Below are 52,416 nucleotides of genomic sequence, written 5' to 3'. Positions count from 1 at the left end.
CCTGTAATTCTATTTTTCCAATGCGTGTAGTTAAACTTCTGGTTCTTGTTCCATTTCGATAATCGGACCTTTCAGAAGTACGTTCATAGTTTTCGGCACCAAGTTGCTCGGATGATTCTGCTAAGAGAACTTGATTAAGTAAAGCTTCCATAAGCTTGCCAAATGCTTCATCCTTAGTTTCAGAGAAAAGTCCTACAAAAAAGTCATGATCCAATGTAAAATGTAATTGAGCCATAGTATTCATCCTTTCAATTATGTTTTGTGTGGTAACTTAATTTTAACTGAAAGATGAGCACTTGGCTCTTTTTATTAAATTTTTGAATTTACACCATTATATGGGCTTTATCGCCGCACATCATTCCTTCAATCTTTAAAGTGACTTTTAACATTAATACTTCCTCCTATAATTAATCTATCTAAGAATTACCACATTTTCAAGTAAAATTAGACTTTATTCTCTCCTACATGATAAAATATCAGCAACAATTAAATATGTAATAGGAGGATTTCTAAATGAAAGATATCATTTTAGGAAAAACTGGCATAAAAGTTCCTCAAAATGGATTTGGTGCATTGCCTATTCAACGTGTTAGCATTGAAGAAGCAGTTAGAATTCTTAGAAAAGCTTACGATGGTGGTATGCGATTCTTTGATACTGCAAGAGCATACAGCGACAGCGAAATCAAATTAGGTGAAGCATTTGGAACAGGCTATGTTGAACGTGAAGATATTATTATTGCAACAAAAACTGCTGCAAAAACACCAGAAGAATTCTGGAAAGATTTAGATACTTCACTAACAAACCTAAAGACCGACTATATCGATATATATCAGTTACATATGATGCCTCAATGTTTTAAACCAGGAGATGGCACCGGGCTTTACGAATGCTTAGTAGAAGCCAAGCGCCAAGGTAAGATTAGACATATTGGCGGTACAGCTCACAAGCTTGGAGTAGCAAAAGAAATCATTGAATCTGGTTTATACGAGACATTACAGTATCCAATGAGCTATTTAGCAACAGACAAAGAAGTGGAGTTAATCCATCTATGTAACAAGCATGAAATGGGATTTATTTCTATGAAAGGTCTAGCCGGCGGACTAATCACCAATTCAAAAGCTGCTATGGCCTTCATATCTCAATTCGATGGTGCAGTTCCAATTTGGGGTATTCAACGTGAATCTGAATTAGATGAGTGGCTTGCCTTTATGGATAGCACTCCTACCATGGATGACAGTATCAAAGCTTTTATTGAAAAAGAAAGAAAAGAGCTAATGGGTGATTTCTGCAGAGGTTGTGGCTATTGTATGCCTTGTACTGTGGGAATTCAGATTAACCAGTGCAATCGCATGTCTCTTATGCTTAGACGTGCACCAAGTGCAAGTTGGTTAAATGAGTACTGGCAAGCAGAAATGGAAAAGATAAATGATTGTGTTGAATGTGGCAAATGCATGACACATTGTCCATACGAATTACAGATTCCAACACTTTTAAGAAAGAACCTCGAAGATTATCATGAAGTTCTTGCAGGAAATAGGAAAGTTCAATAACACTAAAGGCAGCCTAGCATTGCTAGACTGCCTTTTATTAAACACATGTATTAAAGATTCTCACCATTTGATTCGATTACGTTCTTGTACCAATCAAAAGATTTCTTCTTTCTACGAGCAAGAGTGCCTGTTCCATCGTCGTATTTTTCTACATAAATGAAGCCGTATCTCTTTGCCATTTCACCTGTTGATGCACTAACCAAATCAATACATCCCCATGGTGTGTAGCCCATCAAATCTACACCGTCCTCTACTGCCTTTTTCATTTCTGAAATATGCTTTCTGAGGTAATCAATTCTATAGTCGTCGTTTATTGAACCATCAGCCTCAATCTCGTCCTTTGCTCCAAGTCCATTTTCAACAACCATAAGAGGAATACGATATCTGTCATAGATTTCATTAAGAGAATATCTAAGTCCTTGTGGGTCAATCTGCCATCCCCAATCTGATGATTCAAGGTATGGGTTCTTTCCGCCTGCAATAAGGTTTCCTTCGCCCTTATTTGCCTCTGGATCACCACTGATTACATTTGACATATAGTAGCTGAATGTGTAGAAGTCAACAGTACCCTGCTTAAGAATTTCTGCATCTCCTGGCTCCATTTTGATTGTGATGCCATGCTTGTCCCAAATGCTCTGAGCATATGCTGGATATTCACCACGAACCTGAACATCTGAACAATACCAGTTAACCTCTCTCATATGCTCCTGATTTGCAATAATATCAGCTGGATTGCATGTTGCTGGGTATGATGTTACGAAGCAAATCATGTTACCTAACTTGTACTCAGGATAGTTGTCATGGGCATACTTAACTGCAAGTGCTGATGCAACAAACTGATGATGAAGTGCCTGGAATCTCTCCTGTGGCTTATTTGGAACTTCTGTAACAGGACCTGAATATCCCTTGATAGTACCTGTAGATAAAACTGCACCAAGTGGCATTGTACCTGCATTGATTTCGTTGAAAGTTAGCCAATACTTTACCTTTCCTTTATATCTTGCAAAGATAGCCTTGCAATAATTCATAAAGTACTCGATAAGCTCTCTGCCCTCCCATCCGTTGTATTTCTCAACAAGAGCATATGGCAACTCATAGTGAGAAATAGTTACAAGTGGCTCAATACCATGCTTTTTGCAGCAATCAAAAACCTTGTCATAGAAAGCAAGACCTGCCTCGTTTGGCTCTGATTCCATTCCTGTAGGGAAAATTCTAGTCCAGTTAATTGATGTACGGAACACCTTGAATCCCATTTCAGCAAAGAGTGCAATATCTTCTTCATAGTGATGATAAAAGTCTATTGCCTCATGTGAAGGATAGAGAGTACCCTCTTCAATTTTAGTAGTTACACGCTTTGGAGTTGTGTGGCTTCCATTTGTGCACATATCTGACACGGATGCTCCTTTACCATCTACGTCCCATGCCCCCTCAAACTGGTTTGCGGCTACTGCGCCTCCCCATAAGAAATCTTCTCTAAATGTACTCATTTTTAAGCCTCGCTTTCTAAATATTTCATAAGCTGGGTTGAAGTCTATCCTTCAACCCATTTTTATAACTATAGTAATGTAATAAGTGTATCACCTACTGCAGCTGAAGCAGCATCTGTAGGAATAACGTCATCATACTTTGGTGTATTTGTAATGATAACTGGTGTATCAACAGAGTATCCTTCTGAAGTAATATAATCAATATCAAATTCTAATAAAAGGTCACCCTTCTTTACCTTATCTCCCTGCTTAACCTTTGGTTCAAAGCCTTTACCCTCAAGCTTAACAGTGTCCATACCTACATGGATAATAATTTCTGCACCCTTGTCAGTTGTAATACCGATTGCATGACCTGTTGCAAAGAATGCTGTAATTGTACCATCTGCTGGAGCGTAAACCTTTCCTTCTGATGGAGCAATTGCAATACCCTTGCCCATTGCACCTGAAGAGAATGCTGCATCAGCAATATCTGATAACTGCTTTAATTCACCTTTGATTGGAGCTGCAAGTGTCTCAGCCTGTGCTGAACCTTCAACCTTTACTTCCTTCTTTGCTGGAGCGTCATCCTTGTAGAAAATAAGCTCTGAAAGGAATCCAGCAACTACACATGCTAAAGTAACAACAATTGAGATAATCATGCCTCTTGTATCATTTGTAGAAGTATTTACATATGCTGGGTATGCGAATACACCCATACCTGCCATCTGATATGCCTTTACGCCCATTGTACAAAGAACTGCACCTGCAACGCCTGCGATAACGCATGTACGGAAGAATGGAGCCTTCTTTGGAAGTGTAAGACCATAAATAGCTGGCTCAGTAACACCTGCAAGACCAGAAACGAATGCAGCTGGTGCAAGTGACTTAATCTTTTTATCTTTTGTCTTGAGCCAGATACCAAGAACAGCACCTGTCTGAGCAAATGTTGTACCAAGCATAGCTACAAGAATGATATCCTCACCTGATGTTGAAAGGTTTGATAATGCGATTGGTACAAGTGACCAATGAAGACCAAACATAACAAGTATCTGCCAGAAGAAACCAACAACTGCACCCATAAGGATTGGGCTTAATGCATTTAATGTATTGAAGAACAATGCAAGTACGTTAGCAATTGCAGAAGCAACTGGTCCAATGATAAAGATTGTTAATACGAATGTTACAAACAATGTGATAAGTGGAACACCGAATAACTTGATTGTATCTGGAACAATTTTCTTAACACACTTGTTTTCAAACCATGCAGCAAATGCTACTGCAAGGATAACAGGAATAACTGATGATGTATAGTTTCCTGAAGGTGGCATTGAAACTGGGATTCCAAATAAGTTTGAAATGTCATAATCTCCGCCTGTCAAGTATGGATAAACCATAGCAAGACCAATAAGTAAGCCTTCCATCTCTGGAAGCTTGAACTTCTTTGCTGCTGTCATACCAAGAATTGGTGGTAAGAAGTAGAATGCTGCGTCGCCAAGTGAGTAAAGGAAGTTGTATGTTCCGCCTGCTGCAGACATAACCCCAATTGCTGTAAGAAGTGCAAGTACACCCTTTAAAATACCGCATGCACAGAGCACTCCAAGGAATGGTGTGAACACACTAGTAATGATGCTAATAAATGCATTGAAAGGATTTTGCTTTCCTGTTGATTCGATTTCATTTCCACCTGCTAATGCAGATTTGCTTTCAAGATGTCCTACGCTGATAACTGCGTCGAATACCTGTGGTACATGATTTCCAATAACTACCATGTACTGACCGCCAGACTGAATTACTGTAACGATTCCGTCTGTCTCTTTTAAAATGTCTGTGTTTGCTTTGCTTTCGTCTTTAAGTGAAAATCTGAGTCTTGTTACACAATGTGTAATACTTTGAATGTTGTCTTTTCCGCCCACATTCTGGATAATGATGCGAGCCAAGCCATCATATTTGCTTGCCATAATTTGTTTCTCCTTTTTCTCTTATATACTATACAGCCCCTGCGCACTGGACTGAATATTACCTAATAAAAAAACCCGCACGACAAAGCTATAGCCTGATTGACTATATGATTATCGTACGGGTCTAGCCGACTCTAACGCCGTAACCATCCCTGGTTAATCTCTATCTGTTATTCGAGCAATGTGTACTGTAAGGTACAACATTTCTTCGTCTGTAAGCTTTTCTGGATATTTTGATTCCATGTAGCTTTTAATACGTGTGGCACAATTGTATGCCTCTGGGAATCTCTCCATAATAATTTCGAAGATTCCTGGATCCTGAGGTTCGTAATAAGCATTACGCTCAGCTCTCTGTAAGAAATATTTCAGATGAGTGATGAATCTTTCATATGAGAAGGAATCTTCATCCAAATCTTTCTTGTATGTATATTTAACTATGCTGATGATGTCATCGATGATTTCTGGTGCTTCCATAGTGTGATGGATGTTTCCATCTAATTCCGCATTTACGATATGAAGTGCAAAGAAGCCAGCCTCATCTTCTGGAAGTTCAACTCCAAGCTTGTCCTTTATAATTTCAAGAGCATGACATCCTAGGTTGTATTCAACTTTATAGTAGTTTTTGATTTCCCACAAAAGTTTGTTTTTTAAAAATGTACCGCTTTTGCTTCGTTCTATAGCAAATCCCAAATGGTCTGTGAGAGTGATGTAAATGTTGTTGCAAAGTCTTTTGCCAAGATTCTCAGATGCATATTTAATTATTTCATCTGCAACCTGAATCTCTTCGTACGGCATTTCAGAAACCAGCTTTAAGAACTGTTCATTTGCTTTTTCCATTACAAAAGTCTTTTCGATTTTGCTTTCATCAAGCTCATCTCCTGGACGTTTCTGAAAACAAATTCCACAGCCTGTATATATTATTTCATTTCCGTTTTCATCTGATGCCAATGCAGCATTGTTGTTAAGAACTTTTTTAATTTTCATAAATACTCTCTTATAAACAAAAAATGACCGAACCTACCCCACCAAAAATAAAAGTCATACACACGACTCTGGGATATGATTCAGTCTTGCCTGTACGAACATCGAACAGTAACAATCCAAAATTTGTTATGCAACTACTTTACATGGAAATCCCTCTCCTGTAAAGAGCTGCACACAAATTTTGGAGTTTTGCAAAAAAGTGCTTTTGCCTTTTTGTACAAATTCACAATTAAAACACAATTTTATTTAAGGATGGCATTAGCAATGTCGTGTCTCATATATTTATTTTCAAAATCAATCCACTCTGTTGCTTCGTATGCTTTTGCTCTAGCCTCTACTAAATCTTTGCCGAGAGCTGTGATACCAAGCACACGTCCACCATTAGTAACGATTTCGCCTTTGTCATTTTTAGCTGTTCCAGCATGGAAACAGTAATAATCCTTGTTGTTGAACTTTTCAAAGCCCGTAATAGGGAATCCCTTTTCGTACTTTACAGGATATCCATCTGATGCAAGAACTACACATACTGCGGCCTCATCTGAAAACTTAAGATCAATCTGATCTAACTTTCCATCAATACAAGCTTCCATAACATCAATAATATCATTCTGAAGACGTGGAAGGACAACCTGAGCTTCTGGATCACCAAATCTGGCATTATACTCAAGAACCTTTGGTCCCTCTTCTGTGAGCATAAGACCGAAGAAAATCACGCCCTTAAACTCTCGTCCCTCAGCCTTCATAGCGTCAACTGTAGGCTGGAAAATATTCTTCTGGCAGAAATCCTCAATCTCCTTTTTGAAGAATGGGGATGGAGAGAAATTACCCATTCCACCTGTGTTAAGACCTGTATCTCCATCGCCTGCACGCTTGTGGTCCTGGGCTGAAGACATGATTTTTACTGTATTGCCATCAACAAATGAAAGAACAGAAACCTCACGACCTGTCATGAATTCCTCTACTACCATTGTATTGCCGGCATCACCGAATTTCTTGTCCTGCATGATTTCTGCAACACCTGCAACCGCATCCTCATGTGTTTCACAAATGAGCACACCCTTACCAAGAGCAAGTCCATCTGCCTTAAGTACGATTGGATATTTGCAAGTTTCAAGGTACTTTAAAGCCGCCTCAGGATCTGTGAAGTTCTCATAACCCGCTGTTGGGATATTATATTTTTTCATTAAATCCTTTGAGAATGCCTTTGAGCCTTCAAGGATAGCAGCATTCTTTCTAGGACCAAAGCAACGAAGGCCAGCTTCCTCAAACTTATCTACAACTCCACCTACAAGTGGGTCATCCATGCCAATGATTGTAAGATCAATAGCATTTTCCTTTGCAAAAGCTACAAGCTTATCAAACTCCATAGCCTTAATATCCACGCACTCTGCAAGCTCCGCAATACCTGCATTACCTGGTGCACAGTAAATCTTGTCAACCTTAGAGCTTTTAGAAACAGCAAGCGCAATTGCATGCTCTCTTCCACCGCTACCTACAATTAATACTTTCATTCTTATTCTCCTATTTTTACCTTTCCATCAACCACAGATACACATCCGCGGGCAATTAAATCGATTGCGCGTGGCATAATTATCCACTCAGCCTGCTCCATTACTCGGCGCTGAAGTGTTTCTGGAGTATCATCCTCCATTACCTCTACAGCCTTCTGGAGAATGATTGGGCCAGTATCTGTACCTTCATCCACAAAGTGGCATGTTGCTCCAGTGACTTTTACACCACGTTCAAGAACCCCTTCATGAACCTTTAAGCCATAAAATCCTGTACCGCAAAAACTTGGGATCAAAGATGGATGAATATTAATGATTCTATTTCTGTACTGACGAATCATTTCCTCCGGTATTACTACTAAAAATCCCGCCAATACAACTAGATCTACATTATATGAATTCAATTTCTCCAAAAAAGACTTATTAAATGCTTCTCGATTCTCATAATCCTTAGGCGAAATACAAACCCCTTCGATTCCCGCCTTTGCAGCACGCTCTAAAGCATATGCATTTTTATTGTTAGATATAACAACAGCTATTTCAGTATTATGAATCTCGCCTGAGTTAATCTTATCAATGATTGCCTGGAGGTTTGTGCCACCGCCAGATACGCAAACTGCTATTCTCATTAAACTAAATCTACTCCCTTTTCTCCGTCAACAATCTTACCAACAACATATGGTGTGTCCCCAGCAGAGCGCATAGCTTCCATTGTCTTATCAACGTCAGCTGGATCAACTGCTACAATCATTCCAAGTCCCATATTGTATGTGTTGTACATCATCTGCTCAGAAACATTGCCCTTCTTAGCCATAAGCTTGAAGATTGCAGGAACTTCATAAGAATCCTTCTCTACTACAGCACGCTTTCCTTCTGGAAGCATACGTGGAATATTCTCGTAGAAACCGCCACCTGTAATATGTGAGCAAGCCTTTACTCTAACACCTGCATCCTTAACAGCTTTAAGAGCCTTAACGTAAATACGTGTTGGAGCAATTAAAGCCTCGCCAAGAGTTGTTCCAAGCTCATCATAATATGTATCAAGACTTTCCTTTGTCATATCGAAAATCTTACGAACAAGAGAGAAACCATTTGAATGAACACCTGTAGAAGCCATACCAATAAGTACATCTCCATCCTTAAGTGTTTCACCTGTAATAATATCCTTTTTATCAACAATACCTACTGCAAAACCAGCAAGATCGTACTCTTCCTCAGGCATAAGACCTGGGTGCTCTGCTGTTTCACCACCTACAAGGGCGCAGCCAGACTGCTTACATCCTTCTGCTACACCGCTAACGATTGTAGCAATCTTTTCAGGGATGTTCTTTCCGCATGCAATATAATCAAGGAAGAAAAGTGGCTCTCCACCTGCACATGCAACGTCGTTAACACACATTGCAACAGCATCAATTCCGATTGTGTCATGCTTATCCATAAGGAATGCAAGCTTTACCTTTGTTCCACAACCGTCTGTGCCAGATAAAAGAACTGGCTCATCCATGTTCTTGATAGCACTCAAATCAAATGCTCCTGAAAATCCGCCAAGGCCACCAAGTACCTCTGGTCTCATAGTGCCCTTTACAAACTTCTTCATGAGCTCCACTGACTCATATCCTGCCTCGATATCTACTCCTGAACTCTTGTAATCCATGTTTCTCTCCTTTGTTTCTTGTTCAAAATTTTATAAATAAAAGGAAACCCTTAATTAAAAGAGTTTCCTTCTACATATCTACAAAAATGATTTATAACCGTCAGCTTGAAGCTGCCCGTCTTTTTTCTCAACTGACTCTTTCTGCTCTACGATAAAATCGTGGAGTTTGCTTGCAAGGGCAGAGTCCGCCATAGCAAGCATTTTAACTGCAAGTATACCTGCATTTGCACCGCCATTGATGGCAACTGTAGCTACAGGTACACCTGTAGGCATCTGAACAATAGAATAGAGTGAATCTACACCACCAAGGTCGCTAGTCTTCATTGGGATACCAACAACAGGCCCTTCGAATAATGCTGCACACATACCAGGCAAATGTGCTGCCTTGCCTGCTCCAGCGATAATAACCTGAACGCCTCTATCTTTTGCGCCCTTTGCATACTCAAAGAAAACATCTGGCTCACGATGAGCTGAGATAATTCTCATCTCGTAATCTACGCCAAATCTCTCAAGTACTTCTACAGCCTTTGCCATTACCGGCATATCGCTGTCGCTACCCATAACTATACTTACCTTTGCCATTCCATTATCCTCCATATATCTCGCAAGTCACGGCAACAAGCCTTAGTATCTCTCCACTCGACTAGAACGTCTCGCTTGAGAGATCTAAGAGCTTGTTGCCTACTTGCTATTTTTACATATCTAATGCCTTATTGAGTTCTTCCGTACCTGGGACGACGAAGCGACCTTCGCGTATGATTGGAAGCTCACGGCCATCCGCTGTAATAACTGTGATATCCCCTAACTCATAGTAAGGAATTGTAATATCTGTGTGGCAATTAAAATATGCCTTTGAAAAGTCCGTCTTACGAAGTAGTGAGCAAGAATTGTCTCTTGCAATGCATTCCTTGCCATCTGGATTGTACATAGGCACATCCTCGGCGTGAGAATAGCATGTATCACCTACTGCAAAGTGTGGACCTGTTTTTTCTGCTATAAGGATTGGAAGCTTATCTGCAATGGAATATTTCTGCCCCATTACAAAAGCTCTGGTATTTGTTCCGATAGCAAACTCTCCCATAGGAAGTGTTTCATGCTTATGCAGAACATTGTCGTAAATATATTTTTTATTTTCTTCTTCAGTGTCAAAATTGCTACATGTGTATGAAACAATCTTACCATCTTCAAACTTCATTTCAAGATTGCGGTATCCAAGCTCATTAAGATATACCTGAGTTACATGAAGAACACCATTTGTTCCCTCAAGCTCTGGGCTTGTAAATACCTCACCTACCGGAATATTTACATCTGCAACGCAGTTTTCGAAATTAGTCTGGTGTGCAGGGTCATCCAAGTGATGAAGCTTAACTGTAATATCAGTGTGATTTTCTCCACGGCCTGTAACGTGAACCTTTTCACCTTGATCTAATACGTCGATGATGTGCTGCTGGATATTCTTATAAAGCTCATAATCCATTGTGTTTACAGCAACTGTCTCGTTAAAGATTTCATTGAAGTCCTTACCAATCTCAGGGATAGGATAAGCAATAATTGTAAAGCTACGCTCTTCTCCCTTGATGTATTGATTGTTTATCTGACCATTCTGGCTTGCATAGTAAACATTAAGCTCATTTTGCTTGTCAGAGTATACTGCATTTGCATCTCTATTAGCTGGTTCAAATGGAACCTCTCCAAATGTCTCGATGACAGCTGGGCCACCATATACTGCAGCAAGCTCTTTGTGCTTTTCAAGAGTGTTCTTTTGAACCTCAAGGAATCTGTCTGCCATGCCCTTATCCCAGTAGTATGCGCTGTCATCCTTGTGATCATACTCGCACTGCTTGTTAGGTACGCTTGAGAAAAGGTTGCGAGATGATGTGCCACCAAATCTAACAGTAGCTGCAAGGCCTGCTTCGTCGAAAAGGCGAATTGCTTCACGAGTCATAAGCTCAAATCCAACCGGAGCATTGACACCAACTGTATCTTTGATAGAAATATCCTTGCCAGTTACCTCAAAGCCTTTGATGTAGCCCTGAACGTAAGTCTGTGCCATAGCCACAACATCTTCGTGTGGAAGGCTACGCAAGTGGGCTGCAATTCCAAGCTCATTTGGTCCGATATACATACCATATTTGTACATATATCTATCATCTGAAAGATCGTCCTCCATGATGATTCTTGTGTAGAAATCATATTCAGGATCAACCATTGATATAATCTGCTCTGATAAGAACATCTGGCAATAATCATGCTTGAATGAATAAAGAGCATTTAAAATGCTTTCACGACGATATTTATCTTCGTCCTCGATTTGGCATTCTCCATAAAGCTGAAGAAGAAGCTCACAATAGATTGTAAACTTATCAACTCTACCTGCAAAAGCAGCTTCGATAATGCTTGCGATAGAATAGAATGCTGCCGAAAGAGGCCCACCTACTTCTTCACCAAGCTTTTCTACTGCATATGTAGGGCAAAGAAAGCTATTCTCATAATTATCTTTTTCGTAAATAGAAAAAATAGTTTTATTGTCTGCCTGACACTGCTCGAGACTGCGCTCAGCAAGTGTTCCATCGATAGCTTTATTCATGATTGGAAGAACCGTCATCACGAAATCTGCCACCTGATTAAAATACGCCTGAAGATTCTCAGGTAATTCTTTATCTTCTTTTATCTGAGATATGCGCTCTGTAGCAAGCTCAAAGCGTTCCATTATATCATCAGACTCTTTGTAAAAAGTACTGCTCATATGCTAACCTCTAATCAATCCAATAATAAGTGTTGTTATCCAAACTATCATAATAACTGAGCTGATAGCAAGGCATACAATTCTGTATTTAAGCTCCGTCTTAGTCTTCATTTGGCCCACATTGTAAACAAATGCTCCAAAAGCTACGAGAAAGCCTAAAGTTCCAAGGCCGCCGCCAAGCCAGCGAGGTGTCTCGCCTGACATATAAACTGAGGCGGTAATAATGCCACCATATATAATTAGTGAAATCAACGAAACTCCTGCTGAATACATAGCTTCCATTGGCAATGCTTTTAGTTGATTGCCATAGGAGCTTCGTCTATGAAAACGACTACGTGCCATTTACTGAACTCCATATTCCTTATAATATGCATCGATACGTGCCTTCATATCGTCGTCGATAACGACCTTGCCCTGGCACTCTCTGTTGTATAGATGCTCTACAACTTCATCCATTGAAACAATTGCGCCTGTCTTGAAGCCGTATGTTTCTGCAACTTCATCAAGTGCTGTCTTTGATTTGTCTCCTGAAAGACCAACCTCCTGACGGTTTAAAGAAACCATAAGGCCAACAATTGTAACATCACCCTGAGCTCTAACGATTGGAACTGTTTCTTCCATGCTCTTGCCAGATGTTGTAACATCCTCAATCATAACAACTCTGTCGCCGTCAGAAATCTTGTAACCAAGAAGTGAACCCATATCTGCTCCATGGTCCTTTTCTTCTTTACGATTACTGCAGTATTTGATTTCCTTGCCATAAAGCTTGTAAAACGCTTCAGCTGTGATGACTGCAAGAGGAATACCTTTATATGCTGGTCCAAAAAGAACATCAAAGTCCTCGCCGTAAGCATCGTGAATTGCCTTTGCATAATACTCGCCAAGGCGCATAAGCTGGCTACCTGTAACGTAGGCACCTGCATTCATAAAAAAAGGAGACTTACGCCCGCTCTTCAATGTAAAATCACCGAATTTGAGGACGTCAGACTCCACCATAAACTCTATAAATTGTGACTTGTAGCTTTCCATACATTAATCTCCTATCGAAAACCCAAATATTTTTCAAAAACCTCTCAGATTGTAACATACACAGCCATTCATTTCAATTATATGTTAGAATAAGTCCATGAGAAAAAAAGAACTTGCTTTATTAGTAATTGAACGATTAGAAAAGGAATATCCATATAGCGATTGCACACTGGATTACGATGATGCATGGAAGCTTCTGGTGTCGGTACGTCTTGCAGCCCAATGCACAGATGCAAGGGTCAATGAAATAGTACCTCACCTATACGAAAAGTTTCCTACAATTGATTCGTTAGCAAATGCTGATGTAAAAGATGTGGAAGAAATTGTTCGTCCATGTGGCCTGGGTAAATCAAAGGCAAAGGATATCGTTGCTTGCATGAAAATGCTTCGAGACGTGTATGATTCAAAGGTTCCTGACACTATGGAAGAGCTTTTAGCACTACCTGGAGTTGGTAGAAAATCTGCAAATCTCATTTTGGGTGATGTATTCGGCAAACCAGCAATAGTTACTGACACCCATGCAATTAGATTATCTAACAGAATTGGCCTTGTTGATAATGAGAAGGATCCTACTAAGGTAGAGATGGCTCTCAGAAAGATAGTTCCAGCAGAATCCGGTAACGATTTGTGTCATAGGCTTGTTGATCACGGCCGTGCTGTTTGTACTGCCAGAACAGCTCCTTACTGTGATAGATGTTGTCTGGAAGATATTTGTAAAAAACGTATATAAAATAAAGAAGCTTTGCTACAAAACTGTAACAAAGCTTCTTTTTTTATAATTGAATAGTATATTGTTTTTCAACTGATGTATATCCTCTGTTATCTGCAACCTTAATCCAAACAACATAGGTTCCTGAAACATTAGGATTGTAATTTCCATTTATCTGAATTGAATAGTTCCAATTATCAACTTCTGTACCATCGCTGTATCTCGCACCGATAAACTGCTTAAGAGCCTCAGCATCCATCCCAACATATCCGTGAATAATTCCATCACCTGAATCCTGCTTCAAGTACTGTGTAGGAACAAGGTTCATCCATGGATTATATGCTGCCTCTTCTGTTGGATCATAGCCAATGAGGCCTGCATTTACATCAAGCTTAACAGCTGCTGGTCTTCCAAGTGGCCCTGGATTTGTAGCATCATCGTAAACAATTACAGGTGTGCCAGCCTTACAGTTGTCATAAATCCACTTTAAATCACCAACTGCCATACGAACACAGCCCTGAGATGCGCCCTGTCCTAGCATATTAAACTGAGTACCTCTGAGAGAGTTAACTGTAGGTGCAGCATATGGAACTGAATGGAAAAGGATATGTCCGTTAAATCTGATAGCATAACGACCATAACTATTTCCAAAAAGCTCTCTCCACTCGTAGTAATTTGATGTAGTAAAAGAACCTGTTGGTGTATCTTCAATATTTGCTCCAACTGAGCATAAATAAGCCTTTACTGGTATTGTGTACTGTCCCTGTGCGTCAAGAGACATTACAGTAACAACATTAGCTACACGATTTACATATAAAGCATATGGGGTAGCAGCTTTTGCTTCAATAGAAGTGCTTCTGATACTAAAGAATAAAGATAAAACTAGTGTGATTGCGATAAAACTTTTTTTGTGTCTGAAAAACATATATAACCTCTCTAAAAAAACATACTTGAGGATTATATGAAGTTTTCAAAAACAAATCAAGCATAAATATTATTTTTTATGAAATTTTTGAATATTGGAAAAATTTATAACAAAAAGATGCCTATAAAATGTGAAAGAGACGCCAGCGGAGCGTCTCTTTCAAAAGGGAGAATAATGTTATGAAAAAATTGTATCTCTCTCGAGATGAGTATATATTAACTGAAAATTTTGTTCAAGTCGTGTAAAAGTTGTGAATTGTCTGTGAATTCTCAAATCTTACTGAATACTCTCTACCTTAATTGTATTTGTGTTACCTACGTTACCATCGATAGGGCCACCTGTAAGAACTACGCGGTCTCCGCTCTTAAGGTTAAGCATCTGCTTAGCACGGCCAACTGCATGATAGAACATAACATCAAGTGATGTGAACTTATCAACGAGAACTGGTGTAACACCCCAGCTAAGTGCAAGCTTTCTCCAAACCTTTTTGTCTGTAGTCATAGCGATAACATCTACTGGACAACGGAAACGGCTAACACGCTTTGCTGTGTAACCAGACATTGTGCAAGCAACGATAGCCTTTGCCTCAACATCGATAGCCATTGAACATGTAGAGTGGCAAACAGCGTCTGGAATAGAAGCGATTGCGATGTCATCCTTGTGGAAACGACCATTGTAGTTGATATCGTTCTCTGTAGTCTCTGCGATTTCTGCCATTGTAGCAACAGCCTGTACTGGGAACTTACCCTGAGCTGACTCGCCTGAAAGCATGATTGCAGATGTTCCATCGTATACAGCGTTAGCAACGTCAGAGATTTCAGCACGTGTAGGACGTGGATTTGTAATCATAGACTCAAGCATCTCTGTAGCTGTAACAACTCTCTTACCAAGCTCACGAGCTCTTGTGATAAGCTGCTTCTGAACTGCTGGAAGATTTACAAATGGGATTTCAACACCAAGGTCACCACGAGCAACCATGATACCATTAGCAATTTCAAGAATCTCATCTACGTTGTCAACACCTGGCTGATTCTCGATCTTAGCGATAACTTCAACATCCTTACCACCATTCTCATCAAGGAATGTTCTAAGCTCGATCATATCCTGCTTTGTTGAAACGAATGATGCAGCGATGAAATCGATGTCATTCTCAAGACCGAAAAGGATATCCTTCTTGTCCTGTTCTGAAAGGTATGGGCCTGACATAACCTTGTTAGGGAAGCTCATTGACTTCTTGTTGCTCATAGTACCGCCGGCTGTACACTTTGTAATAACATCGTGGCCTTTGATTTCTGTAACTTCGAAGAATACGATACCGTTGCAAACTGAAAGTACGTCACCTACGTTAAGATCCTTGTGAAGGTTCTTGTGAGTAACTGATACTCTAGTCTGATCACCTTCTACATCGTCAGTAGTGAAGATGAATGTGTCACCTTCGTTAACTGTAACTGATCCATCCTTAAATGTTTTAATACGATACTCTGGTCCCTTTGTATCAAGCAAGATAGCGATTGGCATGTTAAGCTTTTTGCGGACTTTCTTAACTAAATCCATCTTCATGCCCTGCTCCTCATGATCACCATGAGAGAAATTCATTCTTGCTACGTTCATTCCGGCCTTAGCCATAGCTGTAAGAGTCTCCTCATTCATGCTGGCTGGTCCGATTGTACAAATAATCTTTGTCTTTCTCATTCTACAAAACTCCTCTATTTAGACTAAAACTTAGTTAACCTAAAAAATAAAAAAATCCTATCTATAATAGCATTAATTAAATTTTAAGTAAACATTTATCCTAATCATTTCTTATTATATATTAAAAAAAGTGTCCTGTGAAACTAATAATCACAGAACACTGTTTTTTAACTATTTGTTCATATTTTATGCCATGAGCATACGGAACATGTCAATTACCTGCTCCTTTGTAGCCTCACGAGGGTTTCCAGGGTAGCAAGCATCATTAAGAGCATCTGTTGCAAGCTGGTCTAAATCCTCTTCCTTGATCTTATCAAGAGTCTTTGGAATACCAACATCCTCAGAAAGCTTCTTAACAGCTGCGATAGCTGCATCACGGTACTCATCCTGTGTCATGTTATCAACGCCTTCTACTCCCATAGCTCTAGCAACCTCGCGAAGTCTCTCCCCAGTATACTCGCGATTGAATTCCATAGAAATTGGAAGGAACATAGCACATGCTACGCCGTGTGGTGTGTCATAGTGTGCTGAAAGTGTGTGAGCCATTGCATGATCAATACCAAGACCAACGTTTGAGAAGCCCATACCTGCAATGTACTGGCCAAGTGCCATGCCCTCACGGCCTTCCTTTTTGTTTTCAACAGCATCGCGAAGATTCTTTGAAATAAGACGAATAGCCTCGAGATGGAACATATCTGTCATCTCCCAAGCTGCTTTTGTTGTATATCCTTCAATTGCATGTGTAAGAGCATCCATACCTGTAGCTGCAGTAAGTCCCTTTGGCATTGATGACATCATCTCTGGGTCAACAACTGCAACGATTGGCATATCATTTGTATCTACACATACAAACTTTCTTTCCTTTTCAACGTCAGTAATAACGTAATTGATTGTAACCTCTGCTGCTGTACCTGCTGTTGTTGGGACTGCGATAATAGGTACGCATGGGTTCTTTGTAGGTGCAACACCTTCAAGTGAACGAACATCTGCAAACTCTGGGTTTGTAATGATGATACCAATTGCCTTTGATGTGTCCATAGATGATCCGCCACCGATAGCAACAATACAATCTGCACCAGAAGTCTTAAATGCTTCTACACCATTCTTTACATTTTCGATTGTTGGATTTGGTTTAATATCTGAGTATACGCCATAAGGAATACCTGCTTTATCAAGTAAATCTGTAACCTTAGCTGTAACTCCAAATTTAATAAGATCTGGATCTGAAGCAACAAATGCTTTCTTGAAGCCATGAGCCTTAATCTCATTTACTACTTCCTGGATTGCACCAGCACCATGATAAGATGTTGGATTTAAAGAAATTCTGTTAGCCATAACAATACACTCCTTTTTTGTAACAAACATTGTGTTAAAAAAATAACACACCCTACGATTGATATTTTATCATCATAGGGTGTGTCAATATAAGTTACAGATATACGTATGTGTAACATTTTCATAAAATTCACAAATCGCTAAAATAAAGGCTTTCTAAACCAAATCAATCTCTTTGAATAGCTTGTGTAACATATCTGGCATTGCATCTATCATCAAATCAGCCAGCTCTCCCTCAGACTCTTTCATACCCTTCATAAGCCACTGAACGGTCATGTAAATAGAAGCCTGACAATACATCTCAAGAAGCTTTCTCATATGCTTATCCAGATTCTCACCAGTCTTCTCTCTTATCAAATCACAGTAGAACTCGTAAATCATGATAAAGTCATGATCCTTGAGATTATTCTGGTCGTCCCCTTTAAAGCCTGCTGTAAAGAAAAGCCTTTCCTGCTTTATGTATGCAAACTTTTTAATAAGGCCTTCGCGAATGGTTTCACCCTGGCCCATTTCTTTAAAAGACTGTTCCAACAGCCTGTCAAAGTACCAGTTTATCAGGTCGTATTTGTCGATAAAGTTGCGATAAAAGCTTTGTCTCGAAACTCCACATACATCAACTATCTGTTTGACTGTGATGTTTTCCACTGATGTGTTTTTCATGCAGGTTTTCATAGCTTCTGCCAGCTTATACTTGATGTCTGATTTCATAATAAAACCTCCCGCAATCATTCTAAATGACTAAGGGAGGTTTTACAATTATATATGTACTTATGCCAATAGCTTTCGAAACTCCTTTAGCCCTGCCACTTCACCTGCCGCCACCATTTGGGCACCGATATTGCCAAGGGCTGTGGCCTCTGAAGGACCTGCAACAACTGTTTTTCCTGTAGTTTCTGCTGTGAGCTTATTCAAATATCCAGCCTTTGAGCCACCGCCAACTACATTGATAATATTAAAATATTTGCCTGTAATCTTTTCTACCTCGTAGCAGGCCATCTTATAGCAGACAGCCAGAGACTGATATATGACCTTTGCCAGCTCTCCTGGTGTTTCAGGAACCTTTTGTCCTTGATGTTTGCAGTAATCCTTTACTGCATCAATCATGGAAGCTGGCGCCAAGAAAACTTCATCATTAGCATCCACTATAGAATCTATATCTGCTGCCTCTGCCATTTCACAAAGCTCAGCAAAAGAGTACTCCTGTCCTGATGCAATCAGCTCATTTCTTACGGACTGAATCATCCAAAGTCCCATGATGTTTTTAAGGAAACGGAATCTACCATCATATCCACCTTCATTTGTGAAATTGGCTTCCATAGCTTCCTTTGTGCAGATAGCTTGCATATTTTCGCTACCTAAAAGTGACCATGTACCAGAAGAAATATATAGTACATTGTCAGATGTGTTAGGAACTGCAAATACAGCTGAAGCAGTGTCGTGAGTAGGTGGAAGCACAACTTTGCAGTCGAATCCCACTTCTGCCTTTACTGAATCTGAAAATGCGCCAATGCATGCGCCTGGCTGCTTAATCTCTTCGAATAAATCCTTATTAAAGCCTAGCATCTCAATAAGTTCATAGTCCCAGCTCTTAGATTCTGGATTGAGGAGCTGTGTTGTAGAGCAATTGGTATACTCATTTGACTTAACGCCTGTCAGCAGATAGTGCAGATAATCTGGAACCATCAAGAAGCTATTGGCATTCTCAAGATAGCCCGCCTTTTTATCTGCCATAAGCTGATATATGGTATTGAAAATAGCCTTTTGAATTCCAGTGCGCTCATATAGCTTATCCTCAGGAATGATTTTATAAACCTCTTCGTCCATTCCAGCTGTTCTGCTATCGCGATATCCAAAGCATGGTCGAACCACATTATCATTTTCATCTAAAAGAACATAGTCCACTGCCCATGTATCAATACCCATTGAGGTTGGGATTTTTCCAAGCTCCTTGCATTTCTTTAAGCCTATAATTATCTGTCTAAAAAGCTCATCAATATCCCATCTCTTATGACCATCCACCTCAATCATTCCATTGGAAAATCGATGGATTTCCTCTAAAATCACCTTGCCATCTTCAAGATGGGCAAGCATATGCCTGCCCGAAGATGCCCCAATATCTACCGCTAAATAGTAATTTACCATTATCTTTCTCCAATAATATCGCTCTTCTTCTCGTATAAGCATTCTTCATTAATCTGAACGCCAAATGGTGCATTTAATGCTCTAAACTCATCTGGCTGAATTGTCTGGCGCTTTTTGTTTGTCATAGAAAGAACCTTTACAAGAACCTCTGCAGCCTTTTCTACAGTGTGCATAAGGCCGAATGCAATATCAAAATCAGTGCCGCATACAAACATTCCGTGATGAGCCCAAACAGCTACATCCTTTGTTGCCATGATTTCAGATGTTGCAACTGCAATATCTCTTCCGCCTGGAACCATCCATGGTACTACGCCGATTCCCTGAGAGAATACGATTGGGCACTCTGTAGCCATCTCCCAGATTTCTCTTGTGAAGATTTCATCCTCAAGTGGAAGAACATATGTAAGAGCAATAACATTTGTTGGATGGCAATGATATACAACACGAATTTCAGCATCTCTCTTCTTGCAAACCTCAAGGTTCATAAGGTGTGATGGAAGTTCTGATGTTGGTCTGCCACCATTTACGAATCCCCATACGATTCTGTATTTACTACCAGTCTCATCTACTTCAATGATTCCGATAGAATCAGTTGGATCAATAATTACATTTCTAAAATACTTTCCAGAACCTGTAACAAGGAAATACTCTCCTGCTAAATCCTTAACTTCTGTTCCGATTTCTCTCCAATCTCCTGCTACAAACTCTTCCTTTACGCTGTCTACTTCCTCAGGCTTAATTCTATATGAAAGGTTTCCGCCATTGCGCTCATGCCAGCCCTGCTCCCAGCCGTCATTTGCCATTCTCATAAAACCTTCTACAAACTTTGCTTCTAATACTTTCATTTCTATTTCTCCTTTATCTAACTACTACTTCAACTGGTACGTTAAATACCTTTGCAACTTTTTTGATTGTTTCAATATGGTGACCAACTGCTGCACCAAAATGATGTGTAGGACCAGTCTCGCTCCATCTGGTTACAAACTCTGCAGCGCTGCAGCTGAATCTTGTACGCATCATTGTGTCACCGTTCTGAAGAATCTTTCCTTCTTCGTTGACACCCTCAGCAACTACGAACTTGAAGTGACCTTCGCCATCCTGTGTGATACCAAGGTAAGTGATAGGTCCTGTAGGTGGATAGAACTGTGTAAGATACCCGCCGCCTGTCTTACCATGGAACACATCCATCATCTTCATAGTTGGCTTCTTAGCCTGTGAGATTGCTGCATCTCCAGATCCTGAATGTCCAATAAGAGTTACGTCATCGTTGAAATCGATGGTGTACATTTCTGCCAGCTGACCTGTACCAGAGATAGTCTTCAAAATGCTCATTGCCATAGCAACCTTCATATCTCCTTCAACAGCACAAGCAGTTCCCTGCTTTATCAACATAGAGAAGGCCGGAATGAGAAGGCTGTCCACCTTTCCAGCAATTCCCTTAGCAAATCCATCATAGTGAGATGCTACGAGACCAAGCTGCTCATCCTTAACCCACTGTTCAAAGGCAACAACGTACTTTGCCATCTCCCAGACTTTATCTACATCTCCACCACCGACAATATCGAATGTATTTAAGATGTCCTCAGCCTTTGCTTTAATAACGGTCTCGTCTGTAATATCATCTGCGATAGCCCAAATCTTTTCCCAGTCAAACTGCTTTGTGTAAAGCCCCATTCTTCTGTAAAGATTTGACTCATCGATATATAAATCCATCATGCCTGGATATGGTCTTCCAATCTGGGCAATATTTGTATCTCTGAATCTGCGACGGCAATTTGCTGCAAGACACCACTCATTTATTTCTTTTGCGACATTTTCATCGCCACCTTCTACAACACCTGTGATTACAGCGCTGCGCTTACCATAGCGATTAAGATCTGCCACCATTTCACCAACTGCACCGCAAGCATAGGCCTCTCCAAGCCACTCTGCTGTACCAGCTGTATCATAATCAAGTGCCTTAAGCTTCTGTATATTCACAAGCACTACAGGAACATCTAAATCCTTTACTGCTGGAAGCATGTTGTAGCTTGTAGCATAAGTTAGAAGCTGCATGAAAACTAAATCTACATCTGCTGCTCTAAACTTATCTCCTGCGGCCTGTGACTGCTCCTTTGTTGTAACCACACCGCCATCGATTATTTCTACAGTATCCGGAATTGACTTTTTAAAATCCTCAAACTGCTTTTCAAATTCTGGTACCAACGATGGAAACTGTGGTAAATATGCGCCAAGGGCGATAGAAAACACACCCACTCTTGCTTTTGTTTCTACTAACATCTTAACCCTCCTAGAACTTTATTTGCTCTTTATTTAAGCCTATAATATAATGATTTTATCAATGTAACTAGAACAGCAGATTATATGTTATGGGACCTTATTTGACATTATGAGAAATGATATTTATGAACTTCTAAACCGAATAACAGACGAGGAGAAAATGATTCTTGAAGGGGATACCAGCATTAGAAAAGAGCTGTATACCTCTGAGGATGAATTTGTTGTAGATTCAGGAAAGCTTCTGGCACAAGGAAAGCTAATCGACATTCGACCTCACACCAGATTTGCATATTTCCCTACACATAGACACAACTATATAGAAATGGTTTGTATGCTAAAGGGACAACTGACAACTCATTTTGTGGATGGCGAAACTTTAACTTTACATGAGGGTGATATATTACTTTTGAACAGACACGCAAGACATGATATAGAGCCATGTGGCAAAGATGATATTGCGATTAACTTTATTATTCTTCCTGAATTCTTTTCCCGTACGCAGGTTTTCTATGATAGAAATGATATTTTGAGAGATTTTATCGTAGCATCCCTTTCAGAAAGAAAAAATTATAATGACTATCTTCTATATCATGCCAAGGGCATACTACCTGTTGAAAATTTATTAGAGAACTTAATTTGGACCCTCACCTATCACAAAAATGATATGAACACTATCGCCATGTCCACAATGGATTTGCTTCTGATGAATCTTTGTACTCTCTCATCAGATACTTTGACTGATATGAGCCGTGGCAGTAACTCAATCACAATTCAAGCCCTTGAATACATTGATACCCATTTTGACAATGGCACACTGGATGAACTGGCTCAGCTAACAGGGTATTCAACCGCATATCTTAGCAGAATTTTGAAAAAAAATACCGGCCTGAATTTCAAGCAGCTTCTTCAGCAGCGTCGCCTTCAGGAAGCTGCATACTTATTAGAAAACACTACTCTTACAACAGAAAAAATCATAAAAAAAATTGGCTACGAAAACTCTGCATATTTCTACAGAATCTTCGAAGCCAAATATGGTCTATCGCCTAAAGAATATAGAATTAGATCAGGGCGATAAGACAGATTTTTTTAACCTATTATAATTCACAAATATAGCTTCCTTGAACTATTACCTCTTCACCATTAGGCTTTATCAATTTTCCAGATAAACCATCAGGCAAATTTACACTATAAAGACATTTATCACCCTCATATTGCCAGCCTACTTTTATGACTCCTTTTTCAGATTTATAAGAGACCTTCGCGAATTGTAACTTTTTACTTGGTAGTGGCTTTAATACTAGTTCATCAAATGTGTATCGTAGACCACAAACACCCTCTATCAACCATTCACAAATTGCTCCATAGCTGTAATGGTTTTGAGATGCTTTTCCATCCCATGTTTCCCAAACGGTTGTAGCGCCTTGATTTACCTCATATAGCCAACTTGGTTTTGTTTCCTGCAAAAGTAGCTTGTAAGCAGTTTCTACATAACCGTTATCGGCAAGCACTTTGCATAAAAAAGGTGTCGATAAAAAGCCTGTATTTAAATGAAAATCCATCTTTTCAACTAAGGCATTTAGTTTTTTAGCATTGGCACTTATGTCCTTCTCTTCTAAAAGGCCAAATGCAATCGGCCTTACATAATCCTTTTGGCGGTCTGACACAATAATACCATTTGAAATAAAACGGTGCTGATATGCTTTTTTTGCTCCTTGGCTTATCTTCAAAAATTCTTTTGCATCTTCATGCTTTCCAATGATATCCGCCATTTCAGCTAAGAGCCTCGCAGAGTAGCTTAAATAAGCAGTTGCGACTCCACTCTTACCTTTCATATCTACTCCACTTGCAAATTCTATATCTGGTTCAGCCCATTCTCCATAATCAAGTCCTGATGTAACATCATAAAAACTGTCTAAACTGCCGCTAAGAAGTTTTTTTATACAGCCTTTTTTAGCTCTTTTTCTGAGAAACATGAGCCACTTTTTCATTGCCTCATAGTTTTCACGAATAATCGACTGCTCACCATATCTCTTATACAAAGTGTGTGTAACAATAATAATTGCATCTCCCCATCCAGCAGATGCAGATAAAAGCTTTCCAAAGAAACTTTCCTCATTGTTTCTTGGTACGATATTTCTAACAGCTCCAGATTTATATTGATTTGCTCTGCAACTTGCCAGCCATTTTTCATAAATTCGTCTACAATCCATTAAATATAGACCAGTATTCACGAAAATCCCTGCGTCACCAGTCCAACCTGCTCTTTCTCTAGTCGGACAATCCGTTGGTATATCGCAGAAATTTCCTTTCATGCTCCACATTGCATTTTTGAACAAAGTATTGAGCTTTTCATTGCTTGACTCAAAGCTTGCTGTTTCTTCCATATCTGAATATACAGCTATTGCCTCAAATTCTGCGTCCTCTAACGAAATATCTGTTTCTATCAAGCAATATCTGAATCCAAAGATAGAAAAATGAGGCTTGTAAGTATTTTTGCCATCATGAGCTGTATACTCAATTCTTTGAAAAATACCACCTTCTTTGTGTCGTTCTCCAGGTTGAAAATTTTCAATAGTAAACTCACCATTTTCATCTAGAGTTTCACCATGAGTCAATATGATTTTTTGACCAGACTTTGCATTAAATGTCATCTGAACATATCCTGCAATATTTTGACCAAAATCTATGACCGTTTTTCCAGATGGAGTTTTTATTTGCTTTCCCTTAAATCTTTCCTTCTCAACAATATGAGGATTATCAGTAAATATTAGATTGTTAAAGGAATAGTTCTTCTCGTACACATGTGATTTGTTTTCTTGTACGGTTTTAGAACAATCAATTACTTCTCCCTGACACATATCAGCAGACACAATTTCAGAATGAGGATAAGTCTCCCATGTATTATCAGTCTTCACAATAATAGTATCTTCCGAAGAAATCCATGCCAAAAGCCCTATATGGGTTCCAAAAAGATTTCTTGCGCCAGTAACACCTGCTGCACTTCGATACCAACCATCTCCAAGCAATACTTTTATTGTGTTATTACCCTTTCTCAAAAGACCTGAAACGTTATACCTTTGAACATATAGTTCCTTTTCATATTCAGATGTGCCTGGAGCAAAAACAAAGTCTCCTACTCTATGATTATTAATGTATGCCTCATAGCATCCATGGGCTGTGATAAATAGTTCCTCGTTACCATTTATAGTTTTTACATCAAAAGACTTTTCTACCCACTTTGGTCTTTGTCTTTTTTCTGTATCAATTTCCTTTTCTGGTTCTATCCAACGTACTAAGTTCGATTTTAGTATTCCGCTAATGTTCATTAGAATAATTCTCCTGCAAAAATGCTATACTTTTCTCCAAAGATTCAATGGGATTATTGTTGACCCAATTTCTATGGCTCTCAAGAATAATTGCATCAACATTTTTTATACAGTCCAACCCAAGAATCCTTTTTAATGGCATATTACCATGCCCTAACTCTATTGAATCTGATTTAAGAATTGGAGTAATTGGAACTTTTTTTAATCTTGTCCCTCTATCGTTAATGTGATAAAGAACCAATCGCTCACCCAGTTGTTCCATCAATGGAATAAAATCAACACCAGCTTCTGCAGGCCAATATGAATCAAATTCTACCTTAACCAAATCAGGATCCGTCTCCTTAAGTATGATTTCATATGCCGTATATTTATTATCAACCTTCAAAAATTCCACATTATGGTTGTGATATAGTAATTGCAAATCTGATTCATGTAGTCTCGCGCCTACTTTGTCCAATCTTTTTGCTAAAGACTTTACATCATCATAATTACCATAATCAAATCTGTACATTCCAGTTATTACTATTTTGTTTGTGTCTAATTCTCTCGCCTTTGAAATAACTTCATCAATTCTATTTTCCAAACTTCCTAAATCGGCATGAAGACTAGTAGCTTTAAGTCTACTTTCCTTTAGCATATCGGGCCAATATATATTGGCCCCCTTACCAACCGGCATACCTGCCATTTTTGTAAGTAATCGAACTATAAATGGTGTACTCTCAATCATAAATAGATTCAATTCTATTCCATCGTAACCAACCTGTTTTATTCGTTTCAAAGTACTTAACGTTGTCTTCTCATCTTTACATGCAGATCCAATCATTATCTGTTGCACAGCTAAATTATTCATTACTCTTATTTCACTTTCGCTTTCTGTTCTGCTATCTTTTCCTGAATCCTTACCATTTCTTCTTTAGATATAGGAGAAAGCTTCATTGCAAATAGATTACAAATCCAACCAATAAATGGTAGTCCAATATATATGAATATTGTCATATTTTTAATTGCAAGACTTGGTGTATCTGTTGGCTGTGGCATTGTAGATGTATAACCGATTAACGCTATTAGCGAAGTTGCCAAAACTGCTCCAAGTGATGAAAGAATTCTATCAAAAAAGTTATATGTTCCTGTAACAACTGCAGGCATATATTTTCCTGAACGAGCCATTTCATAATCAATTACATCGCCGCTCATAGAAGATGTGGCTGTTGTTACACACATCTTTGCACCATTAACTAATAATGTAATCACAAAAAATATTGCAGTAGGGAGTATTTCAACAGTCACTTTTCTCATATCCACAATATACATAAATGCTGCCAATAATATGGAAAACGCCATACAAATTCCTGTCCAAAAATAAAGAGCTTCTTTGCTACCATGTTTACCTGCATATCTTGCTCCAAAAATTGCAAAAGCAATAGATGGCAACATCGCAACTACATTCAATATTGTTGATAATTGCATATTTCCAATTAAAATACCAAATAGCATTGTTGTAATAATAGATTGACTAGCAGTCTGCTGTGCAAGCTTATCTGTAGCTCCTGCTACAATGTACATCTGCAAAGCCTTGTTTGATTTCAACAGCTTTATCATATCTTTTACTTTTACCTTTTCGCTTGCGCCCTGGCTATCTGTTCCAAAGTTTTCTGGCTTATCAGCCTCTGATATACCAATACAAGCAAGTATCGTAAATACGAATGATATAACAATTGTCACTGTCGCACATGCCGCAAGCATCTCTACTGTATATTCATTATTGTATCTAGGGAGTAAAACAACAGTAAAAAATACAGTCATTATCATTGGTGCGAAATAATTATATACCGTTCCCCACACACCAACGATTGGTCTTTGGTTTGGATCATTTGTCATAACAGGTCCAGCTATCATACCTGCAACATTGTTCATTGTGTATCCCACAATGTAAACTAAATACATCATTGTAAACAAAACAATTCCATGGCCTTTTCCTGAGCACCATATATAGAGCATAAAGATTGCCAAACTTTCTAGACCCCAACCTGCCAGCAAGAATAAACGAATTTTTCCATATTTTGTCATAGTCTTATCTATTAACATTGCTATAAACGGATTAATGAATCCATCAAATATTCTTGTCGCTGTCAACAAAAAGCCAACAAGTGCAGTTGCAATTCCATAACCAACATTGGCCACATAACTTGCATATGTTAAGAGCATGTAAAAACACATTGCTCCACCTGAATTTATTGTTGTAAGTGCTATTTGCCAGTTTTTTGCTTTTCTATAAATATTGTTTTCTATATTTGTTGTTATATTCGATGTCATAATAAACCTCTCTATGCTTCAATAAAGCTACCAAGTACTTTTAGGCTGTTTTTCGGTGTTCTTTCCATTGTATTTCTGTCAACAGAGATTAATCCAAATGTCATTGAAAATCCCTTCTGCCATTCGAAATTATCTAGTAATGACCAGGCAAAATAGCCCTTTAATTTAATGCCCTCGGTAATGCAATCATTAAGTCCTGTCAATGCTTCTTTTATAAACTCACATCTTCTTTCATCATCCGATGTTGCTATTCCATTTTCAGTAACGATAATAGCGCCTTTGAATTCTTCAGCACATCTTCTAACAACATTTACAATTCCCATTGGATAGTCTTCATATCCCATCTGAGTTTTTGGTCCTGTTTCTAGTGTTGAGTTTGCTCCATTAGCATCAAATATCTTTCTTGTATAACACTGAACTCCAAGGAAATCGTCCTTTTCAATATATGGAAGATAGTGTGTGAATTCATCATCCCATGCTTTCTTTGCGTTCTCTTCACCACCATCTACACATTGGATGTCATGAAGAGAAAGAGTCAATCCAACCTGTATACTAGGATCAACTGATTTAATTGCATTTCGTGCAGCATTATGGGCTTTCATTACAAGCAAATCTCCTTCTTCACTAGCTTGTGAAACGAAATTTGCTACCTTTCTAGGATCATCTATATTAAATGCTTTTGCTGTTTCCATCATAGACATCATCATCTGTGATTGATTCTGAGAAAGATTTACTCCAACCTGTACTGAGCCTTCCTGATTTTGAATTTCTGACTGCTTAGACATTCTTTCCGTAATATCCTTAATTAAAAAGGCCATCTGAAGACGCATATTTGCTTCATTAATTGTGCATACATATTTAACTTTACCTGCAACATGTTCTGTTACATATTTGGCATATCTTTCAAAATATCTAACCACATCTGGCGATTCCCAGCCACCCTTAGTTATTAGCCATGCTGGTGACGAGAAATGATGATAGGTAACTACCGGTTCAATTCCGTTTGCAAGACAGTAGTCAATCACCTTAATATAGTGCTCCATTTCCTTTTCATTCCACTGACCTTCTACAGGCTCAATCCTTGCCCATTCAATGGAAAATCTATATGCATTAAGCCCTGATTGCTTTAACAAGTCGATATCTTCTTCATATCTGTTGTAATGATCTACGGCTAATCCAGATTTTTCTACAAAAACAGAATGTTCAAGATTCTCCATAATCCAATAATCGCTACCTACATTGTTTCCTTCTACCTGATGAGCCGCTGTTGCTGCACCTAACATAAAATCTTTGTTAAATAACATAAATACCTGTCCCCCTTTTGTATTATGGGTTAATTATATTTGACAGCGGGATATACAAATAATAAAATTGTACATATTTTATTAAATTAGTACACTGAACAGGAAGAATACAAATGTCCCACAGATTACAGTTATTAGAATCATTGCAATCTACCATCAATATTCCATTTTGCATATACAATACTCACACCGAAATCTCTTATTCCATTCCAGACATACCTATGCCTAGTTTGATGAAATATGTAGTCTCAAGATTTAATAATGAAGGACACGATATAAATACCCCACTAATTATCATTGAAGAACCATCTATTTTTATTGCCATTTCAAAGCTATCCGATTATAGTTTTTTAATTCTTGGTCCCTGTTTGCCTCAAGAGCATAGTGATGAATTTATAAATCACTTTTTCTTTGGAAAGCCATATAGCAAGGACAAGGAAGCAATTAAGCTAAACATAAAACAAAGCAAGCTTATTTCCATAGAAGAATTAAAAAATGCACTTTGTTTAGCTTACTTTATAAACACTGCCAAAGAGCTGGATAAATCTAATATTTTAGTTGATGAAATAATTGCATCGAATGAGCCTTTACAAAATCTCCAATCTCTTCTAGAAGTTAATAATCTTGATACCGAGGATAAGAATTACAGTAGCCCTGAATCCATTAATAACGACTTATACTCTTACTTCGCCATGGATGGAATTCCAGTCATTGAGGACTTATTTAAAAAGTTTTCAGAACCAAATCAGTATTCCTTTACGAAAATGTCCTTGGATCACGATCGCCAAACAAAATATGTTTTTATGGTAGTCGCCAACAAGATTTGTCAGGAAGCAATCCGTAGTGGTGTTGGAGAAGATGCTGTAAATGTGATTGCTGAAATAATATGTCAGAGAGTTGACTCAGCGCCAACTTATTTTGATGTGAGACCTTATTATGTAGAGCTTATTGCCGCCATCTCAGAAGTTGTAAATAACCATGCCACAGTTGAGAAAGGTTATTCACCTATGATTTCCAATTGTGTGTCTTATATAAATTCTCATGTGCAAAAAAAATTAAACTTATCTATACTGGCAGACATATGTAATGTTTCCGAACGTTGGCTTTCGAAATGCTTTCGAAAAGAGGTCGGTGTATCTATCCCTGATTACATCAATAGTATAAAACTACAGAGAAGTACCCAATTACTGCTTTATTCAAATGCAACAATAGAAGAAATATCGGATTTTTTTAGCTTCGCGAATCAAAGCTATTACACGAAATTATTTAAAGAAAAATATTCCTGCACCCCTTTTGAGTACAGGAATAATAAAAACATAGATAGTTAAATATCCTACAGACTATACACTTATACTAGATTGATAATCTCTCTAAAGCTATTTATTTTATACTCAGCCTTGTCATAACTGCTAGCACTGCCTATTCCTATGCTGTGAAATCCACCAGCTACTGCTGCGTCAATTCCAGCTTCAGCATCTTCAACAACAAAACAATATTCATTCCTTAATTGAAGAATACCGGCAGCCTTAATGAAAACCTCTGGATTAGGCTTTGACTGAGAAATTATTGTTCCATCAGATATTCCGTCAAAGAAATCCAAAAGGCCAATGCGACTTAAAATCAGCTTAGTGTTTTGGGATGATGAACCAATAGCAAGCTTTAAACCTTTTGCTCTAAGTGCATTTAAAGTATCTAATACCTCTGACGATACATCCCTTTCTGTCATTGATGACAAAAGCTCTTTATATAAATCATTTTTCTTTGTCATCATCTCAAGCTTTTCTTCGTCTGAATACTGCTTGTCAGCTTTCTCCAGAATTATCTCCAGGCTGGCAGCTCTAGAAACACCACGAAGTCTTTCATTTATTTTTCTATCAAAATAAATCCCCTCATGGTCAGCCATTTTCTTCCAGGCCTGATAATGATATTCATCAGTGCTGCAAATAACACCATCTAAATCGAATATAATTCCCTTGATTTCCATTTTATATATAGTCCTTTCCACATAGTGGGTCTACCGGGCTGATTCCCTTGAAGCTTGAGCGGCCCATAAGTTTATCAATACAAGAAGTAACAAATTCCTCATTGCCACTATAAGTATTGATATATGTTTTCATCATTGGTGCATCAAACAGATGATATGGGTATGCTGTAGAAACCATAAGCATAGGAATTTCGCTGGCATGCCATGGAGCGTCATCTCCCAGTCCAAACAATACGTTCCAGTTTAGTCTGAGTGTTGTATTATTTGATGCATTCTCCATATTGCATACATACAGATATAAATCATAATCAGCCTTCATATCTGCAACGCTTCTGTACATTTCATTCATAAGAGCCTGCTTTTCTGGAGTCATTCTGCTTGGATCTGCAAAATCCATTACAGAAACTCGAATGCGTCTGTCTCTAACCTTGACTTCAAAGCCCTCTGCTTCAAGCTTTTCCTTCCACATCTTTACAAAATCGCTATTCGGATCATCATTTCTATCGATAACATTCAAATAAATTCGCTTATATCTTTTTGCAGAAAGCGGAAGTAAACTTGCTTCATCTCTGACAAGTGTGATGGCCTTATCTGCAACTTCCTTTGCCATCCTTCTATGCTCCTCACAACCTACTACAGCCAAAGCATCTTTGCCTGGCACAAGAGTTCCTTCTGCCTGCTTTTTGTGAAGCCCTAAAGAAGCCTTTGTAGCAAGTATTCTAAGAACTGCTTCGTCTAATCTTTCTTCCTTAAGGATTCCATTTTTCACACCATCCATAAGGAATCCATAATCCTCTTCTAAGCTCTTATTGAAAAGAATCATGTCGCATCCATTTTGGATGGCAGTAGGAATTGCAAGTTCTCTCTTCATAGCAGCTGTAAATCCAACCATAGGTGTGGCATCTGTAGAAATCAAGCCATTAAATCCTAGCTGCTGTCTAAGCAATTTGGTAAGTAATTCATAAGACAATGATGCAGGAAGTAACTGTTTTTCTCTTGAAGCACCATTATCGTATTTACGAACATAGGCAGGGCAAGCTATATGGCCAACCATAACTGTCTTAGCCCCCTTATCAATAAGTGACTTATATACATATCCAAAGGTCTCATCCCATTCCTCTACAGAAAGGCTATTGATGCTTGTAAGAATATGTTGATCTCGCTCATCGATACCATCTCCTGGAAAATGTTTGATGGCAACTGCCACATTATTCTCATCAGCACCATCCATATATCTGCTGGCAAAGTCAACCACCATCTGTGGATTGTCTCCAAATGTTCTTACATTTGTAATTGGATTATGAAACTCCTTGTTAATATCAACGATTGGTGCAAAAGACCAATTCATACCAAGAGCTGCACCTTCTTTGCAGGCAACATATCCCATTTTGTAGCCATATTCGCTATCTGCTGTTGCAGCTACTGCCATAGGCTTTCCAAAGGATGTTCCCTCAAAAGCCAAACCATCTCCTCCTGCCTCAGTATTGGCAGCAAGGAGAAGTGGCACCTTTGCGATTGATTGAATTTTTCTGTGAGTATTCTGTATCTCCTCGGCTCTGCCACTTCGATACATCATCCCCCCTACCTTTATATCTCCTACAATGTGATTGAGAACTCCATCATCACTGCTGAATCCCATTGGACAGAATACCTGTCCACACTTATCCTCAAGCGACATCTCGCTAAAGGTAGATTCAACCCACTTTACAGCCTCATCATCTAAATAAAAGGGATTTCCCTTAAAATCTATCTTTGACATTTATAACCTCGTTAATTACAAAAATATTTTCTTAAGAAATATGTAGGACCACAGCTCCATGCGTGGCAATAGCTATTTACTATTGTTCCACCATAAGGAGACTCATTTGGATTCTTAGGATTGTATAATTCCCAGAATGTATCTGCCCCTTCCTTAAGCATTCCACCCCAGTGTTCTTCCATTTCCTTCAAAGCCTGATCCTTTTCACCAATCATAATCAAAGCTTCTACAAAGTTATGGAACATGTATGGGGTAACCATTGTTAGAGCGCTTTCTTCCTGGCGCAAACGCTCAATAAGCTTAACAGCGCCATTTCCTTCTACAGCTCCACCAAGAATCATCCATACCTGAGATGCATAGGATACCTGTCGGTCTGCACCAGAAACATATAGCTTCTTTTCCTCATCAAATAAAAAGCTATTAGCTGCTGATTTTAATTTGAGATAATCCTGGGCATACTCTTCTTCTGCCATTACATCTCCTGTAATCTGAGCAAGCTCAATTGCTGCCTCCAAAGCATAAAGGAATATTCCCTGAGCACTAGCCTGCTTGTTAAGCATGAGGTTCCAATCTACAAAGCACCAACCTAGCTTGTCGGAATCCCTTACAACATAGTTTTCATCAAGATTTTCTTTTGCCAGCTCAATTTGTCTTTTACATACATGCCACAAATCATTTACAGCCTGTACATCATCTGTCTGCTTGTAATAATCTAATAATGTGTTAATAAAGAACAAAGAGTAATCAAACATGAAAGTGTCATCCACTTCTGGCTCTGGTTCAAGGAATATGCAAGCTCCCACTCTATCCTCATTGTTTGTAAGAGCGCCAAAAAGATACAGACACTCCTTTACTAAATCGTAATTACGATATGTCTCATAATTAGCCAAGGCTTGCATTCTTAAATCACCAATCCAAAGACGTCTATCTCTCTTTGGTCCATCTTCAAAAACCAGCTGCATACAATCATGAAGAGTTTTGATAGCAACTCTATCAAGATCCTTGTGTAACTGATTATCAGAATTAAGTGGAACAAGCTTAGAATCGTCAGCTGAAGATTCGCTAGTGCACACCACATTGTCCAAATAAAGCTTGAATTTATCACTTATATCTAAAACTTCAATTTTTACATATCTAAATGAATATCTTCTTTCTAGTGATACTCTTGATGGAATAACATCTACGTGAATTTGCTCTTCCTCAATCCATGAGGCACTTATCCATCCTTTATATTCAGCAGGATTCTCATATAACTCGATTTCTCTTTCTGCAAAATGAATTTTGAGAAAAGCAGGTGCATCAGCATGCGAACCAACAGATTTCAAATCGAAAGCTAATCTTCCCACCTGATGGTCACCAAAATCAATTATTATGCTATCTCCCTTTGAAAGATACTGAGTCTCAGTCATATTTATAGGACTTACATCCTTATAAATCAGCTTTGGCAATAAACCTAAAGCTGTCTTCAATAATTTTTCATTTCTCATCTTTTAAATATTCTCTTTATCACGTTAATATTGTTTAAATAAATCAAAAATACCACTAGAAGTACGGCATTTATAATTGATTGCATGGAAGCTGTTACTTGATTTGAAAAAACAGCAAATGTGGAATTCAAGAGTGACATACAAACTGCTGCAAGCAAAAATCCCATTTTTTCATTGCAGTACTGGCTGATATATCCACCAATAAACATTGGAAGAAATGCTGTAAACATGATTGCAATACTTCCGAAGTTTAGCTGTCCACCATTGATTGTTGTGTTTCTTGCAGCATTTAAGAAGCCTACAAGTCCCATTAATGCTCCGCATATTCCATAGCAGATCAGCGCATTTTTCACTTCGTTAATACCAGTGTTTATTGAAACCTTCTGTCCACTTTTCAGAGCTGCGTAATCATATCCGAATGTTGTCTTTTCAAATACAACAACCATAAATATGAGCACCACAAGAATGATAATAAATGCATAAACCCAAGTATTAGCAAAAGCGGACATAGATGAATTCTGTACCTCTTTCATAAGGTATTTTCCACCTGTGATTGTGTACATGATTCCCTCGTAAATAAGAGTCACACCAAGTGATGTGATAATAGGTGGTAAACGCAGTGCAACGTAGATAGCTCCTGAGAGTAATCCCAATAAGCATCCCACAGCTACTGTTACAATAAGCATCATCACTGCAGAGCCCTTTCCACCAGCAAGAGCTGAATATGTTATTTCAGCTCCAATTACTGATGAAAGTGCTGCCATTGAACCAAGCGAAAAATCAAATCGTCCACTATTTAGATTTATAGAAAGAGCCATTGTTGTAATCATGACAATTGCTGTGTAAACAACAAAATTATCAAAACTCTTTGCATTTGTAATAATATTTTGTCCCTGTGTAAGGCAAAGTCCCTCAAGTATTGCTGCTACTAAAACGGGTATTGCCAATGAATGTATTATCTTCTTAAGGGTGCTCATAATTGCCTCCAAAAAACTATTTTGACTCTACGAGAGCCTTTACATCATCATAAGTAACTGCATCACCGATGATTGTATCAAGTGATTCTTTATCAAAAATTGGTGTATCTCCGTTATCTGTTACATAATATTCGTTGAACGAATCAACATCTGTTGCTACAAGGTATCCCTGGCTTAATGAAACTGCATTTCCATCATTGTCACGGATTACATTTCCATTTACTGCATTCATAACAAGTGCAAATACAGGTCCAATTGATGAAGAATACTTACCAGCAAGATATGTAAGTGTTCCATTTGTCATAGAATCCAAATTCATTTCTGTAAATGAATCAATATCAGCGAACTGAATATCATTCTGAGCTAATGTCTGAGCAAAGAATGTTGTAGCCATACCAACTGATAAGAAAGCTTCTGGAGCCTTCTGGATTGCTGCATTAAGCTCATCTGTAGTTGTATCACCATATCCCTGAAGGTAAGCAACTACCTCTACATCACCTTCAATCTTTGATGGGTCAACAGCCTGATCTCCAAAAATCTGACCAATCATGCCGTTCATATCATCTGTTCCACCGTATGTATCACCAAGTCCTGCAATGATTCCTGCTGCACGATATACATGCATTGGATTTGGAATGAATGCGCCGTAAATAGCAACTGTGCTGATACCCTGCTCCTTGTAGTACTCGCCCATAGCCTTTCCAGCTTCAAACTCTGTTTCGTTTGATGGTCCAATCTGACCTACAAAATGCTCATAACCCTTGTACTGTTCGTACTGCTCATCATCAAGAACACCAGATGCAATTGCATAATAAACACCATATTCTTCACATGTCTCAATCTGCTGTGCTCTATCTGAGCTTGAAAGAGAAATGATTGCGTCATATCCCTTAGATGCAAATTTCTCAATTGCAGCCTTCTCATCTTCTGCACTTTCAAGAGCATCTGTATATTCGAAAGTTACGTCATAGTTGTTCTGAATATACTCTTCATAATAGTTTCTGAAACCGAGAGCTTCCTCACCACTTACATCAGCTACGAGAACACCAATTTTAACCCCGTCCTTTGATGCAGATGCTGTGTCCTTAGAATTACCGCATCCTGCCAAAACGCCAACGCTCATTACACCAACAAGTGCTAAGCTAATGAGTTTTGCAAATCTTTTTTTCATCTTCAAATCCCTCCATAATTAACCATTATTTTTAACTGCCAAAGCAGTTGGTACCTTTATCTTGGCAATGCCTGACTACGGTAGTTCATACTTGTTATGTATACAACTGCCATAAAGAATAAAGCAGATATCACCTGAGTAATTCCATATGCCGCGCTACTATCAATAACAATTTCCAAAATGTCATTCAGTAGCATGTAGGAAAATCCACCAACCAAGGCTGCATAGATTTTTGAACGAGGGCCACCTGAAATAGGCATTCCTCCAAATACGATTGCTATAAAAATATTCATTCCAATGCTTGATGCTGTTTGTGTTGTAACTGATGGTGTATAGGTAAGAGTAAGAAATGCCCCGAGACCTACACCAATTCCTGCCATCGTAAATGCGATAATTGTATACTTGTTTGCTTTAATTCCTGTAAGTGAAGCACATAGTGGATTACCACCTATAAACTTCATTCTTCTACCAGTTTTTGTTAACTGGAAAACGTAGAAACAAGCTGCAAAATATATAATTAAGAGCATTGCTTTAAATCCGATTCCTGAATAAGGCTTTACAACACTTGAAGGAATACTGATTCCACCGAGAGCACCACCATCTGTTGTAATAATCTGAGATGCTATTGCCGACAAAACTGACATCATAGCAACAGTTGTTACGAATGCAGGTATGTTAAATACTGATGCCAAAACTGAATTAAACAGTGAGCAGGCAATACCTGTTGCAAACAAAACAAGAATCATAAGTGCAAGGCTTTCTGTCTTGTTGTAAACAGTAACACCAAGAGTCGCTGCAAAAAGAGTAGATGCACCAAGGCTGATATCAAATGTTCCTAAGGTGTAAATAAAAATTGCTCCTGTTGCTACAACCGCGAGAACTACCGCCTCGTTGAAAACGATTTGTAAATACATATCAAGCCTATAGCCGTATGTTTGAATAACTCCGCAAAAGATAAAAAACAAAGCAATCAGCGCTACCAATGGCAATGTAGCTATAAGCATTTGAGTATTTTTGAATTTCTTAAGTTTACTCACAGCGTACCTCCTATATCATGTAGCCAATAACGTCTGCTTCAGACAAATCTTTGCTACGATTGAATTCTTTTGTTATTTCTCCGTCCTTCATAATCAGGACTCTATCGCTCATTCCCAACAATTCTGGAAGCTCTTCACTTATCATAAGAATTGCTTTTCCCTGTTTTTTAAGCTTTATCATCAGCTGGTACATAGCCTGTTTTACGCCGATGTCAACGCCACGTGTTGGACAATCTAGAATGAGAATTTCACTGTCGCATCCAATCCATTTTCCAAAAACAACCTTCTGCTTGTTTCCACCGGATAACTGGCTTACCTGCTGATTCATGTCACTACACTTTATGGAAAGATCATTAACCTGTTTCTGTACATAATCCTTCTCATTCTTTTCTGTAATCATGCCAGCGTTATTTTTGAAAATATTCATTCCTGCAATAGCGATGTTGTCTTTGATGCTGGCTTCCAAACAAAGGGACTTTGTATCTCTGTCCTTTGATACATATCCAATCTTTTGAGATACAGCATTATGACAGCTTTTGATTTCCTTGCCAGATTCTGTAATCACCTGTCCACCATCAAGTTCCAATGCTCCGAAAAGAGCTTCCCCTAAATAGTGCATTCCACATGTTGAAAGGCCTCCGATTCCAACTATCTCGCCTTTGTGAAGACTGATGTTAACATTCTTTAATTTGTCGCCGTAATTGATATTCTTGCCTTCTAATGCAACCTCTTCCTGAGAAGTAGCTTCGAAGTCAGTTCTGTAATAATCCCCCTGAAGCTCACGTCCAATCATGCTTGTTCGGATTAAATCGTCATCGAATTCTTCTTTTTCAAATGTTCTAATCAACTTACCATCGCGAAGCACTGTCAATGTATCGCAAACAGTAGTGATTTCTTCTAAATCATGGGAAATAAAAATAACTGATTTATTCTCGCTTTTAAGTCTTTTGATAAGTCCATACATCAATGTTCTTCCATCATGCGACAATGCTGTACTAGTCTCATCTATTACTAAAATGTCAGGCTTTTTCATCATGACTTTCGCAATTTCAACAAGCTTTCTTTCCTGGAAATCAAGACTTCCCATTAAGTCACTAGCCTTTACATTTTTGATTCCAATTTCCTGTAAAACCTTATTAGCTTCTTCATAAAGTTTTTTCTTATCAACAAGTCCAAACTTATTTTTAAAAAGCTTTAACTCTGCTAAGAAAATGTTTTCCGCTACAGTTATTCCGGCAATAGTACCACTTTCCTGAACAACCATACCGATTCCACCCGTTAAGGCATCTATCATGCTCTCTGGATTCCACTCTTTGTTCTTGAAAATCATCTGGCCCTCATTTGCCTTCTGCATACCAGCAGCTATAGAGGATATAGTTGATTTTCCCGAACCGTTTTCTCCAATAAGACCTCTTATCTCACCTGGATAAACTGTAAGTGAAACATCATCAAGGGCTACAACGCTACCAAACCTTTTTGAAATATTTTTCATTTCAAGTATTGGTTCACTCATACTCATCAACACCTTTCTCCTTACTTAACTTGCAGGTTGATTATAGATTCATTTTTGCCCTTCGATAATTAACAATATTGTTCAAATCTATTGATATTTTTTGATGTATTTAATTTTTTGATGGTATAAATATGATTTATTTTGACATGGGATTATTTTTGAGATATTATCTTTTCCATGGACGCAAAAGCATTAAGACAGCATATCTACGATATGACGGAAACAGAAAAATTCTATAAAGAATATTACTTAGCAAGAAGCAACCAGAAAGAACTTAATAAGTTTCTTGCTAATCTGAATATGGACGAGGTTTTCAAAAAGCATTTGTTGATTTTGGAGATAGAGGAAACCATTCCCGAAGTTTTCGAGGATTCATTTTTCTTTGACTTGTCAAATAACGACAGTATTGTTGTGCAGAAGCACGAGCGATATAGTCCTGCCATTGAACATAGTCATACTTTCTTTGAAATCACTTATATTTATGACGGACAATGCACCCAGGAAATATCAGGAAGCACTATCAATATGCGAACAGGAGATTTTTGCATAATTCCACCAGGTATCAAGCATTCTATTTCCATTTTTGACGACACAATCGCCATAAATATTATGCTTAGAAAAGATACTTTACACTCCATGTTTTATGGCTTTTTGAATACGCCAAATATTCTTTCATCTTTCTTTCTAAACAATATCTACGCTAAAAAAGCAAATGATTATATTATGTTTAGAACTGGCAGCGATGAATCATTAAATACATCTTTTATATGGATGTTGGCAGAAAGCACAAACAAGCAAGAATACTACTATCAAGCAATAACCAATACTCTGCTATTAGATTTTTACATGATTATCAGAAACTACTCTGAATCAGTACAAATGCCATTATTCGACAGTAGAGTTGATGTTCAAAGATACGCTCTTATTCAATACATTCAGGAGAATTATAAAGAGATTACTCTTTCAGATTTAGCTAAGAAGTTCCATTACTCAAATGAATATACCTCTCGTTTGATAAAGGAATTGACGGGTATGAATTATACTGAGATTCTTAGAACTGTAAGAATAGAACACTCCCAGGATTTGCTTGCAAACTCCACAATGTCTGTAGCAACAATAGCGGAAGCAATCGGCTATGATACTTCAGAACATTATATTCGTCAGTTTAAAAAACACACAGGCATGACTCCATCAGCTTTTAGAAAACAGTCTGCATCAAACAGAAATAGATAACCCAGCTCACACCTAGTGTAAGCTGGGTCTTTTTTACCACTTTTTATAATTTCCACTTAGCGCCAGCATAGCAAACATGTAAAGACAATTGTCATAGTATCTTCTATCTCCGGTCCTAAGAGGAGTGTTCCAAAATTCTTCTACTGCTTTGAGACTCCACTGATTGTCAGAAGCTAAGCTTGCCTGAGCAATGGTGGCAGTGAGTCCCACTGGATGAAGTGCTTTGCCTTCAATAGGTGTTCCGTCTATTGCATATATTCCACGGTTGTTGTCTTCTGGCAGTGTGTAGAAGAAGTTTTGTAGATTGTTTGCTGTATTTCTACTCCACTGTAAAAAGTCTTTGTCTACCGAATCATCTTTTGTCCATTCGTAATTCAAGCCGATATTTGCAATAGTTCTGTAGGCATCACTGTAAAACCAATCATGTCTACCACCAAAATTACCATCATCAGGATATGGTGTTCCATCGTAAAAGCTATACTCTGGAGAAAGTCCAGTTGATGGATGACAGGCTATCTTAAGGAAATCCCTGCTAGCCTGAGCCGCCTTCTTCCAAAACGCCTTATCCTCTGGATAGCAGTTTTCTGCAAACAACTCATAAAAATGAGGCAGATGATATGATGGATCTGTAAACTCCAAGCCTGGCACAAACTTGATTAAGCCTTCATCACTCCACATGTTGTGACCACCGTAAAGCTCTTCGTGATGAATACAGGTTTTCAGAAGTTCTTTAGCCATGTGGCTATAGTTATATATTCCAATCCCATCTCCCCATCTATGACTCGCAAAAATAAGGGCCATAGCGAAAAATTCTTCACCATCTGGAGCTGGGCCATCAGAATATTTCTCGCCATTGGTTCCAATGGACCATGCAAAATAGCCTTTGTTTTCCCCTTCACTTAAATGCATGTTTGTCATGGCCCAGTTCCAAAGCTGATCAAACTCCTTCTTCTTATCCATCTGAACACATATCATCATGCCATATGAAATGCCTTCAGTTCTGGTGTCGTTGTTTCCTGTATCAACAAGATACCCCATAGTCTGATCATCAGTTGTGTAAAAGAATTTGTCATTGCCATAGAAAATCTCATTAAATGTCTCTTCTACTCTGGCATTTATTTCTTCACCTGTTTTTCCTATTTCTAAAAATACATTTCTCATAATGCCTTTATTCCTTTACGCCTCCAAGTGTTAGTCCTGTTACGAAGTATTTCTGAAGGAATGGATAAATGCAAATGATAGGAAGCATTGTGATAATTGTCGCTGCTGCTCTAACGGATGTTGGAGTTACGGAGCCGTTAGAATTCTTCATAGACTCAGCAGACGAGCTTTGGTTGGTTACAGAGGAAAGGAGTTTCATTAATTCGTACTGCAATGTTGTTAAGTCATCACTCATTCTGTTATAGAGCATTGCATCGAACCAAGAGTTCCACTGACCAACAGCTACGAAAAGAGCGACAGTTGCATAAACAGGCTTGCACAGAGGTGATATTATCTTTAGGAAAATTGTTGTATAGCCGGCTCCGTCCAACTGTGCTGACTCTTCCAAACTATCTGGAATACCCTTCATGTAGGTTCTAATAACAAGCATGTTAAAAGCAGAAATCATTCCTGGTATTACATAGACTGCAAAACTGTTAGTTAAGCCAAGTGACTTATATAGGAGAAAGGTTGGAATAAGTCCGCCATTAACATACATTGTTATTACCCAAAATAAGGATACTTGTTTGGCAAATATAAAATCTTTTCTACTTACAATAAATGCTAAAATCGCATTTGATACTAAAGCTAAAAAAGTACCAATAATTGTTCTTGCAACAGTAATGAATGCTCCTGTAATCAGATTATCCTTCTGAAGTACTGTGGTGTAATTCTTCCAAGTAAATACACGTGGCCATAAATAAATTCCACCTCTTAATGCATCAGTACCGTCATTCAAAGAAATTGCTAAAGTATTCAATACTGGATAAAGGGTGATTACTACGAAAGCAATCATGAAAATTGTATTGAATATTCTAAAGGCCAAATCGGCACCAGAAATCTTCTTTCTCTTTTTCTTATTCATTGCCTAGCCCCCTTAGAATAATCTTTCTTCACCATGTCGTTTTGCAATTCGGTTACAAATTACAATCAACACTATACTTACTACACTCTTGAAAATACCTGCTGCAGTACCGATTGCATAATCGCCCTGGCTGATACCCCATTTCAATACGTAAATATCAATTGTCTGGGATACATTTACAACAAGGCCATTTCCAAGTAAGTACTGAATTTCAAATCCTGCATTCAACACATTTCCGATATTCATCAGAAGTAAAATCATGATTGTAGGTTTAATTCCTGGCAAAGTAACATGCTTTATTTTTGCCCATCTTCCAGCACCATCGATTGCTGCTGCTTCATACAAAGAAGGATCGATAGCTGTGATAGCTGCCAAATAAATGATGGCATTCCATCCTGTTTCCTTCCATACATTTGCAAATGCAACGATAGGCCAGAAATATTTTTCGTGGGCAAAAAAGTTGATTGGCTGTTCCACTAAATTAAAGTTTAAAAGCAACTGATTAATAATTCCTGTTCCTGAAAGTGCATCATGAAGAATTCCTGTAACAATAATCCAAGAAAGGAAATGTGGAAGGTAAGAAATTGTTTGAACAACCTTTTTGCCACCTTGGCAGGCAATCTCATTTAGCAAGATTGCAAATAAGATTGCCATGAAAAATGTTACAGCCAAGTTGATAACACCCATTGCAAGGGTATTTCTAATTACTCTCAAAAATGTGACATCAGAGAACAAGCGAATAAATTTATCAAAGCCTATAAACTTGGAATGCAATAGTCCAGTTACTGGTTTGTAATCCTGAAATGCCATTACCCATCCTGCAAGAGGTAGATAATAGAATACAACTCCATATACAACTATTACTGCAGCCCATATCAAAAGTACCTTTTGATGTTTTAATTGTGTTAGGCTAATTGATTTTTTATTCATACTTAGCAGCCTCTTCTATTCTTCTATCAAGCTCTGTCTGCATCTCAGAAAGGAAATCCTCTGGATGACATGCATTGTATGCTTCCATGTACTCATCCCAAGCGGCATCGAAATCGTCAGCCATTACAACCTTTGGAAGATACTGGTGTTTTGTCTCACCCATAAGTGTCCAAGCTGTACCACCTGGTGTTGATGTTGTCATTGAATTTGAGTATGTGTACATTGGATACCATGGTCCTGGTGCTGGAGATGTACCAAGCATCTCTACGTATGTTTCTGCGCCATATGCTTCAAAGCACTCTCTTACTGTATCTGAAAGTCCATCATAGAACTCATCTTCCTGTCCTTCTGGCTTCATAGCATTCTTTCCATCACGGCTAGTTCCAAGCCACTGTGGGAAGTATGAATATGGGCACATGTGAGCAGCCTTGTATGCTGCGTCTACAACATTTGTACGCATCTCTGGAGTTCTTGTGTACATTCCATCATCACCGATGTTGTAATCTACGCCTTCAACACCCCAGAATCTAAGGTCATGAACTTCCTGACCAAGAAGGTCGTTTACAAACTGAAGAGCACCTTCAACATCAGCACAGTCTACTGTAATAGCAAGACCTGAAGAAACGTTTAACTCTCCGCCTGAGTTGTGCCACTGGTTCTTCATTCCTTCATCAATTGTGATTGGAAGTGGAACGTACTGGCATCCCTGCTTATCAAGACCTGCTGTCTTAATAGCATCTTCTGCTGTGTATGCGAAATCCCACCACTGGTCGATCATACCAAGAACACGACCTGTAGAAAGCTTTGCGATATACTCATCATATGTCTGTGTGAATGATTCCTGATCTACGATACCCTTCTTGTACTCCTCATTTAACTTCTTGAAGTACTTAACAGCTGTATCAGTTGTGTTGTAATCAATAATCTTCTTTGTTTCTGGGTCTACGATTACAGAACCATCATTTGGATAACCATCAAGGAACTCTGGTGCATTTTCCAAACAGAAGTATCTCCAGTCATCGCAAAGAATTGTGTAAGGAATATTCTCTGTACCATCTTCCATTGTTGGGTTAGCTTCGTTGTATGCTTCAATCAAATCGAAGTACTGATCCATTGTGTGAACTTCTGGATATCCTGCCCACTCAAGTACTCTTGTCTGAATCCAGAATGCTTCACCGTTTTGGATACATTCTCTTTCTTCACCATAGATGTTTGTGAACTGTGGAATCCAGTAAATATGTCCATCATCCTGACGAATTGCATCCCACTCCTGATCTGTGAAGAATTCCTTAATGTTTGGATAATTGTCAATATAATCATCAAGTGCAACTAATGCTCCAGCTTCATATAACTGAACAGAACCATCACCACCATCAATGAAGTCTGGATACTCGCCACCAGCGATAAATGTACCAACTGCTTCTTCAGCTGTCTGACCTGTCAACCAAGACTCCTTAACCTTGCAGCCTGTCTTTTCAGCGATAATCTGCTGAATCTCGTTGTCATCATTAATTTCTGTACCTGGAACTGCAAAGAATGCTGTAAATTCTTTGATTCCATCTTCGTTAACTGCTCCACCATGTCCAGCTGTTTTGCCGCATCCAGCCAACATAGAGGTAAGCATTGTAGTAATTAATAATGCGCTTACTACTCTTTTTTTCATATAAACCCTCCTTTTATTCGGGAACCTTTCTCCCTCTTTTATGGTATTATTTTAGGAAAAATAGCATTTGAAAACATCGGAGAAACTATAGATAAAAGGGGGAGAAACTTTATATTTCTCCCCCTTAAATTTTAGACGGCCATATTCTTTTTATACTTTGTAGGGGTACACCCCTTTGCCTCAATAAACTTATTTACAAAGTAGTCAACATCCTTATAGCCCACCATTTCAGCCACTTCGTAAATCTTCATATCGCTTTTACGAAGTAGCTTTGCAGCTTCATTTAGACGTTGTTCATTAAGATAATCCTTAAATGAACAACCATATTTTTTCCTGAAAACCTGACCTAAATATGCTGAATTTATATAATACTTTTCGCTTAACTCTCGAAGGGTTAAATTGCTGGCATAGTTTCTTTTGATTTCATCTTCTATCTGACCAAGCACACCCTTGGATACGTTTTTACGAAGCTGAGTTATGTAATCTCCATAGGCATAAGCCATTTTGCAAAGATGGGTTCGTCCACCTCGTCTGATTCCTTCTTCCGAAGTACTTTCCAAAATCATTCTAAGAATTTCTTCCTGATTGACCTCGTTATCAAGCTCACTTGCCAAATGAATCAACTGAAACAGCAGATAATTAATATTTAGATTCATGGTAGATTCTGTGACACCAGTATTTTTCATTTCCTGATAAAACTCATCTACGCTCTTTCTTATTTCAACATGCTCCCCACCTTCGATTGCATCTATGAGGTTGTCCAGTTGTTTCTTGCAAATAAGTATGCCTGTATCAGTGATTTTGTATTCATCTTCGTAATAATAAATTTTTTTCTTTTCTCTAAATCCCTGAAGAGAACGAAGCATATTGGCTGTTCCATATGATTTAGATATATTTTTTATGCCAGATACACCTTTTCCTACAAGCATGGTAATTTCAAGATTCGTATTTGCGATAAGGTAATCGTAGAACCTTTTCAAATATTCTTCCGTGGTAAGCTGTAGCTTTTGTCCCATTGAGTCTGTGTATATGAAGCCTATATCATAGGTTTTCTCGCTGTCAGAAACATCCATTATGCATAAAGCAAAATCGTTTTTTAGAAACTCATCAGCTGCCAAATATAGTTTGTTGAGTTGTTCCTTCTTTTCTTCGTCTGAATAATCCTCAGACAAAGTAGCAACATCCAGCTGCACCTCCACATAACACATATCTTCATCCACATCGATTTTATCTGATATGCATTCAATATTTGTTCTATCGTATTTACCCCTAAGAAGCGACATTATATTTCTATCAAGATAGGCCTTATCCTTCTTTGCCTTCTCTTGAATCTCAATAATTTTTTCCTTGTTCAAAGCAGCAATCTTTCTAAGAATGACTAGTAATTGCTCTTTTTCAACTGGCTTCAAAATATACTCTACGCATCCATGCTTTAATGCTTCCTGAGCATATCCAAACTCAGCATATCCGCTAAGAATCACATAGTATATTTCATCATTTATTTTTCGAACTTCCTTTAAAAGTTCTATTCCATCCATTAGTGGCATTTTTATGTCAGCTATGACAAGATCAACCGGCTGTTTCTGTATGAACTCAAGTGCTTCTTTTCCATTTACAGCAGTGTAAATTTCATAACCTTCCGCTTCCCAATCAACTAAAACCTTCAGACCTTGCAATATGAACGGCTCATCGTCCACTAACAAAACTTTTAACATTAAATCATCCCCTTTAAATACATCATCGGAATTGTAATTTGGAATAGGGTTCCTGTACCTATTTCTGAGTCCACATCAAACATGACGTTATCCTCTGATATCATCTTTAGTCTGACACATGCATTTACAATTCCAACTCTACCTTTCTCCTTTAGCATAGAAATTTCACTGTTGCGCATATTTTCTAGTAATACATTTGCTATATCCTCAGGAATGCCACTTCCTGTATCCTCTATTTCTATAATTACATTTTCGTCCTTAACGTATATACGAACAAAAATCCAACCTGGTGTAGTTTTACTTTCAATACCGTGAACAACTGCATTTTCCACAAATGTTACAAGTGTTAGCTTTGGTATCAACAGTTTTCTACATTCATCCTCAATATCAATTTCAAAAGAAAGCCTGTCCCCAAATCTGTATTTTTGTAATTGCAAATATGCTTCTACAAAATTTAGCTCATTTTCAATTGCTATTATATCGTCGTTCCATTCGGTATATTGGCGCTGCAGCTTTGCTAAATGCTCCACCATTTTGGCTGTTTCCTCTTCCTTTTTAAGAAGAGAATGCATTCGAATGCTTTCTAGCGCATTGAACAAAAAGTGTGGGTTTATCTGGCTATGAAGGGCTATTAGCTCTGCATTCTTTCTAGCTACCACTGCTTCCTGTTCTCGTAACCTATTTTTCAAATTCGTGTGCATCAAGCTGCTGACAAACACTGGCAAAGCGATATTTATTACAATCATGAACAACAACTGATACCACCGTTTTCTAAACAAATCCATAAAACTGTAATCAACATCTTTTATTTTGATTTCTAGTTCCTGTCCATAGACTGTGCAATCCTGAGAATACGCAATATTCTCTAACAGCGTCTTGTTAGCATATTCCTTGCTTACATTACTGTATTTACCATTAGACATTAACACTCTAGTATCGTCACATATGTATGCCTTATATGGATAATTCAGATTCTCGATATCATCAACACATTTTGAATAATCTATCTTTATCAGCAAGATATTGGGCGAATTATACTTGTAATAGTTCAATCGCTGAAAATAATAAATCGTCCTTTGCAGGGCTCCTGTTGGCTGTTTTGTCATTCCAAAGTAAAGCCCCTTGTTCAAATGGGATGTCAAAATATAGTCATACCAGTCTGTTCCAATAGCCTTGGTAATCTTCTGAAATTCCGCTCCATTTGTGATGGTATTGTTGTCCAAATAAATACAATAATCCATACCAGACTGACCTGTTACAAGCTTTAAAAGTGTATCATCAAAGAATGTCTGGTAGGCGTTGTAATACTCAAGATTTGATGAGTATTCCTTATGTAAAAACCTATGTACGTAGAGGCTGCTGTATAAAGCATTTCCCAGCTTTGCAGCCTCGTCTACCTGATTAAAGAATGTGTAATTGATGGCATTTGCTTCATTTTCCATCTGATGAAGAATGGAAGATTTTTCTGAATTATAAATGGACTTGAAAACAAAACCATCTGAAATAATAATTGGAAGCACTACACAAAGGATATACAAAAGGGCCATCTTCCTTTTTATTTCAAGCTTATTAAAAAACCTTTTCATATATCATGCCCTTAATTCTTTGTGTGACTAATCCATTTGAAGCTACATCTGTTATCCGAATCAGCACCATTTGATGAAGTGTACATACCAACTGTGCAGCCAACAAATCCCCCTGCTTCTTCTGTTGTGTATGGAATCAAATCAACATCTTCCTTTACAGGCAACTGGCCATTTTCATCAACAATATAAATCTGGCACTTCTGTTCCTTTGCCTTTATTCCAATTTCAACCAATCCATCTGAAACAGGTATTGATTTTATAATTTCTTCTTTGCCAGAAATTACAGTTCTCACACGGAATTGCTTTCCACTTTCGCCTTTTACAATTTCCATAACTAAATGATTTTCATGGTTTTGGAACAACACCAGGCCACCGCATTCTTTTTCATTCTTAGGTGTAAAATCAATTCCGCAGCTAACAGCAAATGCATAATCCTTCTGACGAATTCCAAGATAAGAAGGGTTACAAATATCCTCGATTCTTTCTGGACGAGTGTAAAGGGTAAGGAATCCTGACTTTTCTGCAAGGGAATAGAAATCCTCACTTCTTCTTTCAATTCCAACTAATCTATCATCCAATTCTTTGCTGTCGAAATGAATAATGTCAGTATACGAGTTTTCCTGGTTGAATCTGTATTCCTCAAATGGAAGTTCAACCTGGTCTGTAAGCTTTCCAACACCTGGATTAATAACAGGCCATCCATCTTCCCATGTAACCTTGGCAAGGAATGTTTCTCGGCCCATGCTGCAGTGATTTTTACACTGTCTCGAGGCAAGCATTACAATGTAGTAATTGCCGTCTTTATCGTCTACTAAATCTCCATGACCTGCATAAATAACAGGATAGTTCTTGCCCAGATTTCTGTGGGTAAATATTGGATTTCTTGGACAGCCTTCAAACCATTTAAAGAGTTCCTTTGATCTGGCAACTGATATGGCATGCTCTGGGCCTGTGCCACCTTCTGCATGAATCAAATAGTAATAACCATCCTTCTTGTAAAGATGTGGGCCTTCTGGCCAGATAACATCCTTTACTGCCCCCTTCCATATTGCCATAGATGGGCCAACCAGCTTCATAGAATCTAAATCCAGCTCCTGCACCCAGATTTCCCAATCCCCGTTGTATCTAACACCTTCTGGATTTGGTCTGGTTCCAACATAGTAGCAACGATCATCATCGTCAAAGAATAATGATGGATCAATACCTGGACATTCTTTATCACCCAAATAGTATGGATCTGACCATGGTCCTGCTGGGTCCTTTGCTGTAACAAGGAAATTTCCTCCAGCATCCACATTTGTTGTAATCATGTAAAATGTGCCTTTGTGCTCTCTAATTGTTGGAGCAAAAATTCCTCTAGATATTTCACCATGTAATGGAAGCTGACTTTCTCTATCTAACACATGTCCTATCTGCTCCCAATTAGCCAAATCCTTACTGTGGAAAATTGGCACTCCCGGAAAATACACAAAGCTTGAACATACAATATAAAAATCATCACCCACTCTGCATATTGATGGGTCTGGATAAAAGCCCTTTAAAATCGGATTATTAGCAATTGTCATTATCTTCTCCCTAAACAAACTATCCTAGTATTCCACCTGAATAGTTTCCCCTTTCAAATCTATTTCAAATACATCACATTTATTTCCAGTAAGCTCTTCACTTCTACCATCAGGCTGACTTGTTCCAACAGCTATCTTAAACTTGCCTGGCTCTACAATAGCATTTCCCTTTTCATCGATGATTGCAAAATCTCTTGGAGCAAGCTCAAATGAAACTGTCTTTGTCTCCCCTGGTGTAAGTGAGACTCTCATTACTTTTCTCAAAGACCAAAGTGGTACTCTTGTGGATGCTTCCACATCCTTGATGTACAACTGAACCACTTCTTTTTGATTCATACTTCCTTGGTTTGTCACATCGATATTCACTGTAAAATGCTCACCCATGCCGCCTGAAATCTTATCAATAGCTGCGTTGCCACATTTGATTTTCGAATAACCAAGTCCATATCCAAATGGATAAAGAGGAGTTCCTTTGAAATATCTATATGTTCTATTATCCATAGAGTAATCTTTAAAATCAGGCAAATCCTTGTCAGATGCATAGAATGTGACCGGAAGCTTTCCACTTGGGCTATCCTGTCCAAACAGTACCTGTGCAATAGCTTTTCCACCCCTTGCTCCTGGATACCAGCACTGCATTATGGCATTTACGTTTTCCTGTGCCCAAGACAAGTCAAGTGCTGACCCTGATAAAAGGAGAAGCACAACTGGCTTTCCAACTGCTGTAATTTTTTCCAGCAATTCCTGCTGTAACCCTGGAAGCTTAAGTCCCTTTTTGTCACCACTACCGAACTCATTTCCAGCGTCACCTTCTTCACCTTCTATTGTGGAGTCTAAGCCTAAACACATAACCACAACATCTGAATGCTCTGCAACTGCCATAGCTTCTGCAAAATCATCTCTTGCTTCGCTAAGCACATGCATTCTATCTTTCCAAAGATGAGTTCCATCTGCATGGAATACTCTTACATCATCTCCAACAAATCTCTGGATACCTTCAAGTGGAGTGATATATTCAGATGAAATTCCTTCGTAATTTCCAACAAGTGCTATTCTTGAGTTTGAATTAGGACCAATGACTCCTATGGTCTTTAACTTGTCTTTATTCAGTGGTAAGACACCATCATTCTTTAATAAAACAAAGCTTTCCTTTGCTGCTTCATTAGCTAAATCCTTATGTTCCTTGCATTCCACCACTTCATATGGAATATCATCATATTTACTTTTTCTTTCAGGAAGAGTTCCTAAGCGTAATCGAAGTTCTATCAATCTTTCGACTGCAGTGTTAATTGTCTCCTCTGAAACAAGGCCTGCTTTATATGCGTAAATAAGCTTTTCATATACACAGCCGCAGTTCAAATCACAGCCGTTATTCACAGCCAATGCTGCCGATTCCACTTCACAGCCTGTTACCTTATGGTTTTCGTGGAAATCACGAATCGCCCAACAGTCAGAAACAACATGTCCTTCAAAGCCCCAGTCATCTCGCAGGATGTCCTTTAGTAAGCGTTTACTTCCACAGGCAGGCTCACCGTTTACTCGATTGTAGGCTCCCATAACGGACTCTACCTTGGCATCCTTCACCAGTCGCTTGAAAGCATACAGATATGTGTCATACAAATCCTGATCTGATACCCTGGCATCAAAATGATGTCTGTCTGCCTCCGGACCAGAATGAACTGCAAAATGCTTTGCGCAAGCAGCTGCCTTTGGATTATCAAGATCTGGGCCCTGTAATCCTTTTACAAAAGCCATACCAAGCTGTCCAGTAAGATATGGATCCTCACCATATGTTTCATGGCCTCTGCCCCATCTTGGGTCTCTAAATATATTTACGTTTGGTGCCCAATATGTAAGTCCCTTATAAATATCTCTGTCACCGTGCTTGGTGAACTGATTGTATTTAGCTCGACCTTCTGTAGAGGTAGCATCACCAATCTTTTCTACAAGCTCCTCATCAAAGGTTGCTCCCAGTCCAATTGCCTGAGGAAAAACTGTTGCATCTCCAGCTCTAGCCACCCCATGCAAAGCCTCATTCCACCAACAATATGCTGGTATCCCCAACCTATCTATAGCTGCCGCGTGATATAGCATCTGACTAGTCTTTTCTTCCATAGTCATTTGCGACACTATTTCTTTAGCACGCTTCATTGTTTCTTGATTCATTTTCATCTTCTCCTTTTGTAATCATTTCTAGCTGAGTGTCAAACTCCTTACTGATGTAGTAAAGAGAGACAGTAGTAACAAGTATCCAAATTCCCAGCCCCCACTGGATATACCATGCGCAAATAATATATGGTAAAAAAGTTACTATAAAAATCAGTACCATTCTTGGGATATTAAGTATTGCCATAACTATGGATGCCTTTACCAAATCCTTTGTTGTGGTCTGAAATCTTGCCATAAAAGGAAACATGCAATAAATAATTGACCATACCAAAAAAGTAATAACTGCTAGTACCACTCTCATAGGAATAGGCATTGATTTGGCCATTCCAAAGAAAAGGTTGTACCAATCAAAAGCTAAAATCAGTAATACCAACAACTCCGCAATCCATACTGGAGTAATCTGCTTGAAATTTAAGCAAAATGATTTAAAGAAGCTTTTTACTGCATTTGGTTCTTCACCCTTTGCTATCTTCATGGAAACATAATATTTAGCAGTAAAAGACGCACCAATTGTGATTATTGGTATAGAACATAGAACACAAAGCAAATTTAATATAATTAAATCCGTCGCCTTCCCTAGAAATTCCATTACCTCGCTGTCCGGTCTTAGGATATTCATAACATTCTCTCCTTTTTTGCA

Annotated in this window: 43 protein-coding genes; 5 read left to right on the top strand and 38 right to left on the bottom strand. The window is 38.4% G+C overall.

Annotated elements, in window-relative coordinates:
• A partial coding sequence (locus BM102_RS02170) for a transposase (RefSeq protein ID WP_242942892.1) occupies window positions 1–235 on the bottom strand: 235 nt, incomplete at its 3' end.
• A 278-nt stretch (window positions 236–513) separates the two neighbouring features.
• Here BM102_RS02170 and BM102_RS02165 point away from each other — a divergent pair.
• A complete protein-coding gene (locus BM102_RS02165; RefSeq protein ID WP_090478485.1) occupies window positions 514–1,551 on the top strand; it encodes an aldo/keto reductase in 1,038 nt (345 codons plus the stop codon).
• Between the two features lie 50 nt (window positions 1,552–1,601).
• On the opposite strand, the gene BM102_RS02160 is transcribed toward BM102_RS02165, so the two are convergent.
• The 10 genes from BM102_RS02160 to pyrE form a co-directional block, all read right to left on the bottom strand.
• Window positions 1,602–3,038, bottom strand: a complete 1,437-nt coding sequence (locus tag BM102_RS02160; RefSeq protein WP_044936097.1) for a glycoside hydrolase family 1 protein — start codon at window positions 3,036–3,038, stop codon at window positions 1,602–1,604.
• A gap of 68 nt (window positions 3,039–3,106) precedes the next feature.
• Complete coding sequence (locus BM102_RS02155) at window positions 3,107–4,975, bottom strand: beta-glucoside-specific PTS transporter subunit IIABC (protein WP_090478483.1); 1,869 nt, start codon at window positions 4,973–4,975, stop codon at window positions 3,107–3,109.
• Between the two features lie 156 nt (window positions 4,976–5,131).
• Window positions 5,132–5,959: a BglG family transcription antiterminator LicT gene (gene licT, locus BM102_RS02150; RefSeq protein WP_090478481.1), complete on the bottom strand. Its 828-nt coding sequence runs from the start codon at window positions 5,957–5,959 to the stop codon at window positions 5,132–5,134.
• A 242-nt stretch (window positions 5,960–6,201) separates the two neighbouring features.
• Complete coding sequence (gene purD, locus BM102_RS02145) at window positions 6,202–7,470, bottom strand: phosphoribosylamine--glycine ligase (RefSeq protein WP_090478478.1); 1,269 nt, start codon at window positions 7,468–7,470, stop codon at window positions 6,202–6,204.
• A gap of 2 nt (window positions 7,471–7,472) precedes the next feature.
• On the bottom strand, window positions 7,473–8,096 hold the full coding sequence (purN, locus tag BM102_RS02140; protein WP_044936086.1) for a phosphoribosylglycinamide formyltransferase: 624 nt from the start codon (window positions 8,094–8,096) through the stop codon (window positions 7,473–7,475).
• Window positions 8,096–9,121 (bottom strand): phosphoribosylformylglycinamidine cyclo-ligase, encoded by a 1,026-nt coding sequence (purM, locus tag BM102_RS02135; RefSeq protein WP_033151517.1) that lies wholly within the window; start codon window positions 9,119–9,121, stop codon window positions 8,096–8,098. Before purM ends, purN begins: the two co-directional genes overlap by 1 nt.
• A gap of 78 nt (window positions 9,122–9,199) precedes the next feature.
• Window positions 9,200–9,703, bottom strand: a complete 504-nt coding sequence (purE, locus tag BM102_RS02130) for a 5-(carboxyamino)imidazole ribonucleotide mutase (RefSeq protein ID WP_074790266.1) — start codon at window positions 9,701–9,703, stop codon at window positions 9,200–9,202.
• 112 nt (window positions 9,704–9,815) lie between these two features.
• Window positions 9,816–11,867 carry an aminopeptidase gene (locus BM102_RS02125; RefSeq protein ID WP_090478475.1) on the bottom strand — a complete coding sequence of 684 codons (2,052 nt, stop codon included), beginning with the start codon at window positions 11,865–11,867 and terminating at the stop codon, window positions 9,816–9,818.
• A gap of 3 nt (window positions 11,868–11,870) precedes the next feature.
• The gene (locus BM102_RS02120) at window positions 11,871–12,209 is read right to left on the bottom strand and encodes a hypothetical protein (protein ID WP_090478473.1); all 339 of its coding nucleotides are present in this window, start codon (window positions 12,207–12,209) and stop codon (window positions 11,871–11,873) included.
• Complete coding sequence (gene pyrE / locus BM102_RS02115) at window positions 12,210–12,896, bottom strand: orotate phosphoribosyltransferase (RefSeq protein WP_044936070.1); 687 nt, start codon at window positions 12,894–12,896, stop codon at window positions 12,210–12,212.
• A gap of 97 nt (window positions 12,897–12,993) precedes the next feature.
• Here pyrE and BM102_RS02110 point away from each other — a divergent pair, with 97 nt between their 5' ends.
• Window positions 12,994–13,626 (top strand): endonuclease III domain-containing protein, encoded by a 633-nt coding sequence (locus BM102_RS02110; protein ID WP_090478470.1) that lies wholly within the window; start codon window positions 12,994–12,996, stop codon window positions 13,624–13,626.
• A gap of 43 nt (window positions 13,627–13,669) precedes the next feature.
• On the opposite strand, the gene BM102_RS02105 is transcribed toward BM102_RS02110, so the two are convergent.
• The 7 genes from BM102_RS02105 to BM102_RS02075 all read right to left on the bottom strand — a co-directional run bounded on the left by BM102_RS02105 (window position 13,670) and on the right by BM102_RS02075 (window position 21,979).
• Window positions 13,670–14,530, bottom strand: a complete 861-nt coding sequence (locus BM102_RS02105; protein ID WP_090478468.1) for a L,D-transpeptidase — start codon at window positions 14,528–14,530, stop codon at window positions 13,670–13,672.
• A gap of 276 nt (window positions 14,531–14,806) precedes the next feature.
• A complete protein-coding gene (gene pyk, locus BM102_RS02100) occupies window positions 14,807–16,222 on the bottom strand; it encodes a pyruvate kinase (protein ID WP_033151523.1) in 1,416 nt (471 codons plus the stop codon).
• A 186-nt stretch (window positions 16,223–16,408) separates the two neighbouring features.
• On the bottom strand, window positions 16,409–17,557 hold the full coding sequence (gene fucO, locus BM102_RS02095) for a lactaldehyde reductase (protein WP_090478466.1): 1,149 nt from the start codon (window positions 17,555–17,557) through the stop codon (window positions 16,409–16,411).
• Window positions 17,558–17,713: 156 nt separating this feature from the next.
• Window positions 17,714–18,265, bottom strand: a complete 552-nt coding sequence (locus BM102_RS02090) for a TetR/AcrR family transcriptional regulator (RefSeq protein WP_090478464.1) — start codon at window positions 18,263–18,265, stop codon at window positions 17,714–17,716.
• Window positions 18,266–18,325: 60 nt separating this feature from the next.
• A complete protein-coding gene (gene rhaB, locus BM102_RS02085) occupies window positions 18,326–19,699 on the bottom strand; it encodes a rhamnulokinase (protein ID WP_090478462.1) in 1,374 nt (457 codons plus the stop codon).
• Window positions 19,699–20,544: a rhamnulose-1-phosphate aldolase gene (gene rhaD, locus BM102_RS02080; protein ID WP_090478459.1), complete on the bottom strand. Its 846-nt coding sequence runs from the start codon at window positions 20,542–20,544 to the stop codon at window positions 19,699–19,701. Before rhaD ends, rhaB begins: the two co-directional genes overlap by 1 nt.
• Window positions 20,545–20,557: 13 nt before the next feature.
• Window positions 20,558–21,979 (bottom strand): arabinose isomerase, encoded by a 1,422-nt coding sequence (locus tag BM102_RS02075; RefSeq protein ID WP_090478457.1) that lies wholly within the window; start codon window positions 21,977–21,979, stop codon window positions 20,558–20,560.
• A 160-nt stretch (window positions 21,980–22,139) separates the two neighbouring features.
• Between BM102_RS02075 and BM102_RS02070 the strand changes: the two genes are divergently transcribed.
• Window positions 22,140–23,054, top strand: a complete 915-nt coding sequence (locus BM102_RS02070; RefSeq protein WP_242942891.1) for an AraC family transcriptional regulator — start codon at window positions 22,140–22,142, stop codon at window positions 23,052–23,054.
• Between the two features lie 19 nt (window positions 23,055–23,073).
• Here the strand turns inward: BM102_RS02070 and BM102_RS02065 are convergent, their stop codons facing one another.
• The 4 genes from BM102_RS02065 to BM102_RS02050 are packed head-to-tail and all read right to left on the bottom strand — an operon-like array spanning window position 23,074 to window position 28,922.
• Window positions 23,074–25,305 (bottom strand): family 78 glycoside hydrolase catalytic domain, encoded by a 2,232-nt coding sequence (locus BM102_RS02065; RefSeq protein WP_090478452.1) that lies wholly within the window; start codon window positions 25,303–25,305, stop codon window positions 23,074–23,076.
• Window positions 25,295–26,155 (bottom strand): sugar phosphate isomerase/epimerase family protein, encoded by an 861-nt coding sequence (locus BM102_RS02060; protein ID WP_090478449.1) that lies wholly within the window; start codon window positions 26,153–26,155, stop codon window positions 25,295–25,297. Before BM102_RS02060 ends, BM102_RS02065 begins: the two co-directional genes overlap by 11 nt.
• A gap of 5 nt (window positions 26,156–26,160) precedes the next feature.
• Complete coding sequence (locus tag BM102_RS02055) at window positions 26,161–27,618, bottom strand: MFS transporter (RefSeq protein WP_074790245.1); 1,458 nt, start codon at window positions 27,616–27,618, stop codon at window positions 26,161–26,163.
• 11 nt (window positions 27,619–27,629) lie between these two features.
• Entirely contained in the window at window positions 27,630–28,922 is a 1,293-nt protein-coding gene (locus tag BM102_RS02050; protein ID WP_090478447.1) for a glycoside hydrolase family 1 protein, read from the bottom strand.
• Window positions 28,923–29,035: 113 nt separating this feature from the next.
• Between BM102_RS02050 and BM102_RS02045 the strand changes: the two genes are divergently transcribed.
• Window positions 29,036–30,250, top strand: coding sequence for a helix-turn-helix transcriptional regulator (locus BM102_RS02045; protein ID WP_090478444.1), 1,215 nt, complete (start codon window positions 29,036–29,038; stop codon window positions 30,248–30,250).
• Window positions 30,251–30,270: 20 nt separating this feature from the next.
• Here BM102_RS02045 and pgmB read toward each other — a convergent pair whose 3' ends face one another.
• From pgmB to BM102_RS02010, 7 genes are read right to left on the bottom strand one after another with little or no spacing between them, the layout of a single operon-like run.
• On the bottom strand, window positions 30,271–30,906 hold the full coding sequence (gene pgmB / locus BM102_RS02040) for a beta-phosphoglucomutase (protein ID WP_090478443.1): 636 nt from the start codon (window positions 30,904–30,906) through the stop codon (window positions 30,271–30,273).
• A 1-nt stretch (window position 30,907) separates the two neighbouring features.
• Window positions 30,908–32,665, bottom strand: a complete 1,758-nt coding sequence (locus BM102_RS02035) for a glycoside hydrolase family 3 protein (protein ID WP_090478440.1) — start codon at window positions 32,663–32,665, stop codon at window positions 30,908–30,910.
• Window positions 32,666–32,676: 11 nt separating this feature from the next.
• Window positions 32,677–34,152 carry an alpha-L-rhamnosidase-related protein gene (locus BM102_RS02030; protein WP_090478435.1) on the bottom strand — a complete coding sequence of 492 codons (1,476 nt, stop codon included), beginning with the start codon at window positions 34,150–34,152 and terminating at the stop codon, window positions 32,677–32,679.
• On the bottom strand, window positions 34,149–35,129 hold the full coding sequence (locus BM102_RS02025) for an ABC transporter permease (RefSeq protein ID WP_090478431.1): 981 nt from the start codon (window positions 35,127–35,129) through the stop codon (window positions 34,149–34,151). The genes BM102_RS02030 and BM102_RS02025 overlap by 4 nt, the downstream gene beginning before the upstream one ends.
• Before the next feature lie 16 nt (window positions 35,130–35,145).
• Window positions 35,146–36,300 (bottom strand): type 1 periplasmic-binding domain-containing protein, encoded by a 1,155-nt coding sequence (locus BM102_RS02020; RefSeq protein ID WP_090478428.1) that lies wholly within the window; start codon window positions 36,298–36,300, stop codon window positions 35,146–35,148.
• 56 nt (window positions 36,301–36,356) lie between these two features.
• On the bottom strand, window positions 36,357–37,337 hold the full coding sequence (locus BM102_RS02015) for an ABC transporter permease (protein WP_242942890.1): 981 nt from the start codon (window positions 37,335–37,337) through the stop codon (window positions 36,357–36,359).
• A 10-nt stretch (window positions 37,338–37,347) separates the two neighbouring features.
• Window positions 37,348–38,856 carry a sugar ABC transporter ATP-binding protein gene (locus tag BM102_RS02010; RefSeq protein ID WP_090478426.1) on the bottom strand — a complete coding sequence of 503 codons (1,509 nt, stop codon included), beginning with the start codon at window positions 38,854–38,856 and terminating at the stop codon, window positions 37,348–37,350.
• Between the two features lie 171 nt (window positions 38,857–39,027).
• On the opposite strand from BM102_RS02010, the gene BM102_RS02005 reads away from it, so the two are divergent.
• Window positions 39,028–40,083 (top strand): AraC family transcriptional regulator, encoded by a 1,056-nt coding sequence (locus BM102_RS02005; RefSeq protein WP_074790229.1) that lies wholly within the window; start codon window positions 39,028–39,030, stop codon window positions 40,081–40,083.
• A 33-nt stretch (window positions 40,084–40,116) separates the two neighbouring features.
• Here BM102_RS02005 and BM102_RS02000 read toward each other — a convergent pair whose 3' ends face one another.
• The 9 genes from BM102_RS02000 to BM102_RS01960 all read right to left on the bottom strand — a co-directional run bounded on the left by BM102_RS02000 (window position 40,117) and on the right by BM102_RS01960 (window position 52,395).
• Window positions 40,117–41,244 carry a glycosyl hydrolase family 8 gene (locus BM102_RS02000; RefSeq protein WP_090478424.1) on the bottom strand — a complete coding sequence of 376 codons (1,128 nt, stop codon included), beginning with the start codon at window positions 41,242–41,244 and terminating at the stop codon, window positions 40,117–40,119.
• 7 nt (window positions 41,245–41,251) lie between these two features.
• Entirely contained in the window at window positions 41,252–42,148 is an 897-nt protein-coding gene (locus tag BM102_RS01995; RefSeq protein ID WP_044936034.1) for a carbohydrate ABC transporter permease, read from the bottom strand.
• A 12-nt stretch (window positions 42,149–42,160) separates the two neighbouring features.
• The gene (locus BM102_RS01990) at window positions 42,161–43,078 is read right to left on the bottom strand and encodes an ABC transporter permease (RefSeq protein ID WP_044936031.1); all 918 of its coding nucleotides are present in this window, start codon (window positions 43,076–43,078) and stop codon (window positions 42,161–42,163) included.
• On the bottom strand, window positions 43,071–44,741 hold the full coding sequence (locus BM102_RS01985) for an extracellular solute-binding protein (protein WP_090478422.1): 1,671 nt from the start codon (window positions 44,739–44,741) through the stop codon (window positions 43,071–43,073). Before BM102_RS01985 ends, BM102_RS01990 begins: the two co-directional genes overlap by 8 nt.
• Window positions 44,742–44,872: 131 nt before the next feature.
• Complete coding sequence (locus tag BM102_RS01980) at window positions 44,873–46,456, bottom strand: response regulator transcription factor (protein WP_090478419.1); 1,584 nt, start codon at window positions 46,454–46,456, stop codon at window positions 44,873–44,875.
• Window positions 46,456–48,042, bottom strand: coding sequence for a sensor histidine kinase (locus tag BM102_RS01975; protein ID WP_090478417.1), 1,587 nt, complete (start codon window positions 48,040–48,042; stop codon window positions 46,456–46,458). Before BM102_RS01975 ends, BM102_RS01980 begins: the two co-directional genes overlap by 1 nt.
• An 11-nt stretch (window positions 48,043–48,053) precedes the next feature.
• Window positions 48,054–49,607, bottom strand: a complete 1,554-nt coding sequence (locus BM102_RS01970) for a glycoside hydrolase family 43 protein (protein ID WP_090478414.1) — start codon at window positions 49,605–49,607, stop codon at window positions 48,054–48,056.
• A gap of 24 nt (window positions 49,608–49,631) precedes the next feature.
• Window positions 49,632–51,773: a glycoside hydrolase family 3 C-terminal domain-containing protein gene (locus BM102_RS01965; protein ID WP_090478412.1), complete on the bottom strand. Its 2,142-nt coding sequence runs from the start codon at window positions 51,771–51,773 to the stop codon at window positions 49,632–49,634.
• Window positions 51,745–52,395: a YesL family protein gene (locus tag BM102_RS01960; protein ID WP_090478410.1), complete on the bottom strand. Its 651-nt coding sequence runs from the start codon at window positions 52,393–52,395 to the stop codon at window positions 51,745–51,747. Before BM102_RS01960 ends, BM102_RS01965 begins: the two co-directional genes overlap by 29 nt.
• Between the last annotated feature and the right edge of the window lie 21 nt (window positions 52,396–52,416).

Source organism: Pseudobutyrivibrio sp. JW11, from assembly GCF_900115355.1.
GTDB lineage: Bacteria > Bacillota > Clostridia > Lachnospirales > Lachnospiraceae > Pseudobutyrivibrio > Pseudobutyrivibrio ruminis.
Note: the sequence above shows the minus strand (reverse complement) of the source record. Positions and strands in the feature narration are given on the sequence as shown.

Excerpts from the sequence above, each read along its gene's own strand:
- BM102_RS02165 (WP_090478485.1), top strand. The coding sequence starts at position 514 with ATGAAAGATATCATTTTAGGAAAAACTGGCATAAAAGTTCCTCAAAAT.
- BM102_RS02160 (WP_044936097.1), bottom strand. The coding sequence starts at position 3,038 with ATGAGTACATTTAGAGAAGATTTCTTATGGGGAGGCGCAGTAGCCGCA.
- BM102_RS02155 (WP_090478483.1), bottom strand. The coding sequence starts at position 4,975 with ATGGCAAGCAAATATGATGGCTTGGCTCGCATCATTATCCAGAATGTG.
- licT (WP_090478481.1), bottom strand. The coding sequence starts at position 5,959 with ATGAAAATTAAAAAAGTTCTTAACAACAATGCTGCATTGGCATCAGAT.
- purD (WP_090478478.1), bottom strand. The coding sequence starts at position 7,470 with ATGAAAGTATTAATTGTAGGTAGCGGTGGAAGAGAGCATGCAATTGCG.
- purN (WP_044936086.1), bottom strand. The coding sequence starts at position 8,096 with ATGAGAATAGCAGTTTGCGTATCTGGCGGTGGCACAAACCTCCAGGCA.
- purM (WP_033151517.1), bottom strand. The coding sequence starts at position 9,121 with ATGGATTACAAGAGTTCAGGAGTAGATATCGAGGCAGGATATGAGTCA.
- purE (WP_074790266.1), bottom strand. The coding sequence starts at position 9,703 with ATGGCAAAGGTAAGTATAGTTATGGGTAGCGACAGCGATATGCCGGTA.
- BM102_RS02125 (WP_090478475.1), bottom strand. The coding sequence starts at position 11,867 with ATGAGCAGTACTTTTTACAAAGAGTCTGATGATATAATGGAACGCTTT.
- BM102_RS02120 (WP_090478473.1), bottom strand. The coding sequence starts at position 12,209 with ATGGCACGTAGTCGTTTTCATAGACGAAGCTCCTATGGCAATCAACTA.
- pyrE (WP_044936070.1), bottom strand. The coding sequence starts at position 12,896 with ATGGAAAGCTACAAGTCACAATTTATAGAGTTTATGGTGGAGTCTGAC.
- BM102_RS02110 (WP_090478470.1), top strand. The coding sequence starts at position 12,994 with ATGAGAAAAAAAGAACTTGCTTTATTAGTAATTGAACGATTAGAAAAG.
- BM102_RS02105 (WP_090478468.1), bottom strand. The coding sequence starts at position 14,530 with ATGTTTTTCAGACACAAAAAAAGTTTTATCGCAATCACACTAGTTTTA.
- pyk (WP_033151523.1), bottom strand. The coding sequence starts at position 16,222 with ATGAGAAAGACAAAGATTATTTGTACAATCGGACCAGCCAGCATGAAT.
- fucO (WP_090478466.1), bottom strand. The coding sequence starts at position 17,557 with ATGGCTAACAGAATTTCTTTAAATCCAACATCTTATCATGGTGCTGGT.
- BM102_RS02090 (WP_090478464.1), bottom strand. The coding sequence starts at position 18,265 with ATGAAATCAGACATCAAGTATAAGCTGGCAGAAGCTATGAAAACCTGC.
- rhaB (WP_090478462.1), bottom strand. The coding sequence starts at position 19,699 with ATGGTAAATTACTATTTAGCGGTAGATATTGGGGCATCTTCGGGCAGG.
- rhaD (WP_090478459.1), bottom strand. The coding sequence starts at position 20,544 with ATGAAAGTATTAGAAGCAAAGTTTGTAGAAGGTTTTATGAGAATGGCA.
- BM102_RS02075 (WP_090478457.1), bottom strand. The coding sequence starts at position 21,979 with ATGTTAGTAGAAACAAAAGCAAGAGTGGGTGTGTTTTCTATCGCCCTT.
- BM102_RS02070 (WP_242942891.1), top strand. The coding sequence starts at position 22,140 with ATGATTCTTGAAGGGGATACCAGCATTAGAAAAGAGCTGTATACCTCT.
- BM102_RS02065 (WP_090478452.1), bottom strand. The coding sequence starts at position 25,305 with ATGAACATTAGCGGAATACTAAAATCGAACTTAGTACGTTGGATAGAA.
- BM102_RS02060 (WP_090478449.1), bottom strand. The coding sequence starts at position 26,155 with ATGAATAATTTAGCTGTGCAACAGATAATGATTGGATCTGCATGTAAA.
- BM102_RS02055 (WP_074790245.1), bottom strand. The coding sequence starts at position 27,618 with ATGACATCGAATATAACAACAAATATAGAAAACAATATTTATAGAAAA.
- BM102_RS02050 (WP_090478447.1), bottom strand. The coding sequence starts at position 28,922 with ATGTTATTTAACAAAGATTTTATGTTAGGTGCAGCAACAGCGGCTCAT.
- BM102_RS02045 (WP_090478444.1), top strand. The coding sequence starts at position 29,036 with ATGTCCCACAGATTACAGTTATTAGAATCATTGCAATCTACCATCAAT.
- pgmB (WP_090478443.1), bottom strand. The coding sequence starts at position 30,906 with ATGGAAATCAAGGGAATTATATTCGATTTAGATGGTGTTATTTGCAGC.
- BM102_RS02035 (WP_090478440.1), bottom strand. The coding sequence starts at position 32,665 with ATGTCAAAGATAGATTTTAAGGGAAATCCCTTTTATTTAGATGATGAG.
- BM102_RS02030 (WP_090478435.1), bottom strand. The coding sequence starts at position 34,152 with ATGAGAAATGAAAAATTATTGAAGACAGCTTTAGGTTTATTGCCAAAG.
- BM102_RS02025 (WP_090478431.1), bottom strand. The coding sequence starts at position 35,129 with ATGAGCACCCTTAAGAAGATAATACATTCATTGGCAATACCCGTTTTA.
- BM102_RS02020 (WP_090478428.1), bottom strand. The coding sequence starts at position 36,300 with ATGAAAAAAAGATTTGCAAAACTCATTAGCTTAGCACTTGTTGGTGTA.
- BM102_RS02010 (WP_090478426.1), bottom strand. The coding sequence starts at position 38,856 with ATGAGTATGAGTGAACCAATACTTGAAATGAAAAATATTTCAAAAAGG.
- BM102_RS02005 (WP_074790229.1), top strand. The coding sequence starts at position 39,028 with ATGGACGCAAAAGCATTAAGACAGCATATCTACGATATGACGGAAACA.
- BM102_RS02000 (WP_090478424.1), bottom strand. The coding sequence starts at position 41,244 with ATGAGAAATGTATTTTTAGAAATAGGAAAAACAGGTGAAGAAATAAAT.
- BM102_RS01995 (WP_044936034.1), bottom strand. The coding sequence starts at position 42,148 with ATGAATAAGAAAAAGAGAAAGAAGATTTCTGGTGCCGATTTGGCCTTT.
- BM102_RS01990 (WP_044936031.1), bottom strand. The coding sequence starts at position 43,078 with ATGAATAAAAAATCAATTAGCCTAACACAATTAAAACATCAAAAGGTA.
- BM102_RS01985 (WP_090478422.1), bottom strand. The coding sequence starts at position 44,741 with ATGAAAAAAAGAGTAGTAAGCGCATTATTAATTACTACAATGCTTACC.
- BM102_RS01980 (WP_090478419.1), bottom strand. The coding sequence starts at position 46,456 with ATGTTAAAAGTTTTGTTAGTGGACGATGAGCCGTTCATATTGCAAGGT.
- BM102_RS01975 (WP_090478417.1), bottom strand. The coding sequence starts at position 48,042 with ATGAAAAGGTTTTTTAATAAGCTTGAAATAAAAAGGAAGATGGCCCTT.
- BM102_RS01970 (WP_090478414.1), bottom strand. The coding sequence starts at position 49,607 with ATGACAATTGCTAATAATCCGATTTTAAAGGGCTTTTATCCAGACCCA.
- BM102_RS01965 (WP_090478412.1), bottom strand. The coding sequence starts at position 51,773 with ATGAATCAAGAAACAATGAAGCGTGCTAAAGAAATAGTGTCGCAAATG.
- BM102_RS01960 (WP_090478410.1), bottom strand. The coding sequence starts at position 52,395 with ATGAATATCCTAAGACCGGACAGCGAGGTAATGGAATTTCTAGGGAAG.